The 41,516-nt window shown below is 71.4% G+C and carries 47 protein-coding genes and 1 tRNA gene (1 of these 48 running past the window's edge); 19 read left to right on the top strand and 29 right to left on the bottom strand.

All coding sequences use genetic code 11. The annotated features are described in order from the left end of the window. Nucleotides 1-564: 564 nt before the first annotated feature. The 7 genes from D3272_RS14625 to D3272_RS14595 all read right to left on the bottom strand — a co-directional run bounded on the left by D3272_RS14625 (nt 565) and on the right by D3272_RS14595 (nt 8,523). The gene (locus D3272_RS14625) at nt 565-1,554 is read right to left on the bottom strand and encodes an ABC transporter ATP-binding protein (protein WP_165361360.1); all 990 of its coding nucleotides are present in this window, start codon (nt 1,552-1,554) and stop codon (nt 565-567) included. Next, nucleotides 1,551-2,540, bottom strand: a complete 990-nt coding sequence (locus tag D3272_RS14620) for an ABC transporter ATP-binding protein (RefSeq protein WP_129219924.1) — start codon at nt 2,538-2,540, stop codon at nt 1,551-1,553. Before D3272_RS14620 ends, D3272_RS14625 begins: the two co-directional genes overlap by 4 nt. After that, the gene (locus tag D3272_RS14615; RefSeq protein ID WP_129219923.1) at nt 2,533-3,510 is read right to left on the bottom strand and encodes an ABC transporter permease; all 978 of its coding nucleotides are present in this window, start codon (nt 3,508-3,510) and stop codon (nt 2,533-2,535) included. The genes D3272_RS14620 and D3272_RS14615 overlap by 8 nt, the downstream gene beginning before the upstream one ends. Before the next feature lie 3 nt (nt 3,511-3,513). After that, nucleotides 3,514-4,551: an ABC transporter permease gene (locus tag D3272_RS14610; protein ID WP_245496579.1), complete on the bottom strand. Its 1,038-nt coding sequence runs from the start codon at nt 4,549-4,551 to the stop codon at nt 3,514-3,516. Between the two features lie 13 nt (nt 4,552-4,564). Further along, complete coding sequence (locus tag D3272_RS14605; RefSeq protein ID WP_129219922.1) at nt 4,565-6,244, bottom strand: ABC transporter substrate-binding protein; 1,680 nt, start codon at nt 6,242-6,244, stop codon at nt 4,565-4,567. A 55-nt stretch (nt 6,245-6,299) separates the two neighbouring features. After that, nucleotides 6,300-7,190, bottom strand: coding sequence for a proline iminopeptidase-family hydrolase (locus tag D3272_RS14600; protein WP_129219921.1), 891 nt, complete (start codon nt 7,188-7,190; stop codon nt 6,300-6,302). A 106-nt stretch (nt 7,191-7,296) separates the two neighbouring features. After that, nucleotides 7,297-8,523, bottom strand: coding sequence for a penicillin-binding protein activator (locus D3272_RS14595; protein ID WP_245496578.1), 1,227 nt, complete (start codon nt 8,521-8,523; stop codon nt 7,297-7,299). 166 nt (nt 8,524-8,689) lie between these two features. Between D3272_RS14595 and rsmI the strand changes: the two genes are divergently transcribed. Together rsmI and D3272_RS14585 are read left to right on the top strand one after the other, a co-directional pair. Continuing rightward, on the top strand, nt 8,690-9,625 hold the full coding sequence (gene rsmI, locus D3272_RS14590) for a 16S rRNA (cytidine(1402)-2'-O)-methyltransferase (protein ID WP_129219920.1): 936 nt from the start codon (nt 8,690-8,692) through the stop codon (nt 9,623-9,625). Continuing rightward, complete coding sequence (locus D3272_RS14585) at nt 9,622-9,999, top strand: YraN family protein (RefSeq protein ID WP_281010946.1); 378 nt, start codon at nt 9,622-9,624, stop codon at nt 9,997-9,999. Before rsmI ends, D3272_RS14585 begins: the two co-directional genes overlap by 4 nt. Nucleotides 10,000-10,015: 16 nt before the next feature. On the opposite strand, the gene D3272_RS14580 is transcribed toward D3272_RS14585, so the two are convergent. Then, nucleotides 10,016-10,804 carry a sulfite exporter TauE/SafE family protein gene (locus D3272_RS14580; RefSeq protein ID WP_129219919.1) on the bottom strand — a complete coding sequence of 263 codons (789 nt, stop codon included), beginning with the start codon at nt 10,802-10,804 and terminating at the stop codon, nt 10,016-10,018. Between the two features lie 273 nt (nt 10,805-11,077). Here D3272_RS14580 and D3272_RS14575 point away from each other — a divergent pair, with 273 nt between their 5' ends. Together D3272_RS14575 and D3272_RS14570 are read left to right on the top strand one after the other, a co-directional pair. After that, entirely contained in the window at nt 11,078-11,371 is a 294-nt protein-coding gene (locus D3272_RS14575; protein WP_129219918.1) for a DUF2218 domain-containing protein, read from the top strand. 38 nt (nt 11,372-11,409) lie between these two features. Then, on the top strand, nt 11,410-12,099 hold the full coding sequence (locus D3272_RS14570; protein WP_129219917.1) for a haloacid dehalogenase type II: 690 nt from the start codon (nt 11,410-11,412) through the stop codon (nt 12,097-12,099). 132 nt (nt 12,100-12,231) lie between these two features. On the opposite strand, the gene D3272_RS14565 is transcribed toward D3272_RS14570, so the two are convergent. Both D3272_RS14565 and D3272_RS14560 read right to left on the bottom strand, forming a co-directional pair. Beyond that, a complete protein-coding gene (locus D3272_RS14565; protein WP_129219916.1) occupies nt 12,232-14,265 on the bottom strand; it encodes a hypothetical protein in 2,034 nt (677 codons plus the stop codon). A gap of 92 nt (nt 14,266-14,357) precedes the next feature. Next, nucleotides 14,358-14,795, bottom strand: coding sequence for a RidA family protein (locus tag D3272_RS14560; protein ID WP_129219915.1), 438 nt, complete (start codon nt 14,793-14,795; stop codon nt 14,358-14,360). Nucleotides 14,796-14,990: 195 nt separating this feature from the next. Between D3272_RS14560 and D3272_RS27355 the strand changes: the two genes are divergently transcribed. Beyond that, the gene (locus tag D3272_RS27355; protein ID WP_165361359.1) at nt 14,991-15,458 is read left to right on the top strand and encodes a hypothetical protein; all 468 of its coding nucleotides are present in this window, start codon (nt 14,991-14,993) and stop codon (nt 15,456-15,458) included. 24 nt (nt 15,459-15,482) lie between these two features. Here D3272_RS27355 and D3272_RS27350 read toward each other — a convergent pair whose 3' ends face one another. Together D3272_RS27350 and lipB are read right to left on the bottom strand one after the other, a co-directional pair. Beyond that, the gene (locus D3272_RS27350) at nt 15,483-15,629 is read right to left on the bottom strand and encodes a hypothetical protein (RefSeq protein WP_165361358.1); all 147 of its coding nucleotides are present in this window, start codon (nt 15,627-15,629) and stop codon (nt 15,483-15,485) included. Then, nucleotides 15,626-16,444 (bottom strand): lipoyl(octanoyl) transferase LipB, encoded by an 819-nt coding sequence (gene lipB / locus D3272_RS14550; RefSeq protein ID WP_129219913.1) that lies wholly within the window; start codon nt 16,442-16,444, stop codon nt 15,626-15,628. Before lipB ends, D3272_RS27350 begins: the two co-directional genes overlap by 4 nt. A gap of 122 nt (nt 16,445-16,566) precedes the next feature. Between lipB and D3272_RS14545 the strand changes: the two genes are divergently transcribed. Together D3272_RS14545 and D3272_RS14540 are read left to right on the top strand one after the other, a co-directional pair. Next, nucleotides 16,567-16,651: transfer RNA gene (locus D3272_RS14545), tRNA-Leu, on the top strand. 650 nt (nt 16,652-17,301) lie between these two features. After that, nucleotides 17,302-17,781: a hypothetical protein gene (locus tag D3272_RS14540; RefSeq protein ID WP_129219912.1), complete on the top strand. Its 480-nt coding sequence runs from the start codon at nt 17,302-17,304 to the stop codon at nt 17,779-17,781. A 40-nt stretch (nt 17,782-17,821) separates the two neighbouring features. On the opposite strand, the gene D3272_RS14535 is transcribed toward D3272_RS14540, so the two are convergent. Next, nucleotides 17,822-18,088: a hypothetical protein gene (locus D3272_RS14535; RefSeq protein ID WP_129219911.1), complete on the bottom strand. Its 267-nt coding sequence runs from the start codon at nt 18,086-18,088 to the stop codon at nt 17,822-17,824. 159 nt (nt 18,089-18,247) lie between these two features. Between D3272_RS14535 and D3272_RS14530 the strand changes: the two genes are divergently transcribed. From D3272_RS14530 to D3272_RS14520, 3 genes are read left to right on the top strand one after another with little or no spacing between them, the layout of a single operon-like run. Continuing rightward, nucleotides 18,248-19,198: a tagatose kinase gene (locus D3272_RS14530; protein ID WP_129219910.1), complete on the top strand. Its 951-nt coding sequence runs from the start codon at nt 18,248-18,250 to the stop codon at nt 19,196-19,198. Beyond that, complete coding sequence (locus D3272_RS14525; RefSeq protein ID WP_129219909.1) at nt 19,195-20,472, top strand: D-tagatose-bisphosphate aldolase, class II, non-catalytic subunit; 1,278 nt, start codon at nt 19,195-19,197, stop codon at nt 20,470-20,472. The genes D3272_RS14530 and D3272_RS14525 overlap by 4 nt, the downstream gene beginning before the upstream one ends. Before the next feature lie 53 nt (nt 20,473-20,525). After that, nucleotides 20,526-21,296: an L-iditol 2-dehydrogenase gene (locus D3272_RS14520; protein ID WP_129219908.1), complete on the top strand. Its 771-nt coding sequence runs from the start codon at nt 20,526-20,528 to the stop codon at nt 21,294-21,296. Between the two features lie 34 nt (nt 21,297-21,330). Here D3272_RS14520 and D3272_RS14515 read toward each other — a convergent pair whose 3' ends face one another. The 5 genes from D3272_RS14515 to D3272_RS14495 all read right to left on the bottom strand — a co-directional run bounded on the left by D3272_RS14515 (nt 21,331) and on the right by D3272_RS14495 (nt 24,879). Beyond that, nucleotides 21,331-22,017, bottom strand: a complete 687-nt coding sequence (locus D3272_RS14515) for a dihydrofolate reductase family protein (protein WP_129219907.1) — start codon at nt 22,015-22,017, stop codon at nt 21,331-21,333. Nucleotides 22,018-22,040: 23 nt separating this feature from the next. After that, nucleotides 22,041-22,868, bottom strand: a complete 828-nt coding sequence (locus tag D3272_RS14510) for a class I SAM-dependent methyltransferase (protein WP_207210218.1) — start codon at nt 22,866-22,868, stop codon at nt 22,041-22,043. A 20-nt stretch (nt 22,869-22,888) separates the two neighbouring features. After that, nucleotides 22,889-23,368 carry a TspO/MBR family protein gene (locus tag D3272_RS14505; RefSeq protein WP_129219906.1) on the bottom strand — a complete coding sequence of 160 codons (480 nt, stop codon included), beginning with the start codon at nt 23,366-23,368 and terminating at the stop codon, nt 22,889-22,891. A gap of 52 nt (nt 23,369-23,420) precedes the next feature. Next, nucleotides 23,421-23,918, bottom strand: a complete 498-nt coding sequence (locus D3272_RS14500; RefSeq protein WP_129219905.1) for a DUF3429 domain-containing protein — start codon at nt 23,916-23,918, stop codon at nt 23,421-23,423. A 148-nt stretch (nt 23,919-24,066) separates the two neighbouring features. Continuing rightward, complete coding sequence (locus D3272_RS14495) at nt 24,067-24,879, bottom strand: phosphate/phosphite/phosphonate ABC transporter substrate-binding protein (protein WP_129219904.1); 813 nt, start codon at nt 24,877-24,879, stop codon at nt 24,067-24,069. Between the two features lie 148 nt (nt 24,880-25,027). Here D3272_RS14495 and D3272_RS14490 point away from each other — a divergent pair, with 148 nt between their 5' ends. Beyond that, nucleotides 25,028-25,606, top strand: coding sequence for an invasion associated locus B family protein (locus D3272_RS14490; RefSeq protein WP_129219903.1), 579 nt, complete (start codon nt 25,028-25,030; stop codon nt 25,604-25,606). A gap of 6 nt (nt 25,607-25,612) precedes the next feature. Here D3272_RS14490 and D3272_RS14485 read toward each other — a convergent pair whose 3' ends face one another. The 4 genes from D3272_RS14485 to D3272_RS28200 form a co-directional block, all read right to left on the bottom strand. Continuing rightward, nucleotides 25,613-26,080: a DUF3429 domain-containing protein gene (locus D3272_RS14485; RefSeq protein WP_245496577.1), complete on the bottom strand. Its 468-nt coding sequence runs from the start codon at nt 26,078-26,080 to the stop codon at nt 25,613-25,615. Next, on the bottom strand, nt 26,077-27,078 hold the full coding sequence (locus tag D3272_RS14480; protein WP_129219902.1) for an SDR family oxidoreductase: 1,002 nt from the start codon (nt 27,076-27,078) through the stop codon (nt 26,077-26,079). The genes D3272_RS14485 and D3272_RS14480 overlap by 4 nt, the downstream gene beginning before the upstream one ends. 61 nt (nt 27,079-27,139) lie before the next feature. Next, a complete protein-coding gene (locus D3272_RS14475; protein ID WP_129219901.1) occupies nt 27,140-27,649 on the bottom strand; it encodes a YybH family protein in 510 nt (169 codons plus the stop codon). A 67-nt stretch (nt 27,650-27,716) separates the two neighbouring features. After that, nucleotides 27,717-28,457 (bottom strand): nuclear transport factor 2 family protein, encoded by a 741-nt coding sequence (locus D3272_RS28200; RefSeq protein ID WP_165361357.1) that lies wholly within the window; start codon nt 28,455-28,457, stop codon nt 27,717-27,719. Nucleotides 28,458-28,599: 142 nt separating this feature from the next. Here D3272_RS28200 and D3272_RS14460 point away from each other — a divergent pair, with 142 nt between their 5' ends. Next, nucleotides 28,600-28,809, top strand: coding sequence for a hypothetical protein (locus tag D3272_RS14460; protein ID WP_129219900.1), 210 nt, complete (start codon nt 28,600-28,602; stop codon nt 28,807-28,809). 13 nt (nt 28,810-28,822) lie between these two features. On the opposite strand, the gene D3272_RS14455 is transcribed toward D3272_RS14460, so the two are convergent. Next, entirely contained in the window at nt 28,823-29,689 is an 867-nt protein-coding gene (locus D3272_RS14455; protein ID WP_129219899.1) for a M90 metallopeptidase family protein, read from the bottom strand. 105 nt (nt 29,690-29,794) lie between these two features. Further along, nucleotides 29,795-30,721, bottom strand: a complete 927-nt coding sequence (locus D3272_RS14450; RefSeq protein WP_129219898.1) for a sulfotransferase family protein — start codon at nt 30,719-30,721, stop codon at nt 29,795-29,797. Between the two features lie 398 nt (nt 30,722-31,119). Here D3272_RS14450 and D3272_RS14445 point away from each other — a divergent pair, with 398 nt between their 5' ends. After that, nucleotides 31,120-32,235, top strand: coding sequence for an NADH:flavin oxidoreductase/NADH oxidase (locus D3272_RS14445; RefSeq protein ID WP_129219897.1), 1,116 nt, complete (start codon nt 31,120-31,122; stop codon nt 32,233-32,235). Nucleotides 32,236-32,273: 38 nt separating this feature from the next. Further along, nucleotides 32,274-33,941: a GMC family oxidoreductase gene (locus D3272_RS14440; protein ID WP_129219896.1), complete on the top strand. Its 1,668-nt coding sequence runs from the start codon at nt 32,274-32,276 to the stop codon at nt 33,939-33,941. Nucleotides 33,942-33,989: 48 nt separating this feature from the next. Here the strand turns inward: D3272_RS14440 and D3272_RS14435 are convergent, their stop codons facing one another. The 5 genes from D3272_RS14435 to D3272_RS14415 are packed head-to-tail and all read right to left on the bottom strand — an operon-like array spanning nt 33,990 to nt 38,633. Further along, on the bottom strand, nt 33,990-34,994 hold the full coding sequence (locus D3272_RS14435) for a branched-chain amino acid ABC transporter permease (protein ID WP_428977992.1): 1,005 nt from the start codon (nt 34,992-34,994) through the stop codon (nt 33,990-33,992). Beyond that, entirely contained in the window at nt 34,991-35,878 is an 888-nt protein-coding gene (locus D3272_RS14430; protein WP_129219895.1) for a branched-chain amino acid ABC transporter permease, read from the bottom strand. The genes D3272_RS14435 and D3272_RS14430 overlap by 4 nt, the downstream gene beginning before the upstream one ends. 27 nt (nt 35,879-35,905) lie before the next feature. Next, a complete protein-coding gene (locus tag D3272_RS14425; RefSeq protein WP_129219894.1) occupies nt 35,906-37,111 on the bottom strand; it encodes an ABC transporter substrate-binding protein in 1,206 nt (401 codons plus the stop codon). A gap of 27 nt (nt 37,112-37,138) precedes the next feature. Then, complete coding sequence (locus tag D3272_RS14420) at nt 37,139-37,885, bottom strand: ABC transporter ATP-binding protein (protein WP_129219893.1); 747 nt, start codon at nt 37,883-37,885, stop codon at nt 37,139-37,141. After that, the gene (locus tag D3272_RS14415) at nt 37,878-38,633 is read right to left on the bottom strand and encodes an ABC transporter ATP-binding protein (protein WP_129219892.1); all 756 of its coding nucleotides are present in this window, start codon (nt 38,631-38,633) and stop codon (nt 37,878-37,880) included. Before D3272_RS14415 ends, D3272_RS14420 begins: the two co-directional genes overlap by 8 nt. A gap of 130 nt (nt 38,634-38,763) precedes the next feature. Here D3272_RS14415 and D3272_RS14410 point away from each other — a divergent pair, with 130 nt between their 5' ends. The 5 genes from D3272_RS14410 to D3272_RS14390 all read left to right on the top strand — a co-directional run. Beyond that, nucleotides 38,764-39,063: a type II toxin-antitoxin system RelE/ParE family toxin gene (locus tag D3272_RS14410; RefSeq protein ID WP_207210217.1), complete on the top strand. Its 300-nt coding sequence runs from the start codon at nt 38,764-38,766 to the stop codon at nt 39,061-39,063. Then, nucleotides 39,060-39,383 (top strand): HigA family addiction module antitoxin, encoded by a 324-nt coding sequence (locus D3272_RS14405; protein WP_129219890.1) that lies wholly within the window; start codon nt 39,060-39,062, stop codon nt 39,381-39,383. The genes D3272_RS14410 and D3272_RS14405 overlap by 4 nt, the downstream gene beginning before the upstream one ends. A 631-nt stretch (nt 39,384-40,014) precedes the next feature. After that, nucleotides 40,015-40,923, top strand: coding sequence for an ABC-three component system protein (locus tag D3272_RS14400; RefSeq protein ID WP_129219889.1), 909 nt, complete (start codon nt 40,015-40,017; stop codon nt 40,921-40,923). Beyond that, on the top strand, nt 40,920-41,165 hold the full coding sequence (locus D3272_RS14395; RefSeq protein ID WP_129219888.1) for an ABC-three component system middle component 6: 246 nt from the start codon (nt 40,920-40,922) through the stop codon (nt 41,163-41,165). The genes D3272_RS14400 and D3272_RS14395 overlap by 4 nt, the downstream gene beginning before the upstream one ends. Further along, nucleotides 41,162-41,516: the start of an ABC-three component system protein gene (locus D3272_RS14390; protein ID WP_129219887.1), read on the top strand. Its footprint extends 1,412 nt past the window's final position; the window shows 355 of its 1,767 coding nt (coding positions 1-355); its start codon is at nt 41,162-41,164; its stop codon lies off the right edge, out of view. The genes D3272_RS14395 and D3272_RS14390 overlap by 4 nt, the downstream gene beginning before the upstream one ends.

The raw sequence follows: 41,516 nt of genomic DNA, 5'->3' as shown, positions 1-41,516 counted from the left end.
TTGGTGGGGCAGCCGCCCACCGCCTTGGAGAAGCTCGCCATGTCCTCGAGCCGGCCCCCGACCTGGGCGCCGTAGAGGTCGACCGAGGAGCGCCCGATGGTGATGACGTCGAGTGTCGGCTGCGCCATGCGGGCCCCCCCCTGAGCGGCGACGGATCAGGCTCCGCGTCGCCGCGCCGCCCTCCCGTTCATGGCAGAACGAAATACCCTTTCTGTTTTTGGGTCAAGGCGGAATGGATGGACCGGATGTGCGACGTCCTCCAACGCTTGAGCCTCGGCCGTGCGGCGGACGGCGGCCATCGGTCGCCCGCCCCGGCGCGATCTGCCTTCCCGCCATACCGCCCTGCCACCTAACCACGGGCGCGACCGTCGGGGGATGGCGCCCTTCTCCCCTCCGGGGAGAAGGTGCCCGCCAGGGCGGATGAGGGGTCTTCATCCGCCCGCGACCTCTCTTCCGGCGCTTCGCGCCACCTTCTCCCCACAGGGGAGAAGGGCGGAACCCCCGGTAGCGGGAATGTTGATCAAGGCTTGCCAATTCAAGGGAAGGGGGCCCGTCCCCTCTCCCTCACTCGTTCGGGAAGTGGCAGGCCGCCATCCGCCCGTCGCCCACGTCCCGCAGCGCCGGCGGCTCGATCCGGCACCGCTCCTGCGCCTTGGGGCAGCGGGTGTGGAAGCGGCAGCCGGGCGGCGGGTTGAGGGGGCTCGGGACGTCGCCCTTGAGCACGATGCGCCGGCGCCGCGCTTCCCCGGCATGGGCGACCGGCACGGCGGAAAGCAGGGCCTCGGTGTAGGGGTGGGCCGGGCGGTGGAACAGCGTCTCGGTGTCGCCGGTCTCGACGACGCTGCCGAGATACATCACGGCCGTGCGGGTCGAGATCTGCCGCACCACCGACAGGTCGTGGGCGATGAACAGGTAGGTGATGCCGAGCCGGTCCTGCAGGTCCATGAACAGGTTGATGATCTGCGCCTGCACCGACACGTCGAGTGCCGACACCGATTCGTCCGCCACGATCAGCGAGGGCTCGAGCGCGAGGGCCCGGGCGATGCCGATGCGCTGGCGCTGGCCGCCCGAAAACTCGTGCGGGTAGCGATCGAGGTGTTCGCGCGCGAGGCCGACGAGGTCCATGAGGTCGTGCAGCCGGTCGCGGATCTCGCCCCGGCCCCGCGCCCGGCCGCCCGGCCCCGGGTGGACGCGCAGCGGCTCGGTGATGAGGTCGGCGACGCGGCGGCGCGGGTTCAGCGACGACGACGGGTCCTGGAACACCATCTGCAGGCGGGGCCGCAGCGGGCGGAGCGCGCCCTCGCCGAGATGCGTGATGTCCCGCCCCTCGAACCGCACGGCGCCGCCCGACACGTCGTAGAGCCGCACGAGGCAGCGGCCGAGCGTGGACTTGCCGCAGCCCGACTCGCCGACGAGCCCCAGGGTTTCGCCGCGCGCGACGGCGAGCGACACGCCGTCGACGGCGCGCAGCACCTGCGGGCCGCCGGGCGAGAAACGGCCGCCGAGGGTGAAGTGCTTCGACAGGTTCTCGGCTTCGAGCAATGCGGCGGTCACGCGTCGGCGCCTTCCGGCACGAGGGTGCAGCTCACGTCCTGGCGGCCGCGGCGGTAGAGCGGCGGGTCGACCCGGCAGCTGTCATGACGGTGGGCGCAGCGGGGGCCGAAGGGGCAGCCGTCCGGCCGGTCGGCGGGCGAGGGCGGGGCGCCCGGGATGGCGGGCAGGCGGCGCGGCTTCGCCCCCGCCATGGGCGGGATCGAGTCGAGCAGCCCCACCGTGTAGGGATGGCCGGGGGTGGCGAAGAGGTCGGGCTTGGGGCCCCGCTCCACCACCTTGCCGGCATACATGACCATGACGCGGTCGGCGATCTCGGCCACGACGCCCATGTCGTGGGTGATGAACACGATCGAGGAGCCGTGGTCGCGCCGCAGCTGTTCGACCAGCCGCAGGATCTGCGCCTGCACCGTCACGTCGAGCGCCGTCGTGGGCTCGTCGGCGATGAGCAGCGACGGGTTGCAGGAGAGCGCCATGGCGATCATGGCGCGCTGGCGCATGCCGCCCGACAGCTGGTGGGGATAGCGATCCACCTGGATGGCCGGGTTCGGCATGCCCATCTCGCCCAGCAGGTCGACGGCGCGGGCGCGGGCCTGCCGGCGGGTGAGGCGCGAATGGGCCTGGACCTGTTCGGCGATCTGCCAGCCGATCGTGTAGACGGGCGTCATGGCGCTCATCGGGTCCTGGAAGATCATGGCGATCTCGTCGCCCCGGACCTTGCGGAGTTCGCGCCGCGGCAGGCCCACGAGCTCGCGGCCGCGGTAGCGGATCGAGCCCGTCAGCACGGCGTTGGGGTCGTCGATGAGGCCCATGACGGCGAGGCTGGTCAGCGACTTGCCCGAGCCCGATTCGCCCACCACCGCCAGGATCTCGCCCGGCGCCACCGTGAAGGACAGGCGGTCGACGGCGCGCAGCAGGCCGCGCTCGCTGCGGAAGGACACGCAAAGGTCCTCGACGCGCAGCAGGGGTTCGTCGGCGGCCTCAGGCACGGGCGAGCCTCACGCGCGGGTCGAGGGCCGCATAGAGGAGGTCGACGACGGCGTTCGACGCCACGACGAAGAAGGACGCATACATGACGGTGGCCATGATCACCGGGAGGTCGAGGTTCTGCAACGCGTTGAAGGTGAGGAAGCCGACGCCCTGCAGGCCGAAGACGATCTCGGTCAGCAGCGTGCCGCCGCCCACGAGCGCGCCGAAGTCGAGCCCGAACAGCGACACGAAGGTGACGAGCGAGGTGCGCAGGGCGTGACGCACGAGGACGCGGCCCTCGCCGAGGCCCTTGGCTCGCGCCGTGCGGATGAAGTCCTCGTGATAGGCCTCGATCAGGCTCGCCCGCAGCACCCGCCCGTAGAGCCCGATGTAGAGGATCGCCAGCGTCACCCAGGGGATGACCAGCGCCTTGAACCAGCCCACGGGGTCCTGCGTCAGCGGCACGTAGCCCAGCGCCGGCACCCAGGAGAAGAACCAGCTGTCGTGGTAGCGGCTCTGGGTGATGAGGTTGGCGACTTCCCCCACCCAGAAGACCGGCATCGACACGCCGACGAGGCCGAGGATCATCAGGGCGCGGTCGACGATCGTGCCGCGGGTCAGCGCCGCCGTGACGCCGATGGCGACCGACACCGCGACCCACAGCACCGCGGCGCCGATCAGCAGCGACAGCGTGACCGGCACCGCCTGCAGGATGCTGGGGATGACCTTCTGGCCGCGGTTGACGAAGGAGGTGAGGTCGCCCGTCACGAAGAGGCGCTTCATCAGCAGCAGGTATTGCACCCAGAGCGGCTGGTCGAAGCCGAAGTCGTGGCGCACGGCGGCCAGCACGTCGGGCGAAGCGTTGCGGCCGGCGATCCGCGCCGCCGGATCGGCGCCGGGCGTCGCGAAGAAGATGAGGAAGACCAGCACCGAGATGCCGGCCATGACGAAGACCATCTCGCCGAGGCGGCGGAGCAGCACGAGCGCCACGGCCTAGCGCATCTTGAGCTTGGCGCGGGGGTCGAGCGCGTCGCGCACACCGTCGCCGAGCACGTTGAGCGCCAGCACCGTCAGCACGATGGCGACGCCGGGCGCGATGGCGACGAGGGGCCGGGTATAGAGGAGGGACTGGCCGTCCTCGATGATGGTGCCCCAGGAGGCCTGGGGCGACTGCACGCCGATCGACAGGAACGACAGCGCGCTCTCGATGATCATGTTGAGCGCCATGGTGAGGGGGGCGAAGACGATCAGCGTCGTGGCGACGTTCGGCAGGACGTCGACCCGCAGGATGCGGCCGCGCGGCACGCCGAGGCCCCGGGCGGCGAGGACGAACTCCGTCCGGCGCAGCTGCAGAACCTGGCCGCGGATGGGCCGCGCCACATAGGGCACGTAGACGAGCGCGATGATGAGGATCGGCAGCAGCAGGCTGTCCGACCCGATCGTGACGGGGCCGATCACGAGGCCGTGGCCGATCGTGACGACGGACAGCGAGATGGCCAGCAGGAAGACCGGGAAGGCCCACAGGATGTCGAGCAGGCGCGACAGCACGATGTCGATCCAGCCGCCGAAGAAGCCCGCCACGATGCCCAGCACCGCCGCCACCACGAGCGTGATGAGCGTGGCCGAACCCGCGATGATGAGGGAGTTCTGCCCGCCGTAGAGCAGCCGCGCCATCACGTCCCGCCCCTGCGTGTCGGCGCCGAGGAAATAGGGGCCGCGCCAGGTCGGGCCGATGGGCGTCGTGCCGAAGCCGAGCCCCTCGGTCTCGGCCTGCATCACGGCGACGTCCTGGCCGTCGATGCTGACGGAGCCGCTGATGTTGGAGGCGAAGGGATCGGTGCCCGAAACCCGGGCGGCGTAGAGCGGCGCCGCCAGGCAGGCCAGCGCGATGACGAGAAGGCCGACCAGCGCCACCATGGCGGCGCGGTCCTGCCGGAGCTTGGCGGCGGCGGTGGCCCAGGGACCACGGCTCGCCCGGGGCGACGCGCCAGCCCCGATGGGGGCGGGCGCGTCTTCGGCCAGAACGGTCAATGCTTGACCCGCGTCACTGCACCCAGGCCTGCGAGAAGATGACGTGATAGGTGTCGTTGAACATCACGTTCCCGACCCGCTGCGACAGGACGTCGACCCGCTTCGGCTGGAACAGGGCGGCGGCGGGCGCCGCGTCGGTGATCTCCCTGTCGATCTTGGACCACATCGCGTTGGCGGCGGCCGGATCGGTGACGGCGGTCTTCAGCGCGTCCTTCATGTCGGCGTCGACTTTCTTATCGCACCAGCCCGCCATGTTGATGGACGAATCCGAGCCCGGGTGAAACGAGTCGCAACCGTAGAGGACGTTGAGGAAATCGGACGGTGCCGGGTAGTCGGCGTACCAGTCGGTGACGCTGATCTGGACGTTGTTGTTGGTGTTCTGGATGTAGGTGAACTGGATGTTGTGGGAAACGACCTTCAGGCTGGCGTCGTAGCCGAGGTCGCGCAGCAAGCCTTGCATGTAGGTGGCGATGGCCTTGGGCACGGCCTTGTCGTCGCCGATGAGCGTGACCTTCTGGCCCTTGGTGCCGGATTCCTCGATCAGTTGCTTCGCCTTGGCCATGTCGGGCGCCGTCCAGCCCTTGCCGGCCCCGGCGTCCTTGGTGAACGGGCAATAGGTTTCATGGCCGGCCATGCCGACGGGCAGGTGCTGGCAGAGGGGCGTGGCGAGGTTCGGCCCGCCGAACAGAGCCACCAGCGCCTTGCGGTCGACCGCATAGGCCACGGCGTGGCGCGCCTTCTCGTTGTTGAACGGCGCCATGTTGACGTTCATCGGAATGTAATAATACGCCTGAAGCGTGTGCACCTTCACCTGCTTGGCGAATTTGGTGCCGAGTTCGGGCAGGCGGTCGCTCGGCGGGTCGTCGAAGGTCCAGTCGGCCTGGCCGTTCTCGACCGCGGTGAGGCCGGCCTGGTCGTCGAGGCCGAAGTTGTAGTCCATGGCGTCCACGTAGCCGTCCGGCTGGGCGTCGACGCTCCACTGCTTGAAGTTCGGGTTGCGGACGATCTTCATCCCGTGGTCGGGGTCGTAGCTCTGGATCATGTAGGGGCCGGTGGCGGCGGCCGGCATCGTGCCGAGGTCCTTGGCGGCCGTGTCGGCCGGCAGGATCGAGGCATGCGGCACCGACAGCTTGTCGAAGAACTCCGCGTCGGGCTGGGTCAGGTGGAACGTCACGGTGCGGGCCTTGTCGTCCGCCACGACGCCGTCCTTCAGCGAACAGGTGGCGGGCGTCTTCAGGCAGGCATCGGCCCCGACGATGCCGTTGTAGAAGGAGCCGGCCGTCGGGCTCGACACCTTGAAGATGCGCTCGAACGAGGCGACGACATCGGCCGGCGTCACGTCCTTGCCGGTCGAGAACTTCACGCCGTCGCGCAGCTTGAACACGTAGGTCTTGCCGCCGTCCTGCGGGGCGGGGATGGCCTCGGCGAGGTCCGGCACGATGGTGTTGCCGTCCGCCCCATCGACCTTCTTGAAGGCCAGAAGGCCGTCGTTGGTCAGCGACAGGAGCTGCCAGAACTCCAATTCGTAGTTGATCATCGGGTCGATCGTGCCGGCCGAGCCATGCGCGTTGAGCTTCAGCGTGCCGCCGCGGTGCTGCTTCATCAGATCCGCCCGGTCCGGCGCGGCGCTGGCCGCCGTGGCGGAGACGCTCAGCGCCAGGGCGGTCGTGGTCAGCAAGGTGCTCAATCGCATGTTGGTCCCTCGGCGGTGGCGCGACGGCGGCACGGGCCTCGTCTCTGCCTAAAAGCTAATCATACTGCTTGAGAAACCCGCCGACGCAATCCATGCAGGCCGCCCGCTCCTCGACATGCGGCATGTGGGACGAGTCGGGGAAGACCGTCCAGCGCACGTCGGGGATGAGATCGGCGAAGGGTTGCACCGTGGCGGGGGTGGCTTCATCGTGGCGCCCCGAGATCAGCAAGGTCGGTGCCAACACGGCCGGCAGCCTTTCTACAACCGTCCAGTCGCGCAACGTGCCGATGACGTGGAACTCGTTGGGTCCGTTCATCGTGCCGTAGACGGTGGGGTCGGACGCCATGGCGGCGAAGGTGCGGGTGACCTCGGCGGGCCAGGGGTCGAGGCGGCACACATGCTCGCGGTAGAAGGCCTGGGTGGCGGCCTCGTATTCGGGATGGGCCGTGGTGCCGGCCGTCTCGTGGCGCAACAGCGCTTCCTGCACGGCGGGCGGCAGCGCCGACCGCAGCCGGTTCGCCTCCGACACCCACAGGGCCATGGAGGCCGGCGAATCGGCGATCACCAGCGCTTTGAGGCCGGGCGGGCGCCGCACCGCATATTCCGCCCCCAGCATGCCGCCCCAGGACTGGCCGACGAGGTGGTGGCGCGCCGCGATGCCGAGGTGGGCGAGGAGGTTGTCGAGTTCGGCGAGGAACAGCGCCACGGTCCAGAAATCGGCGCCGCGGTCGCGCAGATGCGTCGAGCGCCCGTTGCCGATCTGGTCGTAATGGACGACGGCCCGGCCGTCGGCGGCGAGGTCCTTGAAGCTGTCCACGTAATCGTGCGTGCAGCCCGGGCCGCCGTGCACCACCACGACCGGAGCCCGGCCGGCGCCGAGGTCGCCCGTCACGCGGTACCAGGTCTCGTGGCCGCGGAACGGCGCGACGCCTTCGATCACCTGCATGCAGTCCTCCGTCGATGGCGGCCGCGACCCGGCCGCGTCGCGGAGCTTGCCACCCCGGCGCCGGCCGCGCCATGCCCGGCCGGCCTGCGGCGGGACATGGGGCCGGTCAGAAGCCCGACGGGTTGCTGGTGAAGCTGCGCGGCGCCGCGCCGATGACGGTGGCGGTGCCGTTCGACACCTGGAACACCGCGAGGCCGCGCTCGCTTGGCCCGTCGGCCCGGAAGCGGAACAGCCCGTCGGCGCCGTTGAAGCCCGACGTGTTGGTGAGGGCTTCCGCCGAGAAATGCGGCGTCGTCGGCGCATGGGCCAGGGCGGCGGCGACCGAGACGGCATCGTAGGACAGCGTCGCCACCCGGGCCGGTTCGGAACCGAACTTGGCCCGGTAGCGCCCGGCGAAGCCCGCGAACCCGGCCGTCTCGGTGGCGGCGAACCAGGCGCCCTGGAGCGCGGGAAGCTTCAGCACGGCGGGCTCGCCCCACAGGTTCGACCCGAGGATCTGCACCTTCGTGCCGTCGATGCCGCCCGCCGTCAGGGCGGCCGCCACGGCCGGCATGTCGTCCGGCGTGTCGGGGATGATGAGCGCGTCGATGCGGGGCAGGGCGGCGGCCATGCGGCCCACGCCCTCGGCGGGGCTCGACGGCTTGTAGCGCTCGACAGCCTCGACGCGGACGCCGAGCCGGGCGGCGGCGGACTGGATCTCGGCCAGGGCCACGTTGCCGTAGTCGTTGTCCGGCACCAGGGCGCCGAAGCTGTGCTTGCCGCGCGAGGCGGCGAATTCGACCTCGCGGTCGACATAGCCCTCGATGAGGAACGACAGCAGGTAGACGCCGCGCGACGCCGAGGCGGAATCGGTGGAGAAGCCGATGATGGGCTTGTCCGCCGCCTTGGCGACCTTGGCGGCTTCGCGCAGGTCTCCCGCCGTCACCGGGCCGAGGATCATCTCGGCGCCCTCGGCCACGGCGGCCTGCGCCGCCTCGCGGGCGCCGTCCGGCGTCGACCGGTCGTCCTTGACGAGGATCTGCAGGTCGGTGGTGCCGGCATCGACGAAGGCGAGCTCGGCCGCGTTGCGCAGCGAGCGCCCGAGGTTCGAGGCCGCGCCGTTCTGGGTGAGAGGCAGGATCAGGGCGACCTTGACGGGGCCGGTGCCGATCGCACCCGGCTGGGCGCTGCCGGCGAGGGGGCTCGACCGGACGGGGCTCGTGGGTGCGGACAGAGGCGGCGGCGGTTCGGCGGCGACGCGCGGATGCTCCCCGCCGCCCATCTGCCCGCAGGCCGAGAGCAGGGACGCCAGAGCCAAGGCGGCCGCGGAGGCCCTGATGGAACGTGCCGACACCAAACCGCATCTCCCCCGGGAACGCCGCGCGCAACCGGTCCCGGCCCGTGCATGGCGTCAGCCTAGCAGCTTCGCGGGCGCGAGGCCACCGCCGGTGGTGCCGGCAGGGCGCCCGTGGCGCGCCGGCGGGCTTGCCAGCCGCGGGCCGCCGCGCCACACAGGGCGCATGACGGTTCACCACAGCGACGAGACCGGTCCCGGCGAGCGGCGCCGGGAGCGGGGCTTCACGGCCTTCGGCGGGCGGGTCGCCGCCCCGACGCCGGAGCCGGGCCTCCACGTCGTGGCGACGCCGATCGGCAACCTCGGCGACATCTCGCTGCGGGCTCTCGGCGTGCTGGCGGGGGCCGATGCCGTGCTGGCCGAGGACACGCGCGTGTCGCGCGTTCTGCTGAACCACTACGGGATCGACACGCCCCTCGTCGCCTACCACGAGCACAATGCCGCCGCGGTGCGGCCCCAGATCCTGGCGCGGCTGGCGCGGGGGGAAACGCTGGCGCTGATCTCCGACGCCGGCACGCCGCTGGTGTCCGATCCCGGCTACAAGCTGGTGCTCGACGCCGTCGCGGCCGGCGCCGGCGTCACGGCCGTGCCGGGCGCCTCGGCCGTCATGGCGGCGCTGGTGCTCGGCGGCCTGCCGACCGACCGCTTCTTCTTCGAAGGGTTCCTGCCGGAGCGGAGCGGCGCCCGGCGCACGCGCCTCGCCGACCTCGCGGCCGTGCCGGGAACGCTGGTCTTCTTCGAATCGGCCCGGCGCCTCGCCGATTGCCTCGCCGACGTCGCGGCCGTGCTCGGGCCGCGCCCGGCGGCCGTGGCCCGCGAACTCACCAAGCGCTTCGAGGAGGTCCGCCGCGGCACCGCGCCGGACCTCGCCGCCCATTACGAGGCCGAGGGCGCGCCGCGGGGCGAATGCGTGCTGCTGGTGGCGCGGCCCGAGGCCGGGCAGGCGCCGAGCGCCGACGACCTCGAGGCCCGGCTCGCCGCCGCCCTCGACACGCTGTCGGTCAAGGACGCCGCCGCCGTCGTGGCGGGCGAGACCGGCCTGCCGCGCCGGGAAGTCTATGGCCGCGCCGTGGCGCTCGCCGCCGCCCGCCGGCCCCGGTGACGCGCGGACCGCGCGAGCGGCGCCGGGCCGGGCGGGCCGGGCGCCGGGCCGAGTGGATGGCGGCGGCGCTGCTGGTGCTGAAGGGCTACGGCATCGTGGCGCGCGGCTTCTCGGTCGCCGGAGGGGAAATCGACATCGTGGCGCGGCGGGGCGGCACCGTCGCCTTCGTCGAGGTGAAGGCGCGCAACTCGCAAGGGGCGGCACTCGCCGCCATCGATGCCGCCAAGCGCCGCCGCATCGCCCGGGCAGCCGCGGTCTGGCTGGCGCGAAACCCCTGGGCCATGACGGCGACGCTGCGCGGCGATGCCGTGCTGGTCGTGCCGGGGCGCTGGCCGCGCCACGTGGTCGACGCCTTTCCGGTGCCGATCGGCTGACCGGCGCCGGGCCCCGTCAGAACACCAGGCGTGCCCCCACGATGAACAGCGTGACGGCGAGCAGCGGGCGCAGCACCCGATCCGGGACGCGGGGGGCGAAATGGCTGCCGATGGCGATGCCCGGCAGCGAGCCGATCAGCAGCGAGCCCAGGAGCGGCCAGTCGACCGCCCCCACGAACCAGTGCCCGGCGCCCGCCACGAGGGTGAGCGGGACCGCATGGGCGATGTCCGACCCCACGATCCGCACGGTCGGCATGCGGGGGTACAGCACCAGCAGCACCGTGACGCCGATGGCGCCGGCGCCGACCGACGTCAACGACACCATGACGCCGAGGAACAGGCCCAGCATCACCGTCAACGCCAGCGTCTGCCGGTCCGTCAGACGTTCGCTCAGGCCGGCCAGCCGGGCGAGCAGCCAGGTGCGGGCGAGCAGCGAGACGGCCGTGAGGATGAGGGCGATGCCGAGCGCCAGGCTGATGGTCGACGCCATGTGCGTCGTGCCGGTGCCGAACCAGGCCAGCGCCAGCAGCGTCACGCCGGTGCCCGGCAGGCTGCCGCAGGCGAGACGGCCGACGATGCGCCAGTCGACGGTGCGGTTGCGACCGTGCACCAGGGTGCCGCCGCTCTTGGTCAGGCCGGCGTAGAGCAGGTCCGTGCCGACGGCGGTGGCGGGGTGGAAGCCGAAGAGCAGCACGAGCAGCGGGGTCATCAGGGAGCCGCCGCCGACGCCGGTGAAGCCGACCAGCATGCCCACGGCGAAGCCCGACGCCGAATAGAGCCAGTTGACGGCATGGATCCAAGTCATTCAGGGCCTCGCGTCAGCCTGTCCGCTCCGCGGCGGAAACGCTCCGCCATCGAGCCCGGATCGGGGTCGGCCGCGGCGACGATCCGCCTCCACGAGGGGCTCCGGGCCGGGCCCCCCGTCGTGGTCGATCATCGCCTGCGTCCAGCGGCTTTGTAGACGCAACTTCGGCGGCGCGCAACGTGGGCCGCCGCGACCCGCCGCGGGCCGCCCCGCCCTGAACCATCGTGGCGGCGGGGCATTTCTCCCTCGACAGCCAGAATCAGGACCCGTCCCATGCCGATCTCGGAAGCCCGCGTCGCCACCGCCGATGGCAGCCGCTACCTGCAGCAGCTGTGCAAGCATTGGTCGCACAAATTCACCGTCGACTTCACCGCCGACAGGGGCATGATCGACTTCGGCGACGGGCGGGCCTGCGCGCTGGCGGCGGATGCGGGCGGCCTCGTCCTGCGCGCCACCGTGCCGGAAGGCGGCGACGCCGCCCGGTTCGAGACCGTCATCGCCGACCACGTGAAGCGGTTCGCCTTCCGCGAGGAGCTGACCTTCGACTGGCACCCGCTGGGCGACTGACGCCGCCCGCCGCCGCGCCGCTTGGAAGACATCCGGCCATGACCGATACCGCGAGCCCGACCGTCCTGGTCTTCGACGTCAACGAGACGCTGCTCGACATCGAGACGCTGGCGCCGCTGTTCGCGCGGGTCTTCGGCGATGCCGCCGTGCTGCGGGACTGGTTCGCCCAGACCATCCTCCACGCCGAGGCGGCGACGCTCGCCGGCCATTACCTGCCCTTCGGCCGCCTCGCCGGCGGCGTGCTGCGGATGCTGGGGACGGTGCGCGGCGTCCCGGTCGGCGAGGCCGACGTCGAGGAACTCAGGACCCGCACCCTGGCGATGCCGCCCCACCCCGACGTGGTGCCGGCGCTGCGGCGGCTCGCCGCCGCCAGGTTCCGCCTGGTGACGCTCACCAACTCGGCGCCCGACCCGGCCGTGAACCCGCTGGAGCGGGCCGGCGTCGCGCCGCTGCTGGAACGGCAGTTCACCGTCGACGCCGTCCGGCGCTTCAAGCCCGCCCCCGAGGTGTATCGGCAGGTGTCCGATGCCCTGGGCCTGCCCGGCCCGGACTTCTGCCTCGTCGCCGCGCATCATTGGGACACCGTCGGCGCGCAGGCGCTCGGCTGGGCCGGCGCGCTCGTCACGCGGCCCGGCAATGCCGCCGTGCCGGCCCTGCCGCAGCCCGACGTGACGGCGCCCGACCTCGAGGCCCTGGCCGAGGCGATGATCGGCCGCTGGCGCCGGTAGGGCGCCGCAGCCTTTTGGGGAGCCCGTGGCGGAGCGGCGTCGAGCGCGCTTTCGCCCTCGGCGCCTTCGCTCCAGCTCCGGTTCGGAAGCCGATACGGCTCCAGGCCTACGACGGTCGCGCCGGGCAGCGTGTCACGGGGCGGCAGGACACAGTCCCGGATCCGCACGGTTCGAGAGCACGTGGCGGCCGCGCGACGGGTCGTCGGTCCACAAGCACAGGCGCGGGTGGGCGGCCGCAGGCGTCCCAGGCGCCAGCGACACGGTGAGCGTGAAGCCGCTGAGCCCGAGGCCGGCGTCGCCCAGCGCCGCCGCCACGTCCGGGCGCGACGTGCGAACCATGGCGAGGGACGTGACGGGCATGTCGGTGTCGATCCTGAGGACGCCGCTGCGGATGTCCCCCGTGAGGGTCCACCCCGCCAGCACCATTGTATCCCCGTCCCCGCCCTTCGACATGACGTCGACCCAGCCGCCCGGCGTGACACCCGTGGTCGGCACGGGCGCGAGTTCGGCGCCGGGCACGAAGAGGGCGTCGGACGAGCCCAGGGAGCAGGCGAGGTTCCCCGGCAGCAGAACGTGGGGGGTGATCACGTCCGGGGCGTCGCCGGCGACGTAGCCGACCCACCCCGCCTCGTTCCCTTCGGCCGCCTGCCTGGCGAGAGGCGGGACGAGGGCGAAGCCGGCGATCCTGTCGGCCGCGTCCGTGAGGACGAGCCGGATCTGGCCGGGGATGCCGGCGACACCGACGCGCCCCACCACCCGCCAACCGGCGGTGGGGGCCTCGCCGACGCGTTCGGCGGAGGTGACGACCCCGCGGCAGCGCGACGGATCGGCGGATTCGAAGCGGTCGCCGAGCCGCTCCCCCATCCCGTCGAGCCACGGGTCGGCATAGAACGAGGTCTTGGCGGCCTTCAACCGGCCGAGGTAGCCGAAGGTCTCGTGCGGGTCGTTCTGGATGGGCCGGAGCCGGGGAACGTCCATCACGCGCGCGGCCAAGGCCGGCAAGCCTTCGAAGCGCGCTTCGAACGTCTGTGCGGCGACGCCCGAAAAGCTGTCCTGGCTGCCCACGGCGAGCAGCGTCAGGGCCACCGGCAGGGCCCGGACGGAGGCCGAGACCCACCGGGGCCGGTGCTCGGCGGCGAACTCGACCAGCACAGCCAGGGCGACCCAGAAGACCAGAACCGGCGACGCGTACCGGCTGGACATGGCCTGTTCCGGACCGAAGACGGCGCGGCCGACCGCCGTGATGCCGACGGCCGTCAGCACGAAGCATCCCAGGGCCAGCAAGGTCAAGGAGGCCGGCGACCGGTCCCGTCGCAGGGCTGCCGCCGCCACGGCGGCGAAGGCGACCAGTCCCCACGCGCCCGCCCAACCTGCGGCCGCCACCGCGTTCCAGCCGACCAGCGCGTGGAGGCCGGCGCCGATGGGACCGCCGAGGTCCACCAGGACGTGCACGCCGAAGCGCTTTGCCCAGGTGGCGAACGTGACGGCCTCCGGATCTCGCACGATGTGATGGTAACCGTGCAGGTACAGGCCCAGCAGCGCCACCGCCATGATGCCGATGGCCGATGCGTCGCGCCGAGGTCGGCCGACCAGCACGGCGAGCGGGACGGCGATGAACGCCGCGGCGAAGCCGCTCGCCAGGGTGAAGGTCGTGCAGGTCATGGCCACAAGGATGGCGAACAGTCCCAAGGGCGTTCGCCGACCGAAGGCCACGAGGAGGAAGACGATGGCCGCTCCCAGCGTCACCCCGAAGAACTGGACCTGGAAGCCCCAGGTGAAGTTTTCCCACTGGACCGACCAGAACAGCATGCTCAGCACGAAGCCGCAGCCGAGCGCCGTGCCGGCGAGGTCGGGCCTCGCGTTCTTCGCGCGTGTGCGGATCAGCAGGATGCAGGCGACGCCCTGGATGACGAGGTTGACGGCGAGATCGAAGATGTTCCGCTCGCGGAACAGCCATCGGTCGACCATGAAGACGAAGCGGGGCAACAGGATGCGGTGTTCGTTGTGCTGTGACGTCAGCCAGTTCCAGCCGATGTCGCGGCCCGACACCAGCTGTTGCCATTGGTCCTCGATCGGCACGGGCATCCAGCAGCGCAGGACCATCCGGACCGTCGTGCACGCCACGAACACGCCGCAGCAGAACACGAGGAGCCCGACCGCAGCCATCGCGATCCGCCCCGGCGAAGCCGAGAAGGACGGGCGAAGCCGCGCCGCGAGAGCGCGACGGGGACGCTCGACCGTCGCTTGAGGCGCGTCCGTCACGGTGGCATCCCGCGATCGCTTTCCGGACCTCGCAGGGCGGGTGCTTCCGCACCGCGACGACGGCCCGTGAACTCGATCTCGATTCTCATCCGCGGGTCGGCCAGGCCTGCCACCAGCATGGTGGCGGCCGGCGGGGCGGCGCCGAACCGCGCGCGCAGCGCCGGCCAGCAGGACGCGAAATCCTCTGCCCGGGGCAGGATGTACCGTACCCGGAGCGCGTCGCCGAAGTCGAAGCCGGCGGCCGACAATGCCGCCGCGATGTTGTCGAGGGCGCGCTCGCATTGCGCCACGACGTCCTCGGCGATCGTGCCGGCCGCATAGTCGAACCCCGTCGTGCCCGACACGAAGACCCAGTCGCCGTCCACGACGGCCCGGCTGTAGCCCATCTCGGCTTCGAACCGCGAGCCCGACGAGATCCACCGCCGCTCCGGCATGCCGCTCTCCCCGATCCCGGCCGCCGCGAATCGGGCAGGGCCACCGAAACCGTATCGTCAACGAAACTTGAAAGCAACGATCTGGTCACGTTGCGCTTTGCCGCCAGCTTAACCTTGCCGAATTCCGATCACTTGCCGTTCATATTCCGGCAATCGCCAGCGGCCAAAGTCGAGATAACAGAAGGACGCAGCACCATGATGATCGAGAGCGCAATCCAGGCCGAACTGTCCGCCAATATCGTCGAGATCGCGGTCGGGTCCTCGGGCGTTTCCGCCGCCGACGTGGCCTCGCTGCACCGCCACCTCTTCGCCGACGGCTCGCTCGACCGGACCGAAGCCGAGGCGCTCTTCGACCTCGAGCGCGCCGCGCTGAGCCGCTGCGAGGCCTGGACGGCCTTCTTCGTGCAGGCGGTGACCGACCACGTGGTGTGGGGCGAGCGGCCGACCGGCCGCCTCGACGAAGGCCAGGCTGAGTGGCTCCTCGCCCAGGTCGACATGACCCGGACGCCGGCGGCCTTCGCCGTCCTGGTAAACGTCATCGACGAGGCCCAGAGCCTGCCGTCCTGGTTCGCCGGCGCCGTCAAGGCCCGCGCGGTGGCGGGCTGGCCCGGCGTGTCGCGCGGCGAGGGCGCCGTCTCGCGCCCGCTGCGACGGGCCGCCTGAGGCCGGCGGCGCGCGCTCCGCGCCTCAGCCCGAGTGGCTCATCACCAGCGCGATCACGGCGAAGAGCACGATGACGAGCACGAGGCCGCCGATCAGCACGTAGCGCACGCCGACCCCGGATTTACCGGCGCTGGCATCTGTCTTGTCGAGGCGTGTCGGGCGTTCGCTCATCGGTTTCCCTCCCCAGAGAAGCGTGCAACGGCAGCCGTGTCCGCAAGTTCCGCGCCGGGGGCCGCCGTGGGCCCGAACACGGCCTCGAACTCTGCCCGCAACAGGGCGTCGAACTCCGCCATCGCGATGGGATGACCCAAATCGACGAGGCTGGTCACGCCGTAATGGGCTTCGGCGATGCCGCAGGGCACGATGCCGGCGAAATGCGACAGGTCGGGCTCGACGTTGACCGAGATGCCGTGAAAGCTGACCCAGCGCTTGAGCCGGATGCCGATGGCGGCGACCTTGTCCTCGGCGGGCGTGCCGTCGAGGCCGGCCGGCCTGTCGGGTCGCGCCACCCACACCCCGACCCTGTCGTCCCGCCGCTCGCCGCGGATGTTCAGCCGCGCCAGCGTGCCGATGATCCAGGCCTCGAGCGCCGCCACGAAGGCCCGCACATCCGGCCGGCGCCGGTTGAGGTCCAGCATGGCATAGGCGACCCTCTGCCCCGGCCCGTGATAGGTGTATTGCCCGCCGCGACCCGTGCTGTGCACGGGGAACCGCGGCGCCCGCAGATCGCCGTCCCGCGCCGACGTGCCGGCCGTGTAGAGCGGCGGATGTTCCACCAGCCAGATACGCTCGGCCGCCGTGCCGGCCGCGATGCGGGCGACGCGCGCCTCCATGGCGGCCACCGCTTCCGCGTAGGCGACGGGCCCGTCGGCCACGGCCCACTCGACCGGCGGGCTGCCGGGCGGGGCGCGGAAGCCGGCGCGGTCGGTCCGGCGGGATCCGGCCGGCGGGGTGTCGGAAGCAGGCTCGCGCGTCGTTTCGGGCATGGCCCACCATAGCCCCGGTCGGCGAAAGCGAAAACACGTCACAATCGCGCTTGCCAGCCCCGGCCCGGTTTGTTAGTTGACGGGCCTCGCCGACCCCGGGCTCGACCCGGAGCGACACGGTCGCGGCCATGGCGGAATTGGTAGACGCGCTAGCTTGAGGTGCTAGTTGGGAAACCAGTGGAGGTTCGAGTCCTCTTGGCCGCACCAGTGACCCTCCCTCGACAGGACAGCCCCGCATCGGGTGGCCTGGTCCTCCTTCGAGGCAGTCGGTTCGAACGCTCACGCTGAGTGGCAGGCGGGGTCGACAGCCGCGACAGCCTACATCGGCGACGGCCGACATCCGCGATAGCCGACATGGATGGTTCGCCGCAACGAACTCCTACGGCGTCGGCCGATGTCACACCTCCACGCGGGCGTGCCGCCGATCGTGCCGGGCCGCGACACCGATGGCGGATGCCCCGTCCATCGCCTCGTGCGAATGCGGTGTCCTCCGCATGCCGAAGGCCGTGCGACCGGCTCGACGGGCGGTGAAATCGGCGATTGAGATCCCGGCTTGAAAAGACAACGTGGGAGTGACATAGATTCCCCGCACTTTCTGGGGGCGGAACGGTGTCATTCTCGTGTTCGATGGGCGGCATCGCCCACATCCCGTCTTGCGCACCGCGAGCGCTGCGCGATCCGGCGTGGATGCAATCGGGTGTCGATCGCGGCGGCGGGCCCGCGCCCAACTGGTGCCATCCACGCCTCTGCGATGGAGGCGCCGCCCCGCAAGGGCCATTCTGCCTCGCAGGGGCATCTCTCGACCAGAACTGCTCCATCCACCGGGCCATCCAGCCCGCTTGCAACCGGGACCGACGATGATTCTCCGCTCCGCCACACACTTCCCCGTCGCCCTCGCGGCCCTGTCCTTCCTGATGATGGCGGCCACCGCCGCCCCGGCTCAGGAGGTCACCAATCCGGATGTCGACAAGCTCAAGACCCAACTGGTCGCCATGGGCTTCAAGCCGACCGTCAAGGGCTCGACCGTCACGATCGAAGCCGCCGGCAGCCCGGTCAACTTCAACATTTCCGACGACAAGACCAACCTCTATGCCTTCATCTCCTATTCGGTGACGCCCGAACAGAGTGCGAAGGCGCCGCTGCTGAACCTGTTGGTCAAGAACGACAGCAACGCTTCCTACTTTGCCGTGCATACTCAGGATGGCAAGATCGATCAGATCAGTCTCAACCAGCGCACTGAGATGGAAGGCCTCAACGCGGTACGGCTGCGGGCCGTGGTCGACCTGCTGTCGCAGGGCGCCAGCGACGACATCTTCAACCCGACCACCTGGAAGTGAGGCGGGCGCCGCGACCCTCGGGGCGCGGCGCCGGACCGGATCAGCGGTCGAGCGGGCGGAGGGGCCGGCGCTCCTGATAGCGCTCCCGATACCGCTCCGTGCGGGGCTCGACCCAGCCGTCGTCCTGGCCGGTGAAGAACGACGTGAGGCAGCCGCCGGCCTGGAAATACGGCGTCGGCTCGCAGGTATGCTTGTTGGGGCCGAAGGAGCCGGCCTGCGAATTGTGGGCGGTGGCGGCCAGGGCCGATCCGGCTCCCGCCGTGGCCGCCAGCATCACCGCGACGGCCAGGACGTTCATTCTCGACATGCGATCGTCTCCCCTGCGACAGTCTCCGTCGATTCAACGCACGACGCTCGCCGTCGTTGCATGGGGCGGTCCGGCCGGGGCCGGCCGAGCCCGGGCGGCATTTGACGCCCGCCCGCCGCTGCGGCTATGCGCTCCCTGCGGCAGGCGCGGCGGGACCTCATGAAGAAGATCGTCACCATCGGTGAAATCGTCGTGGAGGTCATGGCGACGCAGCCCGGGCGCGGCTTCCTCGAACCACTGGCGCTGGTCGGCCCCTTCCCATCGGGCGCGCCCGCCATCTTCATCGACCAGGTGGGCCGCCTCGGCCAGCCCTGCGGCATGATCGGGCGCGTCGGCGACGACGATTTCGGGCGGATCAACACGCGCCGCCTCGCCGCCGACGGCGTCGACGTCTCGGCCATCGCGGTCGACCCTGAGGCCGCCACCGGCAGCGCCTTCGTGCGCTACCGCGACGACGGCGACCGCGATTTCGTCTTCAACATCCGGCACAGCGCCAACGGCGGCCTGGCGCTCGACGCTGCCGGGCGCGCCCTGATCGCCGGGGCCGACCACCTCCACGTCATGGGCTCGTCGCTCTTCTCCCCCGCCGTGGTGGCGGCCACCGAGGAGGCCGTCGCCGCCATCAAGGGCAAGGGCGGCACGGTCTCGTTCGATCCCAACATCCGGCGCGAACTCCTGGCGCTGCCGGGCATGCGGGCCGCGCTGACGGCGCTGCTGGCGCGCTGCGACCTGTTCCTGCCGAGCGGGCCCGAACTGCTGCTCTTCGCCAGCGCGGGCGACGAGGCCGGCGCCGTGGCCGAGATCCTGTCGGGCGGCGTCCGGGCCGTGGTGGTCAAGCGCGGCGCCGCCGGGGCCGACTACCACGACGCCGACGGCAGCTTCAGCCAGGCGGCCTTCCCGGTCGAGGAGCTCGACCCGACCGGCGCCGGCGATTGTTTCGGCGCCGCCTTCGTGGTCTTCTGGCTGCGCGGCCACCCGCCCGCCGAAACGCTGCGCTACGCCGCCGCCGCCGGCGCCCGCGCCGTGACGCGCCGCGGCCCCATGGAGGGCGCCTCCACCCGGGCCGAGCTCGACGCCTTCCTGGCCACGACGCAGGAGCGCGCCCGATGACCCCGGACGGCATCGCCGACATCGCCCGCCTGCGCCATGCCGGCACGCGGGTCGGCATCACCTCGGTCTGCACCGCCCATCCGCTGGCCATCGAGGCGGCGCTGCTTCAGGGCATCGCCGACGGCGCGCCGGTGCTGATCGAGGCGACCTGCAACCAGGTCAACCAGGACGGCGGCTACACCGGCATGACGCCGGCCGGGTTCCGCGACTTCGTGCTCGGCATCGCGGCGCGGGTCGGCTTCGACCCCGCGCGGCTGATCCTCGGCGGCGACCACCTCGGGCCGAACCCCTGGCGCGCCAAGCCGGCCGAGGAGGCCATGGCCAAGGCCGAGGCCATGATCGCCGCCTATGCGGCGGCCGGCTTCTCCAAGCTCCACCTCGACACGTCCATGGGTTGCCACGGCGAGCCCGCGGCGCTCGCCGATGAACAGACGGCGGCCCGGGCGGCGCGGCTCGCCGGGGCGGCCGAGCGCGCCGTCGCCGAAGCGGGCCTGCCGCCGCCCGTCTACGTCATCGGCACCGAAGTGCCGGTGCCGGGCGGCGCCACCCATGCGCTCGACCACCTCGAGGCGACCCGCCCCGAGGCGGCGTTCGCCACCGTGGAGGTCCACCGCGCGGCCTTCGCGGCGGCCGGCCTGTCCGGGGCCTTCGGCCGCGCCATCGGCGTGGTGGTGCAGCCGGGCGTCGAGTTCGGCCACGCCGACGTCATCGGCTACGACCCGGCGGCGGCGCGCGACCTCGCGGCCGCCTTGGAGCGCCTGCCGCAATTCGTGTTCGAGGCCCATTCGACCGACTACCAGTCGGCCGCCGCCCTGCGGGCGCTGGTCGACGACGGCTTCGCCATCCTCAAGGTCGGGCCCGGCCTCACCTTCGCGCTGCGCGAAGCGCTCTACGGGCTCGACCACGTCGCCGATGTCGTGGCGCCGCAGCCGGGCGCGACGCCGCTGCGCGACGCCATGGATCGCCTGATGCTCGCCGAGCCCGGCCATTGGCGTCGCTATTACGATGGCGAGGGCGCCGACCTCGTCGCCCAGCGCCACTTCTCCTACAGCGACCGCATCCGCTACTACTGGCCCCACCCCGACGCGCAGGCCGCCGTCGACGCCCTCATGGCGCGGCTCGGCGACCGGCCCATCCCGGAGACTCTGGTGAGCCAATACCTGCCCCGGCTCTGGGACGGGGTGCGCGACGGCGCCGTGCGCCCCGTCGCGCGGGACCTGCTGGTCGCGGCCGTGCGGGCCGCGCTCGCCCCCTACAGCGCCGCCTGCGCCTGAACCAATCCCAGACCGGGCCCGCCACCGGCCGGCCGCCACAGGAGAGAAACGCCATGCAGCTCGACGGCAAGGTCGCCATCGTCACGGGGGCCGCGCGCGGCATCGGCCGCGCCATCGCGGAGCGCTATCACGCCGAGGGCGCCAGGGTCGTGATCGCCGACCTCAACCATGCCGGCGCCCAGGCGGTGGCGCAGGCGCTGGGCCACCGGGCCCTCGGGTTGCAGCTCGACGTGACGCACCAGGATTCCATTGACGCCTTGGTGGCCCGCGTAGTCGCCGAATACGGCGGGGTCGACATCCTGGTGAACAATGCCGGCCTGTTCGACCTCGCGCCCACGATGGAGATCACGCGGGAAAGCTACCGGCGCGTCTACGCCGTCAACGTCGAGGGGCTGCTGTTCACCCTGCAGACCGTCGCCCGGCAGATGATCGTGCAGGGCCGCGGCGGCAAGATCATCAATTTCGCCTCGCAGGCGGGCCGTCGCGGCGAGCCGCTGGTGGCGATCTACTGCTCGTCGAAGGCGGCCGTGATCAGCCTGACGCAGAGCACCGGGCTCGACCTCATCCGCCACGGCATCAACGTCAACGCCATCGCGCCCGGCGTCGTCGACAACGAGCATTGGGACCACGTCGACGCGATGTTCGCCAAATACGAGAACCTCCAGCCGGGCGAGAAGAAGCGCACGGTGGGCGCCTCCGTCCCCTTCGGCCGCATGGCCCGTCCGGACGAGATCGGGGGCCTGGCGACCTTTCTGGCCAGCAAGGACGCCGACTACATCGTGGCGCAGTGCTACAACATCGACGGCGGCAACTGGATGAGCTGAGGCCCGCGGCGCCGCGCCGTTCGCGGCGCGGCGCTCAGCCCCTGTCCACCCGGTAGCGCAGCCACATCACGCCGCCCTCGCGCGGCTGGGAGGAGACGAGGCTCAGCCGCAGGCCCTTCGGGGTCTCGTCCTCCGCCGCGCCGTCGTAGTCGAACAGGGCCGGCCCCCCGGCGAGTCCGTCGACCGCCGGGGCGAGCAGCAGCGACAGCTCGTCGACGAGGCCGGCCTTGAGCAGGGAACCGTTGATGCCGCCCCCGCCCTCGACGAGCAGGCGCCGGATGCCGAACTCGCGGTTCAGCGTCTCGAGCACGCGGGCGAAGTCGATCGCGCCGCGGCCGCCGAACACGTAGGAGACGCCGTCGCGGCGCAGCCCGGCGAGGTGGCCGTCGGACACGTCCTCCGACACGACCACGACGAGGTGGTCGGCGTCGATGGCGTCGCGTCCCCAGCAAAGCTTGCCCGAGGCGTCGAGCGCCACCGCATAGCCGGGCGCGTCGCGCCGCGCGATATGGTCGGTGCGGGGCAGGGTCTCGGCGGCGGCGGGATAGGGCTCGCCCCGGGCATAGCCGCTCATCGTCACCCGGCCGCACATCCAGGCGTCGCCGTCGAGCAGGTCGTGTACCTTCTCGTACTCGCCGCGTCCCTCGAAGGGGCTCCAGCGGCTGGTTCTGATGCGGCCGTCGACCGAGGTGATCATGTGGACGGTGACGTGGGGCTTCATGGTCGGGTCTCTCCGGGCCGGAATCACTGCGGCTTGCGGAACTTCAGGACGAAGTTGTCGGGTTCGCCGACGGCCGCGTAGCGCTCCCGGTCCTGCGCGCCGAGCGCGAAGGTGGGGCCGAGCGTGGTGACGCCGTGGGGCCAGTCGGCCGTGTCCTTGGGATTGGCCTCGATCTCCGAGGCGGCCACGAAGGCGAAGCCGGCCAGTTCCGCCAGGCCCTTGGCATAGTCCTCGCGCACGTAGCCGTCCGCCGCGTGGGTGTCCTGCTCTCCGGCCCGGTTGCCGCGGTGGTCCACCAGCGCCAGGATGCCGCCGGGCTTCAGCGCCTTGTAGCAATCGACCAGCGCTTCCTCGGCGAAGCCCTGCTTCATCCACAGGTGCAGGTCGCGGTAGCTGAGGATGAGGTCGGCCGAGCCCGGGGGGACGATGTTCTCCGTGCCGGGCCCGAGCGTCGCCAGCTTCACGCCGGCGAAGAGGTCCTGATCCTCGGCCAGACGGCGCGTGAAATAGGCGCCGCGCTTGGTGGCGGCGTCGCGCTCCGGGCTGCCGGCGGGCTGCGTCTCGAGCGCCGCCACGTAGGTGCCGCCACCGTCTCGGAGGTAGGGCGCCAGGATCTCGGTCCAGTAGCCGCCGATCGGCCACAGCTCCACGATCGTCATGCCGGGGGTCAGGCCGAAGAAGGTGAGTTCGTCGACCGGATGGCGCGCGGCGTCGCGCGACAGGAAGCGCGGGTTGCGGGCCGGGCCGGCGACGGCGGCCTGCAGCGCCGGGTCGGGCGCCGCGGGAGTTTCTTGCCCCGGGGCGGCCCCGACCGACACCAGGAGCAGGGCGGAGGCGAGGGCGGAACGCATGCGGCGGACCATGGTGGACCTCAGACCCTCGCCAGCGTGTCGGCGTTGAGCCGCCAGACCGTGGCGTTGAGGAGCGCCGCCACCGTCACCCAGGCGAGATAGGGCACCAGCAGCCAGGCCGCGGCGGCGCTGACCGGGGCGAAGCCGACGATCGTGGCGAGGATGGACAGCCACAGCAGGACGATCTCTCCCAAGGCGAGGTCCGGCCGGTGCAGGCCGAAGAAGACGGCCGACCAGCCGGCGTTGAGCAGCAGCTGCACGCCGTAGGCGGCGAAGGGCAGGACGAAGAGCCCAGTCTCGCGCCAGGCGAGCCAGCCCGAAAGCGCGATGGCGATATAGAGCGGCGTCCAGACCACGGGGAAGACCCAGGGTCGCGGCGTCCAGCCCGGCTTGCGCAGGGTCAGGTACCAGGCGCCCGGCCTGAACACCACGCCGCTCGAGGCGGCGGCGAGGGCGGCGAGGACGAAGCCCGCCAAGGCCAGTCCCGAATTCATCTGCATGGCCTCGTCTCCCGGCGCCGGCGCGCCGCCGATGCGGTCCCGCGGCAGGGCATCACCGCCCGATCAATAGCACGATCGTGCCGATGAGGCAGACCACCGGTATCGCCATCTGCGCCGGGCGCAGGCGGGCGAAGTAGAGCGGCGCTTCGAGCTTGCGGGCCGCCATGGGGTCGAAGACTTCGAGGCTGATGTAGCCGAGCAGCAGCAGCACGGCGGCGGCCAACGGCAGCGCCACGGCCGTCAGCACGATGGCGGCAAAGCCCAGGCAGAACAGCCAAAGCATAGTGACGATCTGCCCGGCCGTGACGCCGCCCGGCGTGCGGAAGGACACGCCGCGGCGGACGCCCGACAGGAAGGTCAGGATGGCGCAGCCCCACAACAGCGTGATGGCGAGCGCCGCGCCGCGCCAGGGCTCGGCGGCGAGCCAGAAGGCGAGGACGCCGATGACGAACGGCACCATCGCGATATAGCCGAAGAACACGCCGAGCCAGGGCGTCTCGGCGGGTTCCGTCAGCGTGAAGGTGACGGAGGAGGGGGCGCGGTCGGTCATGGCACCTGCAACGCGCGGGAGCGGGGCGATGTTGCGCGGCGGCGGCGTCCCCGAGCCGTGACGGGATCGGACTTGGGCCGGGATGCCCCCTCAACCGCCCGAAGACTCGTCGTCGGCTCCGGGGACGCGGGCGACCGTTCACGGCCCCTCAGCCCGGCGCCGGGTAGCCGGCGGCCTCGGCCTCGGCCGCCCAGGCGAGGGTGGGGCCGTAATCCGCGCGGGTGACGGGCACGAAGCCCGTGAGGCACAGCGCTTCCGCCAGCGGTGGGAACCAGGGCCGGGCCGCCGCGTCGGCAAAGGCCCGCCGCAGCGCCTCTGCCCCGTCGGCGCCGAGGTCCGGCGCCGCCACCAGCGCCGGCAGCGGCGCCACGTCGGTCGAGGCCACGATCCGCAGGCGGTCGGCGATGTCGGGCCGGTGGCGGCGCAACAGCAGGTGCCAGTAGCCGTCGAGCGGGCCGACGTCGATGCGCCCGTCCAGCACGGCATCCACGATGGCCCGCGCCGTCACGAGGTCGCCGAGGCTGGCGCTGAAGAGCGGCGCCCCAGCGGCCCGTCTGAACGGCAGCAGGTGGTGGCGAGGCGCGTTGAAGCCCGAATGGGAATGCGCCACCGTCCAGCCGATCGTGCCGCCGAACGTGTCCTCGAGACGCCGGAAGGGGGCCTCGGCCCGCACCACGAAATCCGACCGGTAGAGGCCGCGCCCCCCGGCCCAGGGCGCGTCCGGCACCGGGGCGGCCAGCGGCACGACCGCGGCGAGGCCGAGCGCGATGGGAAAACCGCACATGAAGGCGGCGCCGAGGTCGGGCCGTCGCCACAGCAGGTCGAGGGGCTTCGGGGCCGGATGAGCCTCATAGGCCAGGGGCACGCCGGCGTCGGCCGCCACGCGGGCGAACAGGGCTTCCCAGGCGGCTTCGGCCTCGGGCGTCACCGCATACATGCGGGCATTGGCGATCGGCGACATGCCGCGGGCTCCGGCTGCGAGGCTCGGAGGGTAGCGCCGCGCCCGCGCCGGTGGAAAGGGGCGGCGCCGGGCCGAAACAGTTTGGCGCACGCCCGTCCTGTTCTATAGGCGGAGCGCATCACAGCGGTTCCGGGGAAGAGTCTCAACCATGCGTCACGCCGCCGGAGCGCCGGTCCTCTCCGTCCTGCTCGCCCTCCTGGCCCTGCCCGCGCTCTCGGCCCTGCCGGCCGCGGCCGACACCGCCAAGCCCGCGCCGCCGCCGCCCGTCACCGCCGACCCGTCCGTCACCACGGCGACTTTCGGGGACTGGACGGCGCGCTGCGAGAAGGGCAGCGGCGACAAGGCCGCGCGGATCTGCGAAGCCGTCCAGACCGTGCAGCTGCCCAACCAGCAGGTCGCGGTCGCGCAGATCGCCTTCGGACATGCCGGCGCCACGGACCCGCTGAAGCTCGTCGTGGTCCTGCCGGTGGACGTGTGGTTTCCCAGCAGCGTCAAGGTGTCGGCGGGCGACAAGGACCCGGCCGGCATCGAGCTGAACTGGCGTCGCTGCCTCCCGGTGGGCTGCTTCGCCGAGGCCGCGTCCTCGGACGAGGCGGCGCGGCGCTGGCGCGGCGAGACCGGGCAGGGGCGCATCACCTACAAGGACGGCGTGAACCGCGACGTCACGCTGCCGGTGTCGTTCCGCGGCCTCGCCCAGGCGCTCGACGCCCTCGCCAAGCAGCAATAGCCCGGCTCACGCCACGGCCGCCAGCAGCAGGGCCGCGCCGGCGCCGAGGCTGAGGATCATCCGCAGCCGACCGAACCAGGCGGGCGCCAGCCCCCGCGCCACGAGGTTGCGGTCGATGGGGCCGAGCACCAGGATGCCGAGGCCCAGCGCCGCGAAGCGCCAGGGTCCGGGCAGGAACAGCGCCCCCCAGCCGAAGAGTTGCGGCAGCACGCCGAACACGTAGTCGGTGGCGACGGGAACGCCGCCGGGCGGCCGCAGCGCCGCGCCCCAGCGGATGCCGCCGAGGAAGGACAGGATGGTGGCGGCGTAGGTCGCCAGCAGCACGTCGATGGTGCCGGGCGGCAGGCCCGGGGGCCAGCCGGTCACGCGGGCGACCGCCAGCGCCCAGAACGGGATCAGGCCAGCGAGGCCGAGGCCGAAGGGCAGCGCCCGTCCGGCTTCGGCCGCAGCTTCGGGCGGGGCGGCGTCGCTCACCGCTTCCTCGGCGCCAGGATCGACAGGGCGAGGTCGAACAGGGCGCCGCTCGCCGCCGTCGCGGCCGCGACCGGCGAGTTCGGGTCCAGCGTGGCCCTGGTGTAGAGGCTGCGCCGGCCCCGCTCCCCCGAAGCCTCGCGGTGCTCGCCGGGCGCGTGGAGGTTGCCGCCGGGCGTCACCTGGGGGGCCCCGAGTTGGGCGTCCTCGCCGAAGCGCGCGCTGACCTTGTCGGCGAGGTGGGGTGCCGCCTGGGCGAGGAACGACATCAGCCGGCCGGTGCCGCCGACGTAGATGTCCCGCTGCGGGTGTTCGGCGGCGTAGAGGATGGCATGCGCCACCTCTTCGGGCGCGTAATGGGGCGCGGGAAGACGCGCCTCGCGCCCGGTCGTGTTGCCGACGTTGTCGACGATCGGCGTCGCCACCGCGGCGGGTTTGACCAGCGTCACCGACACGGGCGCGCCCTCGGCTTCGAGCTCGATGCGCAGGCTGTCGGTGAAGGCCTTCACGGCATGCTTGCTGGCGGCATACATGCCCTGCACCGGCACGCCGAAGTCGCCCACGACGCTGCCGACGTTGACGAGCGCGCCGCCGGTCTGCTTCAGCGTCTTCAACGCCGCCAGCGACCCGTGCACCGTGCCCCAGAAGTTCGTGTCGAAGAGGCGGCGCGCATCGGCCTCCACCGTGTCCTCGAGCCGCGAGAACAGCGCCACGCCGGCGTTGTTGACCCAGGTGTCGATGCCGCCGAAGGCCGAGCGGGCGAGCGCCGCCACGGCCTCGATGGCGTCGCGATCCGCCACGTCGGCGGCGAGGTGGCGTGCCGCGCCGCCGTGGGTGGCGATCTCCTCGGCGAGGTCGCGCAGCGCGGCCTCGTCGCGCCCCGTCAACACGACCCGCGCACCCCTCCGGGCCGCTTCCCGCGCGGTGACGCGCCCGATGCCGCTCGACGCGCCGGTGATGACCACGGTCTGGTCCGACAGCGGCTTGAGTGTGATGAGCATGGCGCCTCCTGCCGCGCTCAACGCGCGGCGCCGTGCCTTGTTCGGCCGCCGCGCTCCGGCGTCACTCGGCGTCGCCGGCACCCTCGGCACCGCCGGACCGGCCGCCGGCACCCGTCCCGCCCTGGCGACCGCCGCCGCGGCCGCCCTTGCCGCCGGTGGCGCTGCGGTTCCACATGTCGGCGGCGACCTTCCAGTCACCGCCGACCTTGGTCCAGATCAGCAGGTATTTGCCGTCGACGGTGTTGTTCTGCATCTTGAAGGCGAAGGTGCCGACCTCGCGGGCGGTGTTGTCGTCGATCGGCTGCAGGTCGTCGGTGGTGTATTTCAGGTTCTTCACGGCCCGGGTCATGTTGCCCAGGAACTGCTGGATCTGGGCCTTGCCGTTGATGGGGCCGCGGCCCGGCGGCAGCGCCACGGCGCCATCGGTGAGGAAGGAGGCAGCCGTCTGGGCGTCGCCGCTGGCCAAGGCCGCCGTGAACTTGCCGCTGGCTTCGCGCGCGCCCGAGACGTCCTGCGCCACGGCAGGGGCTGCCGCGCCGCAGAGTAGGAGGGCGATCAAGAGTTTCCGCATGCGATTGGTTCCGATGTGGTGGTGACGGCCGGCCCGCGCCGGCCCCGACGAGGCGCGCGAGGGCGGCTCAGTCCTTCTGACCGTTGTAAAGGCCGCCGTTGCCCTCGTAGAGGCCGCCTCCGCCTTGACCGCCCCCACCTTGATTGCCGCCGCCTTGGCCGCCCCCGCCCTGTCCCCGCCGCGGGCCGCCGGCCCCGCCGCCGCCGGCCTGGAACGACGGGCGTCCGCCTCCCTGCCGATAGCCGCCGCCGGCCCCTGGGCCGCCGTTTCCGCCCTGGCGGTAGCCGCCGCCCTGGCGATAACCCCCCTGTCCGGCGCCTGGCCCGCCGCCCTGTCCCCCGCCTTGTCCGCCACCTTGGCCCCGGCCGCTGCCCTGGCGCTGACCCTGGCCTTGGCCTTGGCCCTGCCCGGGTCGACGACCGCCGGCCGCCGGTTCGCCGTTGCGGTTCCAGATGGCGCTCTCGATCTGCCATTCCCCATCGACGAGCTGCCAGACGAAGACGTATTTGCCGTCCGTGGGCGTGCCGTCGGCCGTCGCCATCACGTAGGTGCCGGCTTCGCGCCGCGCGGTGTCGCCGAGCGGCTTCAGGTCCACGGTGGTGAAGGTCGCGGAGGCGAAGCGGTTGGCGACGCCCCGCCAGAAGCCGCTGGCGGCCGTGCGCCCGTCGAGGAACTTGCCCCGGGGCGGAAGGATGCGGGCATCCTCCGTGTAGAAGGGCCCAAGGCCGTCGAAGTTTCGCGCCGTGAAGCCCGCCGCCAGCGCCTCGTTGAATTCGGTCGTGGCGTCGTGCTGCTTGTCGCCCGTCATGGTTCGGCCCTTTCCAGTCTCGTCGTCAACGTCCGGCGATGCGGGACGGTTTCGGTCGCCTTGCGGCAGCGGGATGCCGCGCGCATAAGCGGCCCCAGATCACGCCGGCCCGTGGGCCGGCCTCGAACGGGACCGTTGCGGCATGCGATTTCTTCGGCTCACCCAGGCCAACACCGGCGTGACCATCCACGTCAACATGGACCAGGTCGTGGTGATCGCCCCCAACAAGACCGGCGGCGCCGTGTTGCTGACCACGGCGGTCGACAAGGACGCGGCCCGCATCGTGCCCGTGAAGGAGACCCCGCAGGAGGTCGTGGCGATGCTGGACGCCGGCGCGAAACCGGCCGGCTGATCCGGGCCCGCCGTCACCGTGCCGCGACGGCGGCCGTCGTGCCCACGGCGGCGCTGTCGGGCCGCGGGCCGAACAGGCGGGACAGGTAGGCGTAGTAATCCGGCTGCCGCGTCCGGATCGTGTCCCGCGTGTAGGGGTCGCGCGCCACCGTGCCGTTGAGGAAGCAGCTCGCCGTCACGGCGAAGAACTCCGCGGGGTTCGACATCATGTAGGCCTCCGGCGGGTACAGGCCGCGCGCCCGCGCCTCGTCGAAGAAGCGGCGCACCGTCGCGTTGCGGAAGCCGCCCGGGAAGGTCCTGTATTCGAGCACATGCATGTATTCGTGCAGCAGCACGGGCCGGGTGTCGTTCGCCTGCAGCGATCCCAACGTCACTTCCGACCCGCCGCTGTAGTGGCTGCCGCCGCCCGCGAAGCTGACCGAGATGCGGATCGGCACGGCGCGGAACCGCGCCAGCATGGCGGGGCCGACGCCGGACCGGTCCACGATGTCGATCTGGTCGTGCACGGCCGCGATGGCACCGTCGAGGCGTATCCGGCCTTCGGCCCCGCCGACGTCGATGCGGAAGCCGTGGTAGCTGCGGAACGGACCCATGGGGCCGCGGCTGGCTCGGCGCCGGGCCGGCCCGCCACCGTAGGGGCCTCCGCCTTGGAACCCCCCGCCATCGGGGCTCCCGCCGTAGGGGCCCGGATCCATGAAGGGCCCCGGACCCGGGTCGCCATCGGGCATGCCGTAGCCGGGGCCACCCATCATCGGCCCGCCCATCATGGGATCACCCATCATGGGGCCGCCGTATTGGACAGGGGTGATCCCCGGCTCCGCCGCGGCTGCCGGCATCGTCCCGAGGACGGCCATCGCCACGGCCGTGCCCCATATCGTCAAGCGTCGCATCCCGTCATCCGCAGTTCGACGCGCCCGCCCATGCTGTAGCACCGAGAGGGCCGTGGACGGAAGTGGCGGGTGAGCGTCCGGTAGCGCCCGGGCCGGTCAGGCTCCGGCGGGCGGGCGCATGCGGCCCATGCCCATGCGGCCGCCCTGGTTCATGCCGGGGTTCGGCGCCATGGGGCGGCGCGGCCCATCCTTGGGGACCGAGGGCAGGATCACCTCGACGCCGCGCGGGTTGCCGCCCGGCCGGCGCCAGAAGTTCCGGCCCGAGAAGCGCTCGTAGAGTTCGGGCGGCAGGATGGTGGGACGCTCCGAAAAGCGCACCTTGCGCCCCACCGTGTGCAGCCCCGGCACGCCGAGGTCGGCGTCGAAGCTGTCGCCCTCGGAATAGACGACGTTCTCGAAGTCGTGTTCGAAGGGTTCGAGGCCGAGCTTGGCGTAGATCAGCTCCATGGTGCGCTGGGGCTCGCGGCACAGCGCCTCGTAGTCGACCAGGATCAGCTTGTCGGAGAACTCGCCGTAGAAGGCTTCCTGCGTGGCGTTCCAGGCGAAGCCGACCGTGCCGCCGGGGGAGGCCAGCGAGTTGACCCGGGTGTGGACCGTGAGGGCGTCTTTCTGCTGAAACATCTTGGAGACGCCGAGCGCGTTCTTGCGCAGCACGCGCTCGAAGCTGTCGACGATCCAGACGAGGTCGCGCACGCAGACGATCATCTTGGCGTCGGGATAGAGCGCGTGGATGAGCGGCAGCTTGGCGCACCAGGCGCGGTTGGTGTCGATCACGGTCTTGGCGCCGTGCACGTCCTTGTAGAAGCCCTCGAACACCGCCTGGAGGATGTCGCGGCGCTGCTTGTCGCCGATCATGGAGGCGAATTCGCTGCGCGGCCCCATGGCGCCCTGCACGCGGCCGATCAGGGCGCCGACCGGGCTCGACATGCCGGAATGCAGTTTCGGGTTCTGCTTCAGCAGCGCGCCGAGCAGCGTCGATCCGGAGCGGGGAAGGCCGGACAGGAAGTGGATGCCGTTGTTCATAGGGTGCTTTGCAGTCTGGTCGGACGGATTCTGCCCGTGTCCATGCCCTCTGGGGCGGCGGATGTCGAGGGTGGACCGGCGGGGTCGGCCGGGCGGGACATTTCGGACCGGCGCATCGATCCCGCACCGCGGCGACGGCGTTGACGTTTGCAGCGCTGCTCCCGCGGCGGCGACCCCGCTCGACGCGTCCCGGCGCCGCCGGGGCGGACCGCGCGAGGGGGCCGAAGCTGCCGGACGGAGGGCGCCCCACCGCCCGACACCGCCGTGACCGGGCTGCGCCGGACGCGCTCCCCGGCGTATGGTGCCGCCGGGCGCGCCGTCCGGCCGTCCCTCGCCTCCGCGCCGGACCGCCCTCGACGGCCCCGTGCTTCCCGCCCCGCCACCCCGAGGTCGACCCCGTGAGCCACCTGTTCCAACCCCTGCAGCTCGGGGCGCTCGCCCTCGAGAACCGCATCGTCGTGGCGCCCATGTGCCAATATTCCGCCGAGGACGGCTGCGCCACCGACTGGCACACCATGCATCTCGGCACGCTGGCCCTGTCGGGCGCGGGCCTGCTCATCACCGAGGCCGCCGCCGTGTCGCCCGAGGGCCGCATCACCCCCGCCGACCTCGGCCTCTATTCCGACGCCGCCGAGGCCGCGCTCGGGCGGGTGCTGGCGGCGATGCGGCGCCATTCGCCCATGCCGGTCGCCGTCCAGCTCGCCCATGCGGGACGCAAGGCATCGAGCCGGGCGCCCTGGGACGGCGGCGACCAGATCGCCCCGGACGCGCCCGGAGGCTGGCAGACCGAGGCGCCCTCGGCCCTGCCGCACGGCGAGGGGGAACGGCCCCCGACGGCGCTCGACGGCGACGGGCTCGACCGGGTGAAGCGCGACTTCGCCGCCGCCGCCGCCCGCGCGGCACGGCTCGGCCTCGACGGCATCGAGCTGCATGGCGCCCACGGCTACCTGCTGCACCAGTTCCTGTCGCCGCTGGCCAACCGGCGCACGGACGCCTACGGCGGCAGCCTCGAGAACCGCATGCGCTTCCCGCTGGAGGTCTTCGACGCGGTCCGGGCCGCCGTGCCGGCCGACATGCCGGTGTGGATGCGCGTGTCCGCCAGCGATTGGGTGGCGGGCGGCTGGGACGTCGACGGCACGGTGGCGCTGTCGCGCCAGCTGGAGGCGCGGGGCTGCGCCGCCGTGCATGTGTCGTCGGGCGGCGTGTCGCCGCACCAGGCCATCGCAATCGGCCCCAACTACCAGGTGGGCTTCGCCGCGACCGTGAAGCGTGCGGTCTCGATCCCCGTCATGGCGGTGGGGCTCATCACCGAGCCCGAACAGGCCGAGGCCATCGTGGCGGGCGGGGACGCCGATGCCGTGTCGCTGGCCCGCGCCATGCTCTACGACCCGCGCTGGCCCTGGCACGCCGCGGCGGCGCTCGGCGCCCAGGTGCGGGCGCCGAAGCAATATTGGCGCTCGCAGCCGCGCGCCTACAAGGACCTGTTCCGCGACGCGAGCTTCGGCCAGCGTTGAAGGCGGGGGCCGCTTCCCCCGCGGCCCCGGTTTCCCCTATGATCGCGGAAGGGCGCGCGCTCGACCGCGCGCTGAACGGGAGGGCGGCCGTGGAGCGCATCGACGGGGACTACGACTACGTCGTGGTGGGTGCCGGAACGGCGGGCTGCATCCTGGCGAACCGCCTGTCCGCGGACCCGCGGCGGCGCGTGCTGCTGCTCGAAGCCGGGGGTCGCGACAGCTGGATCTGGTTCCACATCCCGGTCGGCTACCTCTTCGCCCTCGGCAACCCGCGCGCCGACTGGATGTTCAGGACCGAGGCGGAGCCGGGGCTCAACGGCCGCGCCCTGCATTACCCCCGCGGCAAGGTCATCGGCGGCTGCTCGGCCATCAACGGCATGATTTCCATGCGGGGGCAGGCGGCCGACTACGACGGCTGGCGTGCCATGGGCCTGCCCGGCTGGGGCTGGTCCGACATGGTGGGGTGTTTCCGCCGGCTCGAAGACCATTTCCTCGGCGACGGCGAACATCACGGCGCGGGCGGGGGATGGCGCATCGAGGAGGCGCGCGTTTCCTGGCCGATCCTCGACGCCGTGCGGGAAGCCGCGGGCGAGCTCGGCGTGCCGGCGATCCCCGATTTCAACACGGGCGACAACGAGGGCGCGGGCTATTTCCACGTCAACCAGAAGCGGGGCCGGCGCTGGTCGGCGGCCCGGGGCTTCCTCAAGCCCGCGCTGAAGCGCCCCAACCTGCGCCTCGAGACCGGCGTCATGGTGGAGCGCATCCTCGTCGCCGAAGGCCGGGCCGTCGGGGTGCGCTACAGGCAGGACGGGCGCGAGGTCGAGGCCCGGGTGCGCGGCGAGGTCGTGCTGGCGGCGGGCGCCATCGGCTCGCCGCAGATCCTGCAGCTCAGCGGTATCGGTCGGCCCGACTGGCTGGCGCCGGTCGGCATCGAGACCGTGCTGGCGCGGCCCGGCGTCGGGGCCAACCTGCAGGACCACCTGCAGCAGCGCGCCATCTTCAAGGTTTCGAACACCCGCACGCTGAACGAAAGCTACCACGACCTGCCGCGCCGCGCCCTGATGGGGCTCGACTACGCGTTCCGCCGCCGCGGCCCGCTGACGGCGGCGCCCTCGCAGCTCGGCATCTTCATGCGGTCCGGGCCGGAACAGAACCGCGCCAACATCCAGTTCCACGTGCAGCCGCTGTCGCTCGACCGGTTCGGCGAGCCGCTGCACCGGTTCCCCGCCATCACGGTCAGCGCCTGCAACCTGCGGCCGACCTCGCGCGGCACGGTGCGGCCCCGCTCGGCCGACCCCGCGGCCGCGCCCGCGATCGCGCCCAACTACCTGTCGACCGAAGCCGACCGCCACGTCGCCGCCGACGCCATCCGGGCGACGCGGCGCCTCATGGCCCAGCCCGCCATGGCGCGGTTCCGGCCCGAGGAATACCTGCCGGGCCCGGCCGTGGGCGACGACGACGCGGCGCTGGCCAAGGCGGCCGGCGACATCGGCACCACGATCTTCCACCCCGTCGGCACCGCCAGGATGGGGACGCCGGACGAACCCGAGGCCGTGGTCGATGCCCGGCTGCGGGTGTTCGGCATCGCGGGGCTGCGGGTGATCGACGCCTCCATCATGCCCACCATCACGTCGGGCAACACCAACACGCCGACGGCGGGCATCGCCGAGAAGGGCGCCGAGATGATGCTGGCCGACGCCCGCTGACGTAGGGGCAAGGGGCGGAGTGACGAGGGGCGGCGGGCCGGGGGGCCGCTACAGCGGCCGGCCCAGCCGCCGCGCCAGCACGCCCACGACCCCTTCCCGGAAGGCCAGGACGCAGACGACGAAGACCGCGCCCTCCACCACGGTGACCCAGGAGCCGATGGAGGCGAGGTAGAACTCCAGCGCCATGAAGACCAGCGCCCCGACGGTCGGACCGAACATCGTCCCCATGCCGCCGATCAGCGTCATCAGCACCACCTCGCCCGACATGGTCCAATGCACGTCGGTCAGCGAGGCCAGCTGGAACACCAGGGCCTTGGTGGCGCCGGCGAGCCCGCTCAGCGCCGCCGACATGGTGAAGACGGCGAGGCGGTAGCGGTCCACCCGATAGCCCAGCGACAGCGCCCGGCTCTCGTTCTCCCGGATGGCGCGCAGAACCTGGCCGAAGGGCGAGTGGACGATGCGGTAGATGGCGAGCAGGCCGGCGACGAACACCACCAGCACGAGACCGTAGAGCGTCGCGTCCGGCGCGAGGTCGACGAGGCCGAGCAGGCGGCCGCGCGGCACGCCCTGGATGCCGTCCTCGCCCCCGGTGAAGGGCGCCTGCAGCGCCGCGAAATACACGATCTGAGCCAGGGCCAGGGTGATCATGGCGAAGTAGATGCCCTGGCGCCGGATGGCGATCGCGCCGAAGACGGCGCCGAGCGCCGCCGAGGCCAGCGTGCCGAGCAGGATGGCGGCCACGGGATCGACGCCCCAGCTCCGCGCCGCGAAGGCGCAGACGTAGCTGGCGAGGCCGAAATAGGCGGCATGGCCGAAGGACAGGAGCCCGCCGTAGCCGAGCAGGAGGTTGAAGGCCGAGGCGAAGAGCGCGAAGCACATCACCCGCATCACGAAGACCGGATAGGCGAGGAACGGCGCCACGAGCAGCGCCGCCACCAGCCCGGCGAACAGCATGGCGTGGAGCGCGCCGTCGTCGCGGCGCGGCGACCCGGCGTGCCCGGCGGTCGGCACCGGAGCGGCGACCGGGGCTGCCGCGGCTTCACTGCGGTTCACGCTGCCCTCCCGAAGAGGCCGTTGGGTTTGACCATCAGCACGGCGATCATGATGACGAAGATGACGGTGGCGGAGGCCTGCGGGTAGACCACCTTGGTCAGCCCCTCGCAGAGCCCGAGCGCGAAGCCGGTGACGACCGAGCCGAGGATCGACCCCATGCCGCCGATCACCACCACGGCGAAGACCACGATGATGATGTCCGACCCCATGTTGGGGTTCACCGAATAGATCGGCGCCGCCAGCACGCCCGCCAGCGCGGCGAGCCCGACGCCGAAGCCGTAGGTGAGGGTGACGAGGCGCGGCACGTTGATGCCGAAGGCCGACACCATCACGGGGTTCTCGGTCGCGGCGCGCAGCGTCGCCCCGAGGCTGGTCCGCTCGATGGTGAACCAGGTGGCGAGGCACACCGTCAGCGACGCCACGATGACCCAGCCGCGGTAGATCGGCAGCACCATGAAGCCGAGGTTCACGGCTCCGGTGAGCTGCGGCGGGGCCGCATAGGGCAGGCCCGACACGCCGTAGGCGTTGCGGAACAGGCCCTGGATGATGAGGGCGAGGCCGAAGGTGAGCAGCAGCCCGTAGATCGGGTCGAGCCTGTAGAGGCGCGAGATCATCAGCCGTTCCAGCACCATGCCGAAGGCCCCCACGATGACGGGGCCGAGGACCAGCGCCCCCCAATAGTTCACGCCGAGGAGGTTCAGCAGCAGGTAGCCGGCGAAGGCGCCCATCATGTAGAGGGCGCCGTGGCTGAAGTTGACGATGTTGAGCAGGCCGAAGATCACGGCGAGGCCGAGGCTCAGCAGGGCGTAGAAGGCGCCGTTGATGAGTCCCAGCGTCAGCTGGCCGAACAGCACCTGGGTGGGGATGCCGAGGATGGTGTGCACGTCGGCTCTCCGCCTCGCCGCCCGGGCCTACTTGACCAGCGGGCAATTGTCCTCGGCGAGCGGGCGGAACGCCTCGGCCGCTGGGATCGTCTGCAGCAGCTTGTAATAGTCGTATTTGCCCTTGGACTCGGCCGGCGTCTTGACCTGGTAGAGGTACATGTCGTGGGTGACGCGCCCGTCGATGCGCAGCTGGCCGTGGCCGAAGAGCGGGTCGTCGGTGGGGATCTCGCGCATCTTGGCCATCACGGCGGCAGTGTCCTTGCCCTTCAGGGCGTCGACGGCCTTGAGATAATGCAGCACCGACGCGTAGACGCCGGCCTGGTCCATGGTGGGGACCTTGCCGTCGTTGACCGCCTCGTAGCGCCGGGTCCAGGCGCGGGTGCCGTCGTCGCGGTCCCAATAGAAGGCCGTGGTGAGGTTCAGCCCCTGGGCGACCTGCAGGCCGAGGGCATGGACATCGGTGATGAAGACCAGCAGCCCGGCGAGCCGCTGCCCGCCCGACACGACGCCGAACTCGGCCGCCTGCTTGATGGAGTTCACCGTGTCGGAGCCGGCATTGGCGAGGCCGATGACCTGGGCACCCGAGCCCTGGGCCTGGAGCAGGAAGGAGGAGAAGTCGCTCGACGGGAAGGGCGTGTCGACCGACCCCGTCACGGTGCCGCCCGCCGCCTTCACGAACTTGGTGGCATCCGCCTGCAGGGCGTGGCCGAAGGCATAGTCGGCGGTGAGGAAGTACCAGCTCTTGCCGCCCTCCTTGAGGATGGAGGTCGCCGTGCTCTTCGCCAGCGCGTAGGTGTCGTAGGTCCAGTGCACGGTGTTGGGCGAGCATTGCTCACCCGTCAGCACCGACGTGCCGGCGCCCGAATTCATGAAGATCCTGTTCTTCTCGCGCGTCACCTTGGCGACGGCGAGGGCGACGCCGGAGTTCGGCACGTCCACGATGACGTCGACGCCGTCCTGGTCGAACCATTGGCGGGCGATGTTCGAGCCCGTGTCGGGCTTGTTCTGGTGGTCGGCGGTGACGAAGGAGACGTGGATGCCCTTCTTCTCCGCGCCGAAGTCCTCGACCGCCATCCTGGCGGCATTGACCGAGGGTTCGCCGGAGATGTCGAGGTAGGGGCCGGACCGGTCGTTGAGCACGCCGATCTTGACCGACACGTCGGCGAAGGCCGGCACCGCCGCGCCGAGGAGCGCCGTCGCGGCCGTCGCCGCCATCAGGACCCGCTTGAGCATCCGTTCCACTCCCGTTTCGTTTCTGCTTCACACGCCGAGGTAGGCGTGGAGCTTGTCCATGTTGGCGTCGAGCTCGGCGTTGAGGAAGCTGTCGACGACGCGCCCCTGCTCGACCACGTAGTGCCGGTCCGCCAGCGTGGCGGCGAAGCGGAAGTTCTGTTCCACCAAGATCACGGTGTAGCCCGAGGCCTTGAGCCGCGCGATCGTGCGGCCGATCTGCTGCACGATGACGGGGGCGAGCCCTTCGGTGGGCTCGTCGAGCAGCAGCAGGCTGGCGCCCGAGCGCAGGATGCGGGCGATGGCCAGCATCTGCTGCTCGCCGCCCGACATCTTGGTGCCGCCGCTGGACAGCCGCTCCTTGAGGTTGGGGAAGAGCTCGAAGATCGTCTCTCGCGACAGGCCGCCCGGCCGCACCACGGGCGGCAGCATCAGGTTCTCCTCGACCGACAGGGAGGCGAAGATGCCGCGCTCCTCCGGGCAATAGCCGATGCCGGCCCGGGCGATGAGGCGGGACGGCATGCGGATGGTTTCCTGCCCCTCGAAGCGCACCGAGCCCTTGCGCTTACCGATGACCCCCATGATGGCGCGCAGCGTCGTGGTCTTGCCGGCGCCGTTGCGGCCGAGCAGCGTCACGACCTCGCCCTTCGGCACCGTGAAGGCCATGCCGTGCAGGACGTGCGATTCGCCGTACCAGGCGTGGAGGTCCGCGACGGCGAGGCCCGCCGCCGTGCCGGCCCCCGCCACCGCGCCCGGTGCCGCCGCCGCCTCAACCATGCCCCACCCCGATATAGGCTTCGACCACGCGGGGGTCGCGCGACACCTGGTCGTAGGTGCCCTCGGCCAGCACCCGGCCCCGGGCCAGCACCGTGATGCGGTCGCTGAGCGAGGCCACGACCGACAGGTTGTGCTCCACCATCAGCACGGTGCGCCCCTTGGCGGCACGCCGGATGAGGGCCGCGGTGCGGTCGATGTCCTCGTGGGCCATGCCCGCCATGGGCTCGTCGAGCAGCATCAGCTCGGGCGACAGCGCCAGGGTGGTGGCGAGTTCCAGCGCGCGCTTGCGGCCGTAGGACAGGTCGGCGGCGCGCCCGTCGGCGTGGCCCGCCAGCCCCACCTGTTCGATGAGGCCGAAGGCTTCGGCATCGTAGCGGCGCAGCAGCTTCTCGGAGCGCCAGAAGTCGAAGTTGTCGCCCCGCTGCCGCTGCAGGGCGATGCGCACGTTCTCCAGCACGGAAAGGTGCGGGAAGGTCGCCGAGATCTGGAAGGAGCGCACGAGGCCCAGGCGCGCCACGTCGGCGGGGCTGGTGCGGGTGATGTCGCGCCCGTTGAAGCTGATGCGGCCGCGCGTCGGCGACAGGAACTTGGTGAGGAGGTTGAAGCAGGTCGTCTTGCCGGCCCCGTTGGGGCCGATGAGCGCGTGGATGGAGCCCCGCTGCACGGCGAGGTCGACCCCGTCGACCGCCACGATGCCCCGGAACGTCTTCGCCAACCCCTGCGTCGTGAGGATGAAGTCCTCCGCCACGCGTCCCCCCCGCTGTGCCCCGGCCGCGTCATGGCTGCCATGCTTTGTTGCCGCGCAGCATGGCGGATGGGGGCGCGGAGGGCAAGGCAGCCGTTCGGCAAAACGGATCTGGGGCGGCTCGTTCGACGTCGTGCCTCGCGCCACAGTCACGGCCGTCATCCTGAGCTTCCGCAGCCGCGCCCTGAAACGGTGCTGGACCCGGAGCGACGCTTCTGGCCTGCGCCCCGATTGGGCGCGCAAGGTCCGTCGGCAGCTCTCGCTCCTCGACCAGGCCACGAGGCCCGACGACATGGACGCGGTGTCCTACGGCTGTCACGCGCTCACCGGCGACCGAGCCGGACGGTTCTCGATCGTCGCCTTGCGCGACTGGCGCATCACCTTCGGCGAGGACGCCGTGGAGGTCGGCCTGGAGGATCACCATGGAGGATGACGACGTGCGCCGCGACCCGGCCCGACGGCCCGTTCACCCCGGGGGAGATCCTGCGCGAGGATGTGCTGCCCGGCCTCGGGCGACCGGTTTCGACGTCGACGCGCCATCTCGGCGTCACCCGGCCGGCGCTGCACCGCGTCCTGTCGGGGCGGGCAGCCATCTCGCCCGAGATGGCGCTCCGGATCGGCAAGCTCTGCGGCAACGGCCCGAGCGTGTGGCTGCGCCTGCAGGACGCCCATGACCTTTGGCCCGCCGAGCGGTCGGTCGACGTGACGCGCATCTCGACGCTGCGGGTGGCGTGGGGGGAGGGGGCAGCATAAGGAGAAGCGCAGACGGCTGTTTCTACCCCCAAGCCGATATCCGGAATGTTTGTTCTTGGACAGTCTGACGAGGCTGTTTGATCAACACTCTCCTCGACCTCATTTGATGACGCGCTGTCACCTCTACACGCCTCGGATCACGAGTGTTCTTCGGCTTGGGAACGTGCCGGCAACTAAGGCATGTTGAGAGTGGCAATGGGGGAATCAGCGTGCATTCCAACCCGAGTCAATGATCGACTACTGTCCTCGGTTGTGGGAGATGTGGAACGGGCAGCCTCATCGAGGGCGCCATCCGGCGCAGCATCAGAGCGATCGAGCTGACCGGGAAGGAACGGTCGCCGACGGCGAGGGCCGTGGCGTCGAGCGTTTGATCATCGCTCTGTGGCCGATGCAGACCCTTGTCGTCTAGCTCGGCTGCAGCAGACGCGTCATGACCGCGTGATCGCAAACTGTCGGATCGGCAGGCGAGCGCTGGGTGACTGCTTTTCTCGGCAGGTGCGCCGGAGGGCGGTCGACGACGATAGGGGACAAGGAGCCAGAAGGCCCGCTATCGTCATCGACGACGGCGGACCCGGCCCCTACACGAAGAGAGATGGGATGCGCAGGACGGTCCGGGGGCATGAGGGACGGCTTGGACGATACCCAACGCAGCTTTTACGGGCTGAAATTTGAGAACGCTTTCCTTCGCGAGAAAGGCAAGGCGTTCGAGAGCTTGTTCGCGCGCTTGATGGCCCACGGCTTCACCGGCGACTTCGAGCCGGTGCGTCCTTATGGCTCGAAGGGCGACCTCAAATGCGATGGCTTCCGGCCGAGCGACGGCACCGTGTTCCAGGCTTACGCGCCAGATTCTACCAAGCTCGCCGAACTGCTCGCGAAGATCGACGAGGACCTTGCCGGCGCCCTCACCCACTGGGGCGCGAAGATGCGGCGCTGGGAGCTTGTCCATAACGACGTGCGCGGCCTTCCCGCCGAGGCCGTGCGCAGGCTTGACGAGCTGCGCGCCGCCATCCCTGCAGTCACCATCGCCGTCTTCGGCGAGGCGGAAATGCGTGCTGTTGCCATGCGGCTCGCACTCCATCAGCTCGAAGACCTGTTTGGCGTCGTGCCCTCTCAGCGCACTCTTGAGCGGCTCGACTTCACGAACCTGCGCCCGGTCCTGATCGCGATCCAGCGGCGCGATCCGGGGGCCGAGCCGCCGCTCGCCGCCCCTTCGGCGACCAAGCTCCAGCACAACGCGCTTTCACCAGATGCGGCGCTGCTGCTCCGTCAGGGACGGCGTCGTGAGAAGCTCGTGCAAGACTTCTTCGACGCTTGGCCCGATCCGAGTTTCGGTGAGGATGTCGCAGAGGCCTTCCGCGCCCGCTACCAAGCTCTGAAGGCGGTTGATCTCGACCCGGACCACATCTTCGGCCAACTCCAAACTTTCGCCGGCGGCATGGAGGGCGAGCCGTCGCACCAGGGTGCAGTGCTCGCCGTCCTCTCCTACTTTTTCGAGCGCTGTGACATTTTCGAGGATGTCGTTCAGGACACGAACGCATGATCCTGCCGACGAAGCATCTCCGCCCTGACCGGGCGCTTCTCACCGTAGGCGGTGATCTCCTCGTCTCTCTGCGCGAGCCGATGACCGTATCGCGTTTGTGGGACGACGTTCGCGCGAAACGTGGCGACTCTGGCGAGCCTGCCCCCATCAATTACGACTGGTTCGTTCTCGCGCTCGATCTCCTATTCATCATCGGAGCTATCGAACTCGACCGCGGTCTTCTCCGGAAGGCTACCCTATGATTCATAGCATCAGCAGCGAACTGGCCAGCTTCAAAGCCCTGACCTTCGGGCCGGGGTTGAACATTCTCCTCGCCGATAAGAGCGAGGGCGCCAACGATCGCCAGTCGCGCAACGGCGCGGGCAAAACGAGCTTCGTGGAGCTGATCCACTTCCTTTTCGGCGGGAACGCCGACAAGGACAGCATCTTTCGGTCGCCCGAACTGATGTCTTGGGCGTTCGAAGCCCGCGTCGACGTCGGCGGAGCGATCGTCGATGTGACTCGCTCGGGCATCAAGCCGTCGCGCGTCCGCCTTCAGGGCGACACGTCTGCGTGGCCGCTGCAACCCAGCCTCGATGCCAAAACAGGCGACT

The organism is Lichenibacterium ramalinae (assembly GCF_004137085.1).
Classification (GTDB): Bacteria; Pseudomonadota; Alphaproteobacteria; order Rhizobiales; family Beijerinckiaceae; genus Lichenihabitans; species Lichenihabitans ramalinae.
The sequence above is the reverse complement of the archived record's forward strand: the minus strand, read 5'-3'. Positions and strand labels throughout refer to the sequence as shown.

What these genes read in the sequence shown, in the direction of transcription:
- D3272_RS14500 (WP_129219905.1), bottom strand. Translation starts at nt 23,918, where the DNA reads ATGACCGACCGCGCCCCCTCCTCCGTCACCTTCACGCTGACGGAACCC.
- D3272_RS14475 (WP_129219901.1), bottom strand. Translation starts at nt 27,649, where the DNA reads ATGCGGAAACTCTTGATCGCCCTCCTACTCTGCGGCGCGGCAGCCCCT.
- D3272_RS14535 (WP_129219911.1), bottom strand. Translation starts at nt 18,088, where the DNA reads ATGTCGAGAATGAACGTCCTGGCCGTCGCGGTGATGCTGGCGGCCACG.
- D3272_RS14520 (WP_129219908.1), top strand. Translation starts at nt 20,526, where the DNA reads ATGCAGCTCGACGGCAAGGTCGCCATCGTCACGGGGGCCGCGCGCGGC.
- D3272_RS14395 (WP_129219888.1), top strand. Translation starts at nt 40,920, where the DNA reads ATGATCCTGCCGACGAAGCATCTCCGCCCTGACCGGGCGCTTCTCACC.
- D3272_RS14515 (WP_129219907.1), bottom strand. Translation starts at nt 22,017, where the DNA reads ATGAAGCCCCACGTCACCGTCCACATGATCACCTCGGTCGACGGCCGC.
- D3272_RS14460 (WP_129219900.1), top strand. Translation starts at nt 28,600, where the DNA reads ATGCGATTTCTTCGGCTCACCCAGGCCAACACCGGCGTGACCATCCAC.
- D3272_RS14495 (WP_129219904.1), bottom strand. Translation starts at nt 24,879, where the DNA reads ATGTCGCCGATCGCCAATGCCCGCATGTATGCGGTGACGCCCGAGGCC.
- D3272_RS27355 (WP_165361359.1), top strand. Translation starts at nt 14,991, where the DNA reads ATGATGATCGAGAGCGCAATCCAGGCCGAACTGTCCGCCAATATCGTC.
- D3272_RS14580 (WP_129219919.1), bottom strand. Translation starts at nt 10,804, where the DNA reads ATGACTTGGATCCATGCCGTCAACTGGCTCTATTCGGCGTCGGGCTTC.
- D3272_RS14570 (WP_129219917.1), top strand. Translation starts at nt 11,410, where the DNA reads ATGACCGATACCGCGAGCCCGACCGTCCTGGTCTTCGACGTCAACGAG.
- D3272_RS14510 (WP_207210218.1), bottom strand. Translation starts at nt 22,868, where the DNA reads ATGCGTTCCGCCCTCGCCTCCGCCCTGCTCCTGGTGTCGGTCGGGGCC.
- D3272_RS28200 (WP_165361357.1), bottom strand. Translation starts at nt 28,457, where the DNA reads ATGACGGGCGACAAGCAGCACGACGCCACGACCGAATTCAACGAGGCG.
- rsmI (WP_129219920.1), top strand. Translation starts at nt 8,690, where the DNA reads ATGACGGTTCACCACAGCGACGAGACCGGTCCCGGCGAGCGGCGCCGG.
- D3272_RS14530 (WP_129219910.1), top strand. Translation starts at nt 18,248, where the DNA reads ATGAAGAAGATCGTCACCATCGGTGAAATCGTCGTGGAGGTCATGGCG.
- D3272_RS14425 (WP_129219894.1), bottom strand. Translation starts at nt 37,111, where the DNA reads ATGCTCAAGCGGGTCCTGATGGCGGCGACGGCCGCGACGGCGCTCCTC.
- D3272_RS14440 (WP_129219896.1), top strand. Translation starts at nt 32,274, where the DNA reads ATGATCGCGGAAGGGCGCGCGCTCGACCGCGCGCTGAACGGGAGGGCG.
- D3272_RS14605 (WP_129219922.1), bottom strand. Translation starts at nt 6,244, where the DNA reads ATGCGATTGAGCACCTTGCTGACCACGACCGCCCTGGCGCTGAGCGTC.
- D3272_RS14575 (WP_129219918.1), top strand. Translation starts at nt 11,078, where the DNA reads ATGCCGATCTCGGAAGCCCGCGTCGCCACCGCCGATGGCAGCCGCTAC.
- D3272_RS14480 (WP_129219902.1), bottom strand. Translation starts at nt 27,078, where the DNA reads ATGCTCATCACACTCAAGCCGCTGTCGGACCAGACCGTGGTCATCACC.
- D3272_RS14490 (WP_129219903.1), top strand. Translation starts at nt 25,028, where the DNA reads ATGCGTCACGCCGCCGGAGCGCCGGTCCTCTCCGTCCTGCTCGCCCTC.
- D3272_RS14525 (WP_129219909.1), top strand. Translation starts at nt 19,195, where the DNA reads ATGACCCCGGACGGCATCGCCGACATCGCCCGCCTGCGCCATGCCGGC.
- D3272_RS14450 (WP_129219898.1), bottom strand. Translation starts at nt 30,721, where the DNA reads ATGAACAACGGCATCCACTTCCTGTCCGGCCTTCCCCGCTCCGGATCG.
- D3272_RS14600 (WP_129219921.1), bottom strand. Translation starts at nt 7,190, where the DNA reads ATGCAGGTGATCGAAGGCGTCGCGCCGTTCCGCGGCCACGAGACCTGG.
- D3272_RS14565 (WP_129219916.1), bottom strand. Translation starts at nt 14,265, where the DNA reads ATGGCTGCGGTCGGGCTCCTCGTGTTCTGCTGCGGCGTGTTCGTGGCG.
- D3272_RS14540 (WP_129219912.1), top strand. Translation starts at nt 17,302, where the DNA reads ATGATTCTCCGCTCCGCCACACACTTCCCCGTCGCCCTCGCGGCCCTG.
- D3272_RS14405 (WP_129219890.1), top strand. Translation starts at nt 39,060, where the DNA reads ATGACGACGTGCGCCGCGACCCGGCCCGACGGCCCGTTCACCCCGGGG.
- D3272_RS14560 (WP_129219915.1), bottom strand. Translation starts at nt 14,795, where the DNA reads ATGCCGGAGCGGCGGTGGATCTCGTCGGGCTCGCGGTTCGAAGCCGAG.
- D3272_RS27350 (WP_165361358.1), bottom strand. Translation starts at nt 15,629, where the DNA reads ATGAGCGAACGCCCGACACGCCTCGACAAGACAGATGCCAGCGCCGGT.
- D3272_RS14420 (WP_129219893.1), bottom strand. Translation starts at nt 37,885, where the DNA reads ATGGTTGAGGCGGCGGCGGCACCGGGCGCGGTGGCGGGGGCCGGCACG.
- lipB (WP_129219913.1), bottom strand. Translation starts at nt 16,444, where the DNA reads ATGCCCGAAACGACGCGCGAGCCTGCTTCCGACACCCCGCCGGCCGGA.
- D3272_RS14505 (WP_129219906.1), bottom strand. Translation starts at nt 23,368, where the DNA reads ATGCAGATGAATTCGGGACTGGCCTTGGCGGGCTTCGTCCTCGCCGCC.